General features: G+C 46.1%; 53 protein-coding genes and 1 other annotated feature. Of the genes, 9 read left to right on the top strand and 44 right to left on the bottom strand.

What is annotated here, in order from left to right:
- Positions 1 to 96: 96 nt before the first annotated feature.
- The 6 genes from QMA13_RS12645 to QMA13_RS12620 form a co-directional block, all read right to left on the bottom strand.
- Positions 97 to 1,410: a right-handed parallel beta-helix repeat-containing protein gene (locus QMA13_RS12645; protein WP_282941735.1), complete on the bottom strand. Its 1,314-nt coding sequence runs from the start codon at positions 1,408 to 1,410 to the stop codon at positions 97 to 99.
- Between the two features lie 157 nt (positions 1,411 to 1,567).
- Positions 1,568 to 1,855, bottom strand: coding sequence for a stage VI sporulation protein F (locus QMA13_RS12640; protein ID WP_282941734.1), 288 nt, complete (start codon positions 1,853 to 1,855; stop codon positions 1,568 to 1,570).
- A gap of 117 nt (positions 1,856 to 1,972) precedes the next feature.
- Positions 1,973 to 4,027, bottom strand: coding sequence for an ATP-dependent DNA helicase RecG (recG, locus tag QMA13_RS12635; RefSeq protein ID WP_282941733.1), 2,055 nt, complete (start codon positions 4,025 to 4,027; stop codon positions 1,973 to 1,975).
- A 1-nt stretch (position 4,028) separates the two neighbouring features.
- On the bottom strand, positions 4,029 to 4,880 hold the full coding sequence (locus QMA13_RS12630; protein WP_282941732.1) for a DegV family protein: 852 nt from the start codon (positions 4,878 to 4,880) through the stop codon (positions 4,029 to 4,031).
- Between the two features lie 35 nt (positions 4,881 to 4,915).
- Positions 4,916 to 6,670, bottom strand: a complete 1,755-nt coding sequence (locus tag QMA13_RS12625) for a DAK2 domain-containing protein (protein ID WP_282941731.1) — start codon at positions 6,668 to 6,670, stop codon at positions 4,916 to 4,918.
- Between the two features lie 58 nt (positions 6,671 to 6,728).
- Complete coding sequence (locus QMA13_RS12620) at positions 6,729 to 7,091, bottom strand: Asp23/Gls24 family envelope stress response protein (protein ID WP_282941730.1); 363 nt, start codon at positions 7,089 to 7,091, stop codon at positions 6,729 to 6,731.
- A gap of 234 nt (positions 7,092 to 7,325) precedes the next feature.
- On the opposite strand from QMA13_RS12620, the gene rpmB reads away from it, so the two are divergent.
- Complete coding sequence (gene rpmB, locus QMA13_RS12615; protein ID WP_028550362.1) at positions 7,326 to 7,514, top strand: 50S ribosomal protein L28; 189 nt, start codon at positions 7,326 to 7,328, stop codon at positions 7,512 to 7,514.
- Between the two features lie 120 nt (positions 7,515 to 7,634).
- Here the strand turns inward: rpmB and spoVM are convergent, their stop codons facing one another.
- The 19 genes from spoVM to QMA13_RS12520 form a co-directional block, all read right to left on the bottom strand.
- A complete protein-coding gene (spoVM, locus tag QMA13_RS12610) occupies positions 7,635 to 7,715 on the bottom strand; it encodes a stage V sporulation protein SpoVM (RefSeq protein ID WP_036746143.1) in 81 nt (26 codons plus the stop codon).
- Positions 7,716 to 7,992: 277 nt separating this feature from the next.
- Entirely contained in the window at positions 7,993 to 8,250 is a 258-nt protein-coding gene (locus QMA13_RS12605; protein ID WP_282941729.1) for a hypothetical protein, read from the bottom strand.
- A 7-nt stretch (positions 8,251 to 8,257) separates the two neighbouring features.
- Positions 8,258 to 8,914 (bottom strand): ribulose-phosphate 3-epimerase, encoded by a 657-nt coding sequence (gene rpe / locus QMA13_RS12600; protein ID WP_282941728.1) that lies wholly within the window; start codon positions 8,912 to 8,914, stop codon positions 8,258 to 8,260.
- A 5-nt stretch (positions 8,915 to 8,919) separates the two neighbouring features.
- Entirely contained in the window at positions 8,920 to 9,858 is a 939-nt protein-coding gene (rsgA, locus tag QMA13_RS12595; protein WP_282941727.1) for a ribosome small subunit-dependent GTPase A, read from the bottom strand.
- Positions 9,859 to 9,861: 3 nt separating this feature from the next.
- A complete protein-coding gene (gene pknB, locus QMA13_RS12590) occupies positions 9,862 to 12,093 on the bottom strand; it encodes a Stk1 family PASTA domain-containing Ser/Thr kinase (RefSeq protein WP_282941726.1) in 2,232 nt (743 codons plus the stop codon).
- Positions 12,094 to 12,099: 6 nt separating this feature from the next.
- Positions 12,100 to 12,882: a Stp1/IreP family PP2C-type Ser/Thr phosphatase gene (locus tag QMA13_RS12585; RefSeq protein WP_282941725.1), complete on the bottom strand. Its 783-nt coding sequence runs from the start codon at positions 12,880 to 12,882 to the stop codon at positions 12,100 to 12,102.
- 8 nt (positions 12,883 to 12,890) lie between these two features.
- A complete protein-coding gene (gene rlmN, locus QMA13_RS12580) occupies positions 12,891 to 13,970 on the bottom strand; it encodes a dual-specificity RNA methyltransferase RlmN (protein WP_282941724.1) in 1,080 nt (359 codons plus the stop codon).
- 70 nt (positions 13,971 to 14,040) lie between these two features.
- Positions 14,041 to 15,495 carry a 16S rRNA (cytosine(967)-C(5))-methyltransferase RsmB gene (gene rsmB, locus QMA13_RS12575; protein ID WP_481858164.1) on the bottom strand — a complete coding sequence of 485 codons (1,455 nt, stop codon included), beginning with the start codon at positions 15,493 to 15,495 and terminating at the stop codon, positions 14,041 to 14,043.
- Positions 15,438 to 16,394, bottom strand: a complete 957-nt coding sequence (fmt, locus tag QMA13_RS12570; RefSeq protein WP_282941723.1) for a methionyl-tRNA formyltransferase — start codon at positions 16,392 to 16,394, stop codon at positions 15,438 to 15,440. The genes rsmB and fmt overlap by 58 nt, the downstream gene beginning before the upstream one ends.
- Positions 16,391 to 16,870, bottom strand: coding sequence for a peptide deformylase (def, locus tag QMA13_RS12565; RefSeq protein WP_028550354.1), 480 nt, complete (start codon positions 16,868 to 16,870; stop codon positions 16,391 to 16,393). Before def ends, fmt begins: the two co-directional genes overlap by 4 nt.
- Before the next feature lie 72 nt (positions 16,871 to 16,942).
- The gene (priA, locus tag QMA13_RS12560) at positions 16,943 to 19,525 is read right to left on the bottom strand and encodes a primosomal protein N' (protein WP_282941722.1); all 2,583 of its coding nucleotides are present in this window, start codon (positions 19,523 to 19,525) and stop codon (positions 16,943 to 16,945) included.
- Positions 19,525 to 20,736: a bifunctional phosphopantothenoylcysteine decarboxylase/phosphopantothenate--cysteine ligase CoaBC gene (gene coaBC / locus QMA13_RS12555; RefSeq protein WP_282941721.1), complete on the bottom strand. Its 1,212-nt coding sequence runs from the start codon at positions 20,734 to 20,736 to the stop codon at positions 19,525 to 19,527. Before coaBC ends, priA begins: the two co-directional genes overlap by 1 nt.
- 57 nt (positions 20,737 to 20,793) lie before the next feature.
- Positions 20,794 to 21,009 (bottom strand): DNA-directed RNA polymerase subunit omega, encoded by a 216-nt coding sequence (gene rpoZ / locus QMA13_RS12550; RefSeq protein ID WP_282941720.1) that lies wholly within the window; start codon positions 21,007 to 21,009, stop codon positions 20,794 to 20,796.
- Between the two features lie 2 nt (positions 21,010 to 21,011).
- Positions 21,012 to 21,638: a guanylate kinase gene (gmk, locus tag QMA13_RS12545; RefSeq protein WP_282941719.1), complete on the bottom strand. Its 627-nt coding sequence runs from the start codon at positions 21,636 to 21,638 to the stop codon at positions 21,012 to 21,014.
- On the bottom strand, positions 21,622 to 21,882 hold the full coding sequence (remA, locus tag QMA13_RS12540; protein WP_009672664.1) for an extracellular matrix/biofilm regulator RemA: 261 nt from the start codon (positions 21,880 to 21,882) through the stop codon (positions 21,622 to 21,624). Before remA ends, gmk begins: the two co-directional genes overlap by 17 nt.
- 164 nt (positions 21,883 to 22,046) lie before the next feature.
- Positions 22,047 to 22,928 (bottom strand): YicC/YloC family endoribonuclease, encoded by an 882-nt coding sequence (locus QMA13_RS12535; RefSeq protein ID WP_282941718.1) that lies wholly within the window; start codon positions 22,926 to 22,928, stop codon positions 22,047 to 22,049.
- 37 nt (positions 22,929 to 22,965) lie between these two features.
- On the bottom strand, positions 22,966 to 24,885 hold the full coding sequence (locus tag QMA13_RS12530) for a bifunctional homocysteine S-methyltransferase/methylenetetrahydrofolate reductase (RefSeq protein ID WP_282941717.1): 1,920 nt from the start codon (positions 24,883 to 24,885) through the stop codon (positions 22,966 to 22,968).
- 57 nt (positions 24,886 to 24,942) lie between these two features.
- Complete coding sequence (gene dapF / locus QMA13_RS12525) at positions 24,943 to 25,785, bottom strand: diaminopimelate epimerase (protein WP_282941716.1); 843 nt, start codon at positions 25,783 to 25,785, stop codon at positions 24,943 to 24,945.
- Between the two features lie 175 nt (positions 25,786 to 25,960).
- Complete coding sequence (locus QMA13_RS12520) at positions 25,961 to 28,747, bottom strand: calcium-translocating P-type ATPase, SERCA-type (RefSeq protein ID WP_282941715.1); 2,787 nt, start codon at positions 28,745 to 28,747, stop codon at positions 25,961 to 25,963.
- Positions 28,748 to 28,974: 227 nt separating this feature from the next.
- On the opposite strand from QMA13_RS12520, the gene QMA13_RS12515 reads away from it, so the two are divergent.
- On the top strand, positions 28,975 to 30,774 hold the full coding sequence (locus QMA13_RS12515) for an Rqc2 family fibronectin-binding protein (RefSeq protein WP_282943383.1): 1,800 nt from the start codon (positions 28,975 to 28,977) through the stop codon (positions 30,772 to 30,774).
- Between the two features lie 299 nt (positions 30,775 to 31,073).
- Here QMA13_RS12515 and QMA13_RS12510 read toward each other — a convergent pair whose 3' ends face one another.
- From QMA13_RS12510 to QMA13_RS12470, 9 genes are all read right to left on the bottom strand, one after another.
- Positions 31,074 to 32,372, bottom strand: a complete 1,299-nt coding sequence (locus tag QMA13_RS12510; protein WP_282941714.1) for a UDP-glucose dehydrogenase family protein — start codon at positions 32,370 to 32,372, stop codon at positions 31,074 to 31,076.
- A 30-nt stretch (positions 32,373 to 32,402) separates the two neighbouring features.
- Positions 32,403 to 33,284: a UTP--glucose-1-phosphate uridylyltransferase GalU gene (gene galU / locus QMA13_RS12505; RefSeq protein WP_282941713.1), complete on the bottom strand. Its 882-nt coding sequence runs from the start codon at positions 33,282 to 33,284 to the stop codon at positions 32,403 to 32,405.
- A complete protein-coding gene (locus tag QMA13_RS12500; RefSeq protein ID WP_282941712.1) occupies positions 33,271 to 34,128 on the bottom strand; it encodes a PHP domain-containing protein in 858 nt (285 codons plus the stop codon). The genes galU and QMA13_RS12500 overlap by 14 nt, the downstream gene beginning before the upstream one ends.
- 74 nt (positions 34,129 to 34,202) lie before the next feature.
- A complete protein-coding gene (locus tag QMA13_RS12495) occupies positions 34,203 to 35,114 on the bottom strand; it encodes a selenium metabolism-associated LysR family transcriptional regulator (protein WP_282941711.1) in 912 nt (303 codons plus the stop codon).
- Between the two features lie 164 nt (positions 35,115 to 35,278).
- Positions 35,279 to 35,716 (bottom strand): hypothetical protein, encoded by a 438-nt coding sequence (locus QMA13_RS12490; RefSeq protein ID WP_282941710.1) that lies wholly within the window; start codon positions 35,714 to 35,716, stop codon positions 35,279 to 35,281.
- A gap of 173 nt (positions 35,717 to 35,889) precedes the next feature.
- Positions 35,890 to 36,156 carry a YlbG family protein gene (locus QMA13_RS12485; protein WP_282941709.1) on the bottom strand — a complete coding sequence of 89 codons (267 nt, stop codon included), beginning with the start codon at positions 36,154 to 36,156 and terminating at the stop codon, positions 35,890 to 35,892.
- A gap of 278 nt (positions 36,157 to 36,434) precedes the next feature.
- Positions 36,435 to 36,896 (bottom strand): YlbF/YmcA family competence regulator, encoded by a 462-nt coding sequence (locus tag QMA13_RS12480; protein WP_282941708.1) that lies wholly within the window; start codon positions 36,894 to 36,896, stop codon positions 36,435 to 36,437.
- A gap of 78 nt (positions 36,897 to 36,974) precedes the next feature.
- Entirely contained in the window at positions 36,975 to 38,981 is a 2,007-nt protein-coding gene (locus QMA13_RS12475; protein WP_282941707.1) for a helicase-associated domain-containing protein, read from the bottom strand.
- Positions 38,978 to 40,717 (bottom strand): DNA repair helicase XPB, encoded by a 1,740-nt coding sequence (locus QMA13_RS12470; RefSeq protein WP_282941706.1) that lies wholly within the window; start codon positions 40,715 to 40,717, stop codon positions 38,978 to 38,980. The genes QMA13_RS12475 and QMA13_RS12470 overlap by 4 nt, the downstream gene beginning before the upstream one ends.
- Before the next feature lie 158 nt (positions 40,718 to 40,875).
- On the opposite strand from QMA13_RS12470, the gene QMA13_RS12465 reads away from it, so the two are divergent.
- On the top strand, positions 40,876 to 41,388 hold the full coding sequence (locus tag QMA13_RS12465) for a thermonuclease family protein (RefSeq protein WP_282941705.1): 513 nt from the start codon (positions 40,876 to 40,878) through the stop codon (positions 41,386 to 41,388).
- Between the two features lie 59 nt (positions 41,389 to 41,447).
- Here QMA13_RS12465 and ileS read toward each other — a convergent pair whose 3' ends face one another.
- From ileS to QMA13_RS12445, 4 genes are all read right to left on the bottom strand, one after another.
- Positions 41,448 to 44,540, bottom strand: a complete 3,093-nt coding sequence (ileS, locus tag QMA13_RS12460) for an isoleucine--tRNA ligase (protein ID WP_282941704.1) — start codon at positions 44,538 to 44,540, stop codon at positions 41,448 to 41,450.
- A gap of 49 nt (positions 44,541 to 44,589) precedes the next feature.
- Positions 44,590 to 44,845: a binding site (T-box leader), on the bottom strand.
- A 157-nt stretch (positions 44,846 to 45,002) separates the two neighbouring features.
- Positions 45,003 to 46,169, bottom strand: coding sequence for a Gfo/Idh/MocA family protein (locus QMA13_RS12455; RefSeq protein WP_282941703.1), 1,167 nt, complete (start codon positions 46,167 to 46,169; stop codon positions 45,003 to 45,005).
- Positions 46,170 to 46,366: 197 nt separating this feature from the next.
- Positions 46,367 to 46,798: a CBS domain-containing protein gene (locus tag QMA13_RS12450; protein WP_282941702.1), complete on the bottom strand. Its 432-nt coding sequence runs from the start codon at positions 46,796 to 46,798 to the stop codon at positions 46,367 to 46,369.
- A gap of 108 nt (positions 46,799 to 46,906) precedes the next feature.
- On the bottom strand, positions 46,907 to 48,091 hold the full coding sequence (locus QMA13_RS12445; RefSeq protein ID WP_282941701.1) for an amidohydrolase: 1,185 nt from the start codon (positions 48,089 to 48,091) through the stop codon (positions 46,907 to 46,909).
- Between the two features lie 203 nt (positions 48,092 to 48,294).
- On the opposite strand from QMA13_RS12445, the gene QMA13_RS12440 reads away from it, so the two are divergent.
- The 4 genes from QMA13_RS12440 (at position 48,295) to QMA13_RS12425 (ending at position 51,313) form a co-directional block, all read left to right on the top strand.
- Positions 48,295 to 48,642: a YugN family protein gene (locus QMA13_RS12440; RefSeq protein WP_282941700.1), complete on the top strand. Its 348-nt coding sequence runs from the start codon at positions 48,295 to 48,297 to the stop codon at positions 48,640 to 48,642.
- Between the two features lie 12 nt (positions 48,643 to 48,654).
- Entirely contained in the window at positions 48,655 to 49,830 is a 1,176-nt protein-coding gene (gene ftsW, locus QMA13_RS12435) for a putative lipid II flippase FtsW (RefSeq protein WP_282941699.1), read from the top strand.
- Between the two features lie 161 nt (positions 49,831 to 49,991).
- Positions 49,992 to 50,975 carry a transposase gene (locus tag QMA13_RS12430; RefSeq protein ID WP_282941698.1) on the top strand — a complete coding sequence of 328 codons (984 nt, stop codon included), beginning with the start codon at positions 49,992 to 49,994 and terminating at the stop codon, positions 50,973 to 50,975.
- A complete protein-coding gene (locus QMA13_RS12425) occupies positions 50,939 to 51,313 on the top strand; it encodes a transposase (RefSeq protein ID WP_481858163.1) in 375 nt (124 codons plus the stop codon). The genes QMA13_RS12430 and QMA13_RS12425 overlap by 37 nt, the downstream gene beginning before the upstream one ends.
- Positions 51,314 to 51,581: 268 nt before the next feature.
- Here QMA13_RS12425 and QMA13_RS12420 read toward each other — a convergent pair whose 3' ends face one another.
- On the bottom strand, positions 51,582 to 51,968 hold the full coding sequence (locus tag QMA13_RS12420; RefSeq protein WP_282941696.1) for an Asp23/Gls24 family envelope stress response protein: 387 nt from the start codon (positions 51,966 to 51,968) through the stop codon (positions 51,582 to 51,584).
- An 87-nt stretch (positions 51,969 to 52,055) separates the two neighbouring features.
- The gene (locus tag QMA13_RS12415) at positions 52,056 to 52,841 is read right to left on the bottom strand and encodes an SDR family oxidoreductase (RefSeq protein ID WP_282941695.1); all 786 of its coding nucleotides are present in this window, start codon (positions 52,839 to 52,841) and stop codon (positions 52,056 to 52,058) included.
- A 118-nt stretch (positions 52,842 to 52,959) separates the two neighbouring features.
- Between QMA13_RS12415 and cax the strand changes: the two genes are divergently transcribed.
- Complete coding sequence (gene cax, locus QMA13_RS12410; RefSeq protein ID WP_481858216.1) at positions 52,960 to 53,994, top strand: calcium/proton exchanger; 1,035 nt, start codon at positions 52,960 to 52,962, stop codon at positions 53,992 to 53,994.
- A gap of 111 nt (positions 53,995 to 54,105) precedes the next feature.
- Here the strand turns inward: cax and QMA13_RS12405 are convergent, their stop codons facing one another.
- From QMA13_RS12405 to QMA13_RS12390, 4 genes are all read right to left on the bottom strand, one after another.
- Positions 54,106 to 54,393: an Fpa/YlaN family protein gene (locus QMA13_RS12405; RefSeq protein WP_028549419.1), complete on the bottom strand. Its 288-nt coding sequence runs from the start codon at positions 54,391 to 54,393 to the stop codon at positions 54,106 to 54,108.
- Between the two features lie 187 nt (positions 54,394 to 54,580).
- Positions 54,581 to 54,829 carry an HPr family phosphocarrier protein gene (locus QMA13_RS12400; RefSeq protein ID WP_282941693.1) on the bottom strand — a complete coding sequence of 83 codons (249 nt, stop codon included), beginning with the start codon at positions 54,827 to 54,829 and terminating at the stop codon, positions 54,581 to 54,583.
- An 89-nt stretch (positions 54,830 to 54,918) separates the two neighbouring features.
- Entirely contained in the window at positions 54,919 to 56,034 is a 1,116-nt protein-coding gene (locus QMA13_RS12395; RefSeq protein WP_282941692.1) for an aminopeptidase, read from the bottom strand.
- A gap of 28 nt (positions 56,035 to 56,062) precedes the next feature.
- Positions 56,063 to 56,656 (bottom strand): TVP38/TMEM64 family protein, encoded by a 594-nt coding sequence (locus tag QMA13_RS12390; protein ID WP_282941691.1) that lies wholly within the window; start codon positions 56,654 to 56,656, stop codon positions 56,063 to 56,065.
- Between the two features lie 356 nt (positions 56,657 to 57,012).
- Here QMA13_RS12390 and rpsD point away from each other — a divergent pair, with 356 nt between their 5' ends.
- The gene (gene rpsD, locus QMA13_RS12385; RefSeq protein WP_282941690.1) at positions 57,013 to 57,612 is read left to right on the top strand and encodes a 30S ribosomal protein S4; all 600 of its coding nucleotides are present in this window, start codon (positions 57,013 to 57,015) and stop codon (positions 57,610 to 57,612) included.
- Positions 57,613 to 57,671 lie beyond the last annotated feature (59 nt).

Genomic DNA, 57,671 nt, shown 5'->3' with positions numbered 1-57,671 from the left:
TTTGTGATTGGAGTCACATAGAAATGAACGGTATTGTGTCGAGTGAAGCTGTATAAAAAAATCGCCCTCCTTAAAAAGGAGGACAAAATCGTTCAATTAGAAACCGGTAGTCGCAGTATTCGTGCCGCTATCTTTTAAGTTCTCCGCATTATTGAACCCGGCATTTCCAAATACCGTATTCTCATCGCACCGGGCAGACCCAATACGTATGGCAGCAGCAGAACTTTGGTAGATTGTATTGTTTATAATGATATTACGCTTAGCTGATGAACTTGCGTCTTCTCCAACAACATCTATCAAAATCCCTACTTCCGTACGACGCACATCATTACTTTTGACCGCGTTAGAATCTCCATTCAGGATGGAAATGCCACGAACCGACCCGTATACGGAATTACCTGTAATGGAGTTGCCGTAAGGTCTATCATCTCCTGCATTCTCACTAGCATCAAGCTGAATCCCTGCGGATGAAGCACGTGAAATGACATTATTTACAATTGTATTGTTGCTACACGCGTCCTTCAAACGAATTCCATATGTAGAGCTATTTTCCTGATCTGTAAGTGCATAAGGAGCAACAATATTGGCTTCAATTAAATGATTCGAACACGCATTCACCTTGGAGGATACCATGATAGCCGCATCTGTAGTAAACTCCATTACGTTTCCGGTAATATGCGAATAAGTGCTGCCTGCAATCAACTGTATACAATGTTTACTAATGTTTTTGAAGTGATTCCCTTGAATCGTATGGTTCGCACCGCCTTCTACGACAATACCGTATCCTTCCATAGGGCTTTGTGAACCAAATACCTTTATAAAGGTACAATTTGAAATGATAACATGCTGTGATCGTACTAGACGAATCCCATTAGCGACACCAGTAAAGACACAGTTTCTTACAGTGATATTAGCACCTTCAACTATGTAAATACCTCTTTCGACAATGTCCCCTGATGCACCGCTAGGACCGACCCCTTCGAAACTAATCCCTTCAATGGAATAATTATTGATACCAGCGCCACTATACAGCATAAACATATCCGCGTTTCCGGCCCGTATAACTGTATGCTCTGCTCCTGCACCAATCAAGGTAACTTTGTTTCTAATGAGCAAACCACGACTAATAAAATATTTCCCAGAAGGTATAAAGACAGCTCCACCTTTAGCAGCAGCAGCGTCAATCGCGGATTGAATGTACGGAGCATCGTCATCATATCCGTTGCCCACAGCTCCGAAGTCCTTCACGTTGAGCCAAGACTTATTATCAGTTACGGGCACATTCGTTGTGGCAGCACTGGCTTCTAATGGCAGACCTGCGCCCGCAACAATCAGCGCACCTGCTGCCCCCATCGATGCAAGCAGTTGTCTCCGAGTCATCGACTTATCTTTTGGTTCATTAGATGGCAATTCTAGCTCCTCCCCCTATTTGGATCTCTATGAAAATTATAGCTTTCATAGTTTCGGATGGCAACCCCGGTCCTTTTTTGGGAGCATAAGTCATTTAATAACAAAAAACAGACCCTCAGGTCTGCTCACTAATTATTATCATTCTTATTCCATCGTGTTAACGGAACATGCCCCACAGCTTGATCAAATGAAATGTATTATTCGGATCGATGCGTTGTGCTATGACAAAATTGATCATTTGTTCCCTCTGCATATCGGTTAACCTCTCTCCGAGTACTTTCGAGAGCATTTCGACAAACCTTCTTACCTTTGTCCTATCCTGCAAGTCCGTCTTCGTCACACCTTGCAAAATCATTTTGATACGCTCTTTCGTATCCGGATTTTTCATTTTCAACTTTACTCGTTCCACAAAAACGGGATCGAAGCCATATTTTTGATAGCTCATGTCACGAACTCCTCCCATCAAGGAAATGGTAGTCTTATGTGCCAACCTCTCTGTAAGTCTATGACGGAAGGCTCGGACATGTGTCTTATATTATGGCTTCACAAGCAAGATTAGGTGTTAATCCAACAAATCACTGTCAAAAATATTCTCCCGACGTAAAAATTCGTGGAGCATGGAATAGCCCGCTGCTGTCCAAAAATCCGGTTGACGCACCATAGCCGCAGCATCGTCTCGAGCTTGCTCCATCGTTTCAAAATCCGTAACCATGTCAGCGATTCGAAAATCCGGCATACCGCTTTGCTTCGTTCCGAAAAAGTCACCAGGACCTCTTAATTCCAAATCCCGCCGTGCAATCTCGAAACCGTCATTCGTGTCCGTCATCGCCTTCATTCGCTGCTTACCTACTTCATTTTTTGGATCTGCTATGAGCACACAATACGATTGATGCTCCCCTCTACCAACGCGGCCACGGAGCTGATGCAGCTGAGATAGCCCGAAGCGATGTGCATCATAAACGATCATCAGTGTTGAGTTCGGAACGTCAACCCCTACTTCAATAACCGTAGTGGATACCAGCACTTGAACATGATTTTCGCTGAATTCGCGCATAACCTCATCTTTTTCAGCTGGAGCCATTCGCCCATGCAGCAAACCGACACGCAAATCAGGAAAGGCAAATTGGATTTGCGCATGTACATCGATCGCGTTTTGAACGTCCAGCTTCTCCGATTCTTCAATTAACGGACAAATCACATAAGCCTGACGGCCAGCATCGACTTCACGACGAATAAAACCGAGCACCCGTTCCAGCATATCGTGAGTTACCGCATACGTTTTGATAGGCTTTCTACCTTTAGGAAGCTCGCGCAAAGTCGAAACATCCATATCCCCAAATGCGGTTATGGCAAGCGTTCTTGGAATTGGCGTCGCCGTCATCGTAAGCACGTCCGGATTCATCCCCTTGCGGCGTAAAACACTTCTTTGGTTGACCCCAAATCGGTGCTGTTCGTCTGTTACAACCAACCCAAGCTTTCGAAAAAATACATCGTCCTGTATCAGTGCATGGGTTCCTACCACTACATCAATCATTCCAAGCTGCAGAGCACCCAAAACCTCCCTGCGTTGGCGCGCCGTCGAGCTGCCTGTTAGGAGCGCAACTTGAATGCCATAAGACTCAAACAACCGTTCTAAGGAACGTTTATGCTGCTCCGCTAATATTTCCGTCGGCACCATCAATGCGCCTTGATAACCTGCTTTTACAACGGCGAACAATGCTGCTGCGGCTACTACCGTTTTTCCTGCTCCTACATCACCTTGAAGCAGCCGATTCATGCAGAAGGGCTGCTGCAGATCATGCAGGATTTCAGCAAGAACATTTTTCTGTGATTCTGTTAATGTAAAAGGAAGTGCCCTAACAAACGCACGTACTCCTGGCAGATCTATCGGATGAGCTACCCCGTCCGCCCTATCATGATTGATAGCACGGTATGCCTGCATCTTTAGCTGAAACAAGAATAGCTCTTCAAATACCATCCGTTTGCGTGCTCTTTGTCCGTTCTCCATTGATTCAGGCAGATGCAGCAAAGCAACCGCTTGTTTACGTGCCATTAAATCGTACTTGTCGAGCAGCTCTTGGGGCAGCACTTCAGGGATTAAACCTCCATACTGCGTCAACGCCTGCTTCATCGTTTGCCGCATCCACTTTTGCGTAATAGAGCCTGTCACTGAATAAACAGGCTGCAGCGTACCAATCTGCGATGTCCCTTTTCCCGGAAATTCGGACTCCGATACGGTCAAGTGCAGCCTCTTTTGATCCCATTTTCCAGTCAAGACAATGTCCGACCCTGTTTGAAACTGATCCTTTAAGAAATGGCGGTTAAACCAGACTGCGGTAATAAACAGCTTGTCCACAATGATTTTGCATGTTAGACGGGATTTGATTCTACCATACATTTGGACCTGTGGCAGACCAACAATGGTTCCTTGAACGGTAATTTTATCTCCGTCCTTGGCTTCGGTCAGATCGCGCAGCGTGTAGTCTTCATAACGAAAAGGATAATAATCGAGCAGCTCTCCAACAGTAGAAATGCCAAGGACAAGCAGCTCTTCTGGCTTCTTGCCCTTGATGCCGTACACTTCTTTGACTGGAACTTTATATAAATCAATCGACATGCTACGCCGGTCTTACAAACGCTGCTACGGCTCCGGGACCGGCATGCGTCCCTACAACAGGACCGATTTCAGCATAATTTAAGCTTTGAATCGTAAAGTGCTCTTTTAACAACACACTCATCTCCTCAGCATAAGGAATGTTATTGGCATGAGCGACCGTTACGTGAAGCGGTCTATCGCCATAATCTGATTTTAGCAGCTCCATGATACGGGCCATCGCCTTTTTCTGCCCTCTCACTTTATCTACCGAGAAGACCTCTCCATCATCGGAAATGGACAAAATCGGTTTAATGTTTAGAAGCGATCCCAAAAGAGCTGCCGCCTTACCGATCCGTCCGCCTTTCTGTAAATACTCAAGTGTATCCACTAAAAAATAAATTTTTTGTTCCCTGCGAATGGTCTCCAGCATACTCACGATTTCGTCCCTGCTTTTTCCTTCTTTAGCAGCTTCGGCTGCTGTAACGGCTAGCATACCGATTCCATAGGAAGCTGTTAAGGAATCGAAAACGGTGAGATTGACTGTATCCTCCAGCATGGATTGAGCAAGCAGCGCCGACTGATACGTTCCACTCATATGAGAAGATAAATGAATAGAAAGGATTGGGTTATCTCCCTCTTCCGCCAATCGCTTATAAGTTTCCATAAACTCAACAGGCGATGGCTGAGAGGTCGTAGGAAGCGAAGAAACACTTGCTAATTTTTCAAAAAAAGCAGCAGACCCCATATCCACTGAATCTCTATACGTTTCAGTACCAAAATGAACCTTTAACGGCACCATTTCAATGTTCAAAGCCTTGCGCAAATCTGCCGGAATATCAGCCGTGCTGTCCGTGACAACTCGAACCTGACTCAATCAGTTCACCCCAAATATTCAATTTATCAAACGTGTTACTCTGCAGAAATAATATAATAATATATCGGTTGACCACCGACATGAACTTCGACTTCAACATCGTTATAATGCTGCTCTACGTATTCCACTAAATGTCCTGTCTGTTCTTGCTCCGCTTCTTCCCCGGTGTATAAAGTCACAATCTCGGCACCGTCCGCCAGAAGACTATCCATCAGCTTTTGGCATGAGGTAAGCAGATCCGAATCTGAGGCAACAATTTTGTTGTTATGAATACCGATATAATCCCCCTGCTTTATGTTGAGATCATCGATTTGCGTATCACGAACCGCATAGGTGACTAGACCGGATTGAACATGCTGGATTGCTTGCTGCATCACATCTGTATTTTCATCGGGCGCCATGGTGTCTCGATAAGCTATAACCGCTGCAATACCCTGGGGGATCGTTTTAGTCGGAATCACGACAATTTGCTTCCCTTCCACAAGTTCAACCGCCTGCTGGGCTGCCAAAATAATGTTCGAGTTATTAGGGAGGACGAACACAGTCTGAGCATGGACCTCAGATACAGCTTTGACGATGTCCTCTGTGCTCGGATTCATCGTTTGTCCACCTAATAACACCTGATCTACACCAAGACTCGAAAAAATATTGGAGATGCCTTGCCCCGCAGAAACAGCAACGAATCCGTATCGTTTGAGCGTGCGGCTACTTTCATTTCTTGCAAGGGTCACTTCCTCTGCAGCGCTTGGTGCTGTGTCCGCGTGGATGATATGGGAATGCTGATCACGCATATTTTCAATCTTAATCCGACTTAAATCACCGAATTTCATTGCATAGTTCATCACACTGCCAGGATACTCCGCATGAATGTGCACCTTAACTAAATCGTCATCTGCCACAACAAGCAAAGAATCACCAAAGGTAGAAAGCTGTTCCCGAAACTGCTTTTCGTCAAACCCGTTGACCGAAAGTTTACCATCGTTAAGCGTAACTATAAACTCTGTGCAGTATCCAAATTCAATATCCTCAGTGGCCAATTGGGATTGCGGTCGGCTAGAAGTCGTATGCGCCGCTGAAACGGCCGGATGATACAAGCTATCCGTTACCCCTCCGTCTGTTGGCTTGACTTGAGGTTGTGCCGCCGGAATCTCTCCTTCTTGGGAAGCCAGCTGCTGTAGCGCTTGTACAAAACCTTCATATATGAACATCAGCCCTTGCCCACCTGCATCTACTACGCCTACCTGTTTAAGCACCGGAAGCATTTCAGGTGTACGGGAAAGTGCCTCATTACCTTTTTTCCATACTTCTTTCATAAGCTCAGTAACATCCGAGGTTCGTTTAGCAGAGCCTACAGCCTGCTTGGCTGCCTCTTTGGAGACGGTTAGGATAGTTCCCTCTACCGGCTTTACAACCGCCTTATAAGCCATATCTACGCCATTCTGCAGCGCCGCTGCAAACCGATCTGCGTCAATGGACTCCAAATCGGACACCGACTTGGAGAATCCTCTGAACAGTTGGGATAAAATGACACCGGAATTACCGCGGGCTCCCATCAAGAGTCCTTTAGCCAGCGCATCCGCAGCTTTCCCGATATGATTTGTTGGACGTCTGCGAAGCTCCTCTACACCAGAGGTTAGAGTTAAGTTCATATTGGTTCCTGTGTCACCATCCGGAACAGGAAAAACATTGAGCGCGTTGACGTTGTCCTCATTTTCTCTAAGCTGTCGGGCTCCTTCCTCCACCATGCGGATAAAGTCCATCCCGTTAATTACATTTAAGCGCTTACTCAAAAAAACATTCCCCTCCCTGCGAAGTTAAGCCGCGTTAACTGCCACAGCTCCCTTTGCGTTACTGAGCCACACGAACGCCTTGAACATAAATGTTCACCGACTCCACTGCCAGACCCACAACTTCACTTAAAACGTATTTTACCTTTGTCTGCACATTGTGGGCCACAACCGATATTTTTGTGCCGTAGCTAACTACAATATATAGATCAATTGTCAGTGCTCCCTGCGCGTCTTTACGGACCTCGACACCTCGACTCAAATTATCGCGGCGAAGCAATTCCGCAATACCATCCTTGAACTGATTACGCGAAGCCATTCCTACCAGTCCATAACAATCCAAAGCAGCCGATCCCGCCAATACTGCAATCACTTCTTCGGTAATATATACTTTGCCATATTCCGTTGCCAGTTCGATAGCCATTTATACAGCTCCTTTGATATAGATTAGAATGGACTCCAAATCATTTTACTATATCAAACGAAAGAAATAAATAAAATTTGGACAAACTTCCTTAAAAACATCGCAGCAGCGTTGACGGCATTTATCCCGTTGTGATATGATATTTGAGTGTGTTTTTTAACAGGTTTTTCTTACGGAGAATGCTTTTGAAGACATGTAGTTAGGTCATCGAGGCTGTTAAGGAGGTGTAATACAATGTCCCGCAAATGTTTCATTACTGGCAAAGGACCAGGTACTGGTAACCACGTGTCCCACGCTAACAACAAATCAAAGCGCACTTGGGGTGTTAACGTTCAGAAAGTTCGCATTCTGGTGGACGGTAAGCCGAAGCGCGTTTATGTAAGCACGAAAGCTTTGAAATCCGGAAAAGTTACTCGTGTCTAGTTCTAAATATCAGATAGACAAAAAGCACCTGGCCGCAGGTGCTTTTTTTAGTTTGATTGTCGCAGGCCCAAGTACACTCCATCCCTCTTTGGCCGCCTTAAGTATCCGTTCATGATACACTCAGTTCTTACTGAATGTATTAAGTACTGCTTTAACAAATCCGCCTATGATTCTCGGTAGCTTGATTGTGTAAAACTTCATTTCTACCCCTCCTCCGTTTTTCACTAGCAAAGCTCCTGCGCGAACGTTTTTCGCCTGCGTTCTCACCTTCACCGCTTCGGTACAAGGCAGTCAACGGAACAAAGTCAAGTCATTATACTCCATTCTATTCCGCAGCTTTGCAAAACGTGCCTATCCCATGCCGATCCACAAAAACAAAAAAGGCTACAAAAGCCTAAACTTTTGTAACCATGTTATGCGGCAAAAGGCCGGAATATGACAGATGAGGTACACATCCATTTTATGTATAGCCTTAGGTTTAAGGAGCCGCTGGCAGTTGTCCTGTCTTTGCAGCGACATATAAAGCATAGATAACAGCAAATATAAAATATAGAACGATAGTCGAGGCGACAAATGCAATTCTCATTCCTCGGCTCTCATGTCTTTTGAAAAATTGAACACCTGTAATTAACGCACCAAGTGAGAAAATATATTTTAACAGATCGTTGATTTGAGAGAATAAACAAAGCAAGAGTGCGCAAAGTATGCTATAACCTAGTACTGTTAAAAATCTCACCCGCTCGTCACACCCCGCTTCGAATCTGGCGAATCGCCTCGGCGCGATCATTGCGGTTAAATACTGCACTGCCTGCAACAAGCACATTTGCTCCAGCGGCTACAACCTGTTGGGCGGTTTCCGCATTAATGCCTCCGTCTACTTCGATGTCTACATGATGTAAACCTCTTGCATTCAACATCTCACGCAGCTTGGCAATTTTCGGCAGCATGGCAGGAATGAACTTTTGTCCGCCAAACCCTGGATTCACCGTCATAATGAGCACTAAATCCAAATTTTCGTCCATCACATGCTCTAGAGTTGATAGTGGAGTTGCCGGATTGAGCACAACTCCCGCTTTTACATTCTGTTCTTTAATGAAATGCAATGTACGATGAAGATGTCGGCATGCTTCCACATGTACAGAGATCAAATCAGCACCCGCTTTGGCGAAAGCAGGAATATAACCATCTGGGTTCTCAATCATGAGATGAACGTCCAAGGGCAGCTTTGTACGCGGACGAATCGACTCAACGACAAGAGGTCCGATGGTAATATTGGGAACGAAATGACCATCCATTACATCAACATGAATCCAATCCGCTCCCCCTCTTTCCACATCGGCAATTTCATCACCTAACTTGGAAAAATCAGCAGATAAAATCGATGGCGCAATATTCAGCATCTGAATCAGTACCTCCTTTTTCTCTCTTTAATGTCCGTTAAAAATTGTAAATAGTGTTCGTATCGAGATAAGGAGATTTCTCCTTTTTCCTTGGCCTCAATAACTTTGCAGCCTGGCTCGTGAAGATGCAAGCAGCCTCTGAATTTGCATTCGGCTGAGTGCGGCTTGAATTCTCTAAAGCAAGAGCTCAACTGCTCCGCTTCATCAATTTGCAAAAAATCAAGTTGGCTGAATCCTGGAGTATCTGCCACTAGCCCTCCGTTGGATAGACGAATCAACTCTACATGCCGGGTGGTATGCTTACCTCTCCCAAGCTTCATACTGATTTGATTCGTTTCCAGCTGGAGACCAGGTACCATTGCATTCAACAAGGAAGACTTACCGACACCGGATTGTCCAGCAAAGACACTAATGCGCCCTGCCAGCTGATCCAGTACCGGAGCAATTCCGACTCCACATTTGGCGCTGGTTACGACGGTTCGATAACCGATTGATTCGTACAATTGTACGATATGGCTAACCCCTGAAGATAACATGTCGCCTTTGGAGGGAACGGTTGCTTCCGATTCCTTATCTTCAGTAACCAGATCTTGCTTCGTTAAGCAAATAATCGTTTCCAATCCGGCGCTTTCCGTATGAACGAGAAACTTGTCCAACAGCTGCAAATTGAGTGTCGGCTCTGTAACAGCAAACACAAGAACGACAAGCTCCACATTAGCCACAGGAGGTCTTACAAGCTCCGAAGTTCGCGGTAAAATTTCGTCAACCGTTCCTTCGCCATTTTCCGTCAACTCAAAAAGCACCTTGTCCCCAACCAATGGAGAGACACCGCGTTTTTTAAATATCCCGCGGGCTCTGCATTGAATAGAGGTCATTTGCTCGTCTTCTTCTGAAAGCACATAATAATATCCGCTAAGCGCCTTTACGATTAAACCGGCTGGCATTCATTATCTGCCTCCTGTGTTGTTTGGATTACTAATCTGCGCGCCAGCTGGAGTAGCCGAGCCTGTATTCCCATTGGCGTTAGCATTATTAGACCCTGGTGTCGTGCCGCTATTACTTGTCGTACCCGTCCCCGTGTTTTTAGCAGGAGGTGTTGGCGTTGGGGTTGCTCCTGGGCTCGGCGTAGGCGTTGGGGTCGGCGTATTGCTCGGCGTTGTGCCGCTGCCCTGACCACCGGTAGGGATCGGATTAAACGGTTTTCCGCTTTTCCACGCCAGAAAATCTTGGTAGGTCACAGTGATCATATCAGCAACTATATTGTCCTGCTTGATAATGATCGTTGCATCTTTGTCCGGTGACAGGACCAGGTTCACATCCGTTGTCGTCGCTTTCGTGACGTTCGTGAGTGTCTTGTAATCGAAGTTATCGTACGCTGCGTCGCTAAGAATAATTTTAACTGTCGAAGCTTTTCCTTCCTTCGCCGGCTTGATCGGTACCGTTACCGTCATCGGTCCTGCTTCCTCCGGATAGCCTGAACTAATAATAAGCTTAATCTCAGTGCCTGGAGGTACTTCTTCTTTATACTTGTAAGGGAACTGAGTAATAACCTTCCCTTTAGGCTGTTTATAGCTGGTTTCGTAGGTGATGCCGTCAGCAGCCAGCTTCAGATTATTGACAGTAATCTTGGACTTGGCTTCCGCTTCGGTCAAACCAACCAAATCAGGCATAGCAATGCTCTCTCTGCCCTTGCTAACAGTAAGCTTCACCGTAGCAGTGACAGGATCAAATTCTTCATCCTGACCCGGGTTCTGCTGCAGAACCGTTCCTGGCTCCGCATCAATAAACTTTTGATCTATAGTAATCTTATCTTCTTTAATTCCTAACGCCATAATAGCCGTCTTGGCATCGGCAAGCTTGGCCCCCACGACATTCGGCATTTTCAGCTTATCGATTCCCTTGCTTACTGTGAGCGTGACTTTGCTGTGCACCTTCAGTTTTTGGTTCGATATGCTTTGCCGGATTACGGTATCCTTGGCAACATCTCGAGAGCTCTCCTGCACCACCTCAGCTTCTAATTGCGCTGCAGCCAGTTTTGCTTTCGCTTCGGTAATAGGAAGGTTTACGACATAAGGCACGTCCACTTCCTGAACAGTAAATTTGGACTTCACCACGCCGACCATATACCACATTGCGCCTAATACGAACAAGAGAACGATAATCCAGATCAGCGGTTTTACCCAGCCTTTTTTCTTCTTGCTGCCGTTCACAACGGGTTCTACTGATTTCTCATCTATGTTATCCTCATCGTCATCCGACTCCGTCATATATTGACCAGGGCGAATGGCAGGAATAATCCGAGTCTTCTCTTCATCCAGCTCGTCCTCGTCCAAGAAATTAATTTTGGCTTCATTGCGGCGGTGAGGCAGCAGACAGCTATCCAAATCTTCCAGCATCTGCTTCGCAGAGCGGTAACGTTCCGCAGGATTTTTACGCATGGCCTTTAATATAATATTTTCCACACTTTGCGGAATCAGCGGATTCACTTTGCGAGGGTCTTCTACTTCCTCCTGCAAATGCTTCAATGCAACGCTTATCGGGCTTTCTCCCAAAAAGGGGAGCCGACCTGTCAGCATCTGATACATAACGATACCAAGCGAATATAAGTCGGATTGTTCCCCTGTAAAGGTACCTTTGGCATGCTCAGGCGAGAAATAATGGACAGAACCGACGACAGAACCGGTCTGAGTAATCGTGGAAGAGGTCACAGCGCGGGCAATACCGAAATCAGTCACTTTGACCCTGCCGTTTTTACCTATCAAAATATTATGAGGCTTAATATCGCGATGGATGATTTGATTGTGATGGGCGTGATCGAGAGCGTCACATATTTGGCTGGCGACGTTAACCGCTTCTTCCACCTGCAAGGGCGCCTTTTCCTTGATCAGCTCATTTAATGTCGTACCTTCGATGTATTCCATCACAATATAGTGAATGTCTTCCTCTTGACCTACATCGTAGATACTGACCACATTCGAGTGAGATAGTGATGCCGCTGCCTGCGCTTCCCTGCGGAAGCGCTGGATGAATTCCTCGTCATGCACGTACTGCTGACGCAGCACTTTTACGGCGACGTGACGATGTAATAACATATCAAGTCCTTTATACACTATAGCCATACCGCCGCCGCCGACACGCTCGAGAATTTCGTAACGGCCTCCCAGCTGCTTACCTATCATTCACCATCACCCCGTTTCACCGTCAAAATGTTCTGCATCTCCCGTTAACGGATCAGCAGCATTACTGACCAACACCACGGTAATGTTGTCGTCGCCACCCGCTTCCAGCGCTTCGTTAACAAGCAGCTGGGCCTTTTCTTCCAACGGCTCCAAGCCATTTACTAAAGTTAGCAGCTGTTCCCTGCTCACCAAAGAACTAAGTCCGTCACTGCAAATAAGCAAAACGTCTCCGTTGTTCCATATAAAATCCTGAATATCCACTTCAATTGTCGCTTCGGTACCCAGTGCTCTAGTCAAAACATTGCGGCGAGGATGATGTGTAGCTTCTTCACGAGTAATCTGTCCGCTCTTGACCAGTTCATTAACCAAGGAATGATCTTCCGTCACCTGCTCTATAGCTCCGCCACTGAATCTGTAAGCACGGCTATCGCCGATATGTCCGATAACAACGGTTTGCTCGTCAGCTAGTACGGTAACTACAGTGGTTCCCATTCCATAATAATTTTCGCGCTGTGAGGCAAAGTCGAAGATCTTCTCATTCGCAAGCTCTACTGCTTGCTTCACTTGCAAACGACGTTGCTCGACGGAAGTATCACTAGCAATGCTTTGCAATTCATTCTGAATAATATCCACGGCCATTTGACTTGCGACATCACCGGCTTGGTGACCGCCCATGCCATCAGCTACAATAGCCAACACGAAACCATTTAAGTTCTCCTGAACAATCGCTCGGTCTTCATTGACCATTCGGACGCGCCCTACATCCGTTTGATTGGCCGTTTTCACCATCGTTCTCCTCACCTCGCACCTGACTCCATATGCTTCGCACGCAGTTGTCCACAAGCAGCGGCAATATCGCTCCCTTGCTCCCGGCGTATAGTTGCATTAACTTTGTTACGTTCTAGTATACGCTGGAATGTAAAGATATCGTCCCTAGGCGTTCGCACATAATCTCGTTCCGATACAAAATTGACAGGAATCAGATTGACGTGAGCCATCGGAAACTGCTTCAATACTTGTCCAAGTTCCTCCGCATGCTCCGGACGATCATTAACTCCACCCATTAGAGCATATTCAAATGTGATGCGTCGGCCCGTCTTGGCAACATAGTATTGACAGGCCTCGAGGAGGTCGGCGAAAGGAAATCTGCGGTTCACCGGCATCAGCTTGGAACGAAGCTTGTCATTCGGCGCATGAATGGATATCGCAAGATTGATTTGCGTCTGCTCATCCGCAAAACGGTAAATGTTCGGTACGATCCCGCTTGTGGATACGGTGATATGTCGTTGTCCAATGTTCAACCCTTTAGGATGAATCATGACATTCAAAAACTTCATCATCGCATCATAGTTCTCAAACGGCTCTCCAATCCCCATGATAACGATGCTGCTTACCCGCTCTTCTGTTGCATCCAGCAGTTGCTGCGCTTTAACCACCTGAGCGATAATTTCACCTGGTGCCAAATTCCGCTTGAGTCCTGTAAGTGTCGACGCACAGAAGGTGCATCCTACCCGGCAGCCGACTTGCGTCGTTACGCATACGCTGTTGCCGTAGCTGTGCTTCATAATGACCGTCTCAATGGCATTCTTGTCCGTTAGCTCAAACAAGAACTTAACCGTGCCGTCCTTCGATTCGTACTTGGCCACTTCGGTTAACGTGACAAAATCGAACTGTTGGGTCAGTTTGTCTCGTAGTCCTTTGGACAAGTTCGTCATCTCTTCGAAGCTTGATACTCTTTTCACATAGAGCCAATCAAATATTTGACCTGCACGAAAACCCGATTCTCCGTTTGCCTTCACCCATTCCTGCCATTCTTCCAATGACAGGTCGTAAACGTAGGGTTTGCTGGTCAATTGTTGTTCTTGTTTATTTGTCATTTCCAAAGTTATCACAACCTGTTTGTCTATTAATCAATGCATACGTTTGATTTTACCATATATCTCGTCGTTACGCTCGTTTTCGCAACTTGGCGATGAAGAATCCGTCGGATTGGTACTCGTCAGGATAAATTTGCAGCGGATCTTCTTCGAGCTCAAATTCAGGATGTTCCTGTAAGAACCGATGGACCATTCCTTCATTTTCATTGTGCTCAATAGTACAAGTGCTGTAAACAAGCACACCACCAGGACGAAGAAGTTGATGAACTTGGGACAGCAGCTCTTGTTGAATCATACAAATTTCATCCAATTCCCGTTCTTGCTTGTTCCACTTCATATCCGGTTTTCGACGAATAACACCAAGGCCAGAGCATGGAGCATCCAGCAGGATCCGATCAAAGCTGCCTGCACCAAACCGCTCAGAAAGCTTGCGTGCATCGGAGGTTATGGTGCGGACCGATTGGAGTCCAAGTCGATCCGCTTGATCTCGAATCAATTTTTCCTTGTGTTCATGGATATCACAGGCCCAAACTTCTCCGCGATCATCCATCTTTTCTGCCATATGCATTGTCTTTCCGCCTGGCGCTGCGCAGCAGTCTAATATTTTCTCTCCGGGCACAGGATCGACAGTTTCCGCAACGAGCATCGAGCTTTCATCCTGAATGGAGAATAGCCCTTCCGCAAACCATGGCGTCAATGCCATGTTCCCTCCGCCTTTAACCAGTACTCCCGCTGGAGCAAGTTCCGACGGCTCTGCTTGCAGGCCCGCTTCCTTAAGCAAATTTACTAATTGATCACGGCTGATCTTTACCGTGTTCGCTCTTAGACTGACCCGCGGCGGTACATTATTAGCTTCACAGATCCGCTCCGTCCGTTCTTCACCAATTTGACGAACCCAACGCCTCACCATCCATTCAGGATGAGAATGCTTAAGAGCTATTCGTTCAACGATTGGCAGCTTATCAGAAATGCTGAGCGTGTCTTTTTGTCTGATTACATTGCGAAGCACACCGTTAACCATGCCTGAAATGCCCTGATGGCCTTTCTTTTTCGCAAGATTGACCGCTTCATTCACGATCGCATGATCCGGAATTCGATCCAAGTACATCATTTGATAAAAGCTCATTCTAAGCAAGCTTCTCACCCAAGGCTGCAGCTTGGCCATTCCTTTGGCAACAAAACGTTCCAAGAAATAATCAATCGTGTTCAACCTTTGAATCGTCCCATAGACGATCTCGGTAGCCAATCCTGCATCGGCCTTATCCAAGCCGTATTTTTGAAGTGTCTGATGAAGCAGCAGGTTGCTGTATGAACGGTCCTGCTCTGTACGGACAAGCACATCGAGCGCAGCTTCTCTTGCTGTCCCGGACTTAGAAGCTGTTTTACCCTCGCTATGACGACCGCTCTTGCCGGTTATTTTACCGGTAGTCCCGTTGCTTTTGTTCACTATAAGTAATCCTCCTGCATTTATTGCGCTGCACTGCCTAGTTGGGTTCCAACGGATAGTTGACCGCCTCGGATCCATTGCGCTGCATCCATTGCTTTTTTGCCCGCGGGCTGAAGTTCAGTTATGGTAATCGTTCCGCTGCCAGTGGCAACTTCAATTCCATACTCCCCCATACCTACAACGGTGCCAGGTTCGCTGCTGTTCGAGTGATTTGTTGATTCTGTGTCAGGTTTGCGGCAGCTCCATAGCTTTAGCACTTCACCATTCCACAATGTATAAGCACCTGGGCGAGGGTTCAATCCTCTAATTTGATTCCAAATGGCCACAGCCGATTTATTCCAGTCAATCAACTCTTGAACTCTTGTAATATTAGGTGAATATATCGCATCAGCGTCATTTTGCGGCACCGCTTGGATTTGACCTGCAACCAATTCAGGAAGCGTCTCCGTTAGTAATTGTGCACCGGCAATACTCAACTTCTCGAACATCGTTCCCTGTGTATCCGTATCCTCGATATTAACTTCCACTTTGCTGATCATATCCCCGGTATCCAAGCCTTCAGCCATATACATAATGGTTACGCCAGTCACTGCATCCCCATTCATAACGGCATGATGAATCGGCGCGCCTCCACGATATTTGGGTAACAAGGAAGCATGAATGTTAATGCAGCCGTGTTTCGGAAGCTCTAACACCGATTTAGGCAAAATCTGACCGTATGCCGCCGTAACAATAAGATCCGGCTGCAATTCTTTTAGCTCCTGCACAGACTCCGGACGTCTCAGTCTCTCTGGCTGCAGTACAGGGATGCCATGCTTCAGTGCTTCTACTTTGACCGGTGTTGGTGTCAATATACGCTTGCGCCCAACCGGACGATCCGGTTGGGTCACAACGCCTACAACTTGCACTCCATTGTCGAGCAAAGCTTGAAGAGAAGGCACGGCGAAATCCGGCGTGCCCATAAATACTACTCTCATGATTCACCGCCATGCTGTTCACCGCGGTACATTTTCTCCGCGAGATCGGTATAGAGCACTCCGTTCAAATGATCGACTTCGTGCAAAATACAGCGTGCAAGCAAATCCGTACCTTCGATAACGATTTCGTTCCCGTCGCGGTCAAGACCTTTGACTTTCACACGCTGTGCGCGGCGTACATCACCGGTTTTGCCAGGAATGCTTAAGCAGCCTTCCGGTCCGAACTGCTCGCCTTCTTTCTCAATCACTTCTGGATTGATAAGCTCGATAAGTCCGTGATCGTCCCCAACGTCCATAACAATAACACGTTTCAAAATACCAATTTGCGGAGCCGCCAAGCCTACGCCTTCCGCATCGTACATTGTATCTGCCATATCGTTAAGCAGTTTATGAATGTTGGAGTTGATTTTGGTTACCGGCTTGCACATTTCCCGAAGTACTGGGTCCGGGTCTTTCACGATGATTTTAATTGCCATAATAAACACACCTTTCCATCTTTTCAATCCGTTTCAACATACTAATCTATTGTTAAGGAATAAGGACGTATTTTACATCAACACTTGTGGATCGACATCCACGCTAATCGTAAGCTTGTGCTGTTTCTCCATATCCTCAAAAGCAGCGACCGCGCGCCGTACAAGGCCGGATATCGTAGCTTCTCCCCGATATTTTATCATGCATTGAAATCGATATCTATCTTTGATTCGAGCAATTGGAGATGCGACCGGGCCCAAAATTTCAATGGGAAGCGGATGCAGCTCCTTGGCAAGCTCTTTCAATCGGGCCGCTAATGATTCTGCTGTCCTCATCAGAAGAGGGATTTGCTCATGACTCATTGTAATAAGAATAAGTCGATGAAACGGCGGATACTCGTGAAGCTTGCGAAGCGTCATTTCTTTATCCATAAAGCTCAAGTAATCGTGTCTGCTCGCACTAATAATACTATAATGCTCAGGTGCGTAAGTCTGAACAAACACTTCACCAGGAAGCTCATGTCTCCCCGCTCTACCAGCCACTTGCGTCAAAAGCTGAAACGTGCGCTCTGCCGCCCTGAAATCCGGCAAGTTCAGCACCGTATCCGCAGCCAAGGCACCTACCAAGGTTACATGAGGAAAATCGAGACCTTTTGCCACCATTTGAGTCCCTAACAGCACATCCGCTTGACGGTTACGGAACATCGTTAGCCATTTTTCATGAGAACCCTTTTCGGTCGTCGTATCCACATCCATCCGGATGACACGAATGCCTGGAAACAGCTTGCTCAGTTCTTCCTCTACCCTTTGCGTTCCCGTCCCGAAATGGCGGATATGCTCGCTACTGCAAGATGGGCAAACCGTTAGCTCTCGCTCGGCATATCCACAGTAATGGCACCGGATCGCATGCGAGCTCTGGTGATAAGTCAATGAAATATCACAATGAGGACATTGAGCCACATAACCGCAAGTACGACACATAACAAAGGTCGAGTATCCTCGACGGTTTAAAAGTAAAACGATCTGCTCTTTCTTGTGTAACCGTTCTTCTATCGCTTTATACAAACCTCTGCTAAACATGGAGCGGTTGCCTGTTCTAAGCTCCTCCCTCATGTCTATAATTTGCACTTTGGGAAGCGGACGCCCTTCCACCCGATTATGCATCGTCAATAGTTCGAAAGGGACCCTGTCACGTTGTACTTGACGCACAGTGGATTCATTCGAAGATTTCTCTTCGACATCAAAGAGCGTCAATGTTTGAACTTCTACATTTGTCTCTTGTTGATATGAAGCCGACTTCGAAGCAGGCAAAGTGCCATACATGCTTTCAAGGGACGGCGTAGCCGACCCAAGAACAACTACTGCATCGTGCTGAGATGCACGTGCAACAGCTACATCGCGAGCATGATATTTGGGGCTCTCCTCCTGCTTATAAGACGATTCATGCTCTTCATCTATAATGATCAGACCTAATTTCGTAAAAGGGGCAAAAATAGCTGAGCGCGCACCAATAACGACGCGCACCTGCTTTAGCATAATTTTGCGCCATTCATCATACCGCTCACCATGAGATAATCGACTGTGCAATACGGCCACAAGATCTCCAAAGCGCCCTTTGAAGCGCTCAACCATTTGGGGTGTCAGCGAAATTTCAGGCACAAGTACGATAGCTTCCCTTCCTTGATCCAGACAGGTTTGAATCGACTGCAAATACACTTCCGTCTTTCCACTGCCTGTAACGCCATGAAGTAGAAACACCCTATGTTCACGACCAGTCACCGCATCAGCGATCCGTCCAAACACCTGCTGCTGCTCGGGCATTAACGCAAGCGGCAGCGTTTTATTAAACTTTCTCTGTGCATAAGGGTCCCGGAATACCTCAACTTCTTTAATCTCAAGCCAGCCTTTATCCGCCAAGCTTTTCACCGTACCTGCACTGATCCCTAGCTCATTTAACAGCTCCGTAAGCTTTACAGGGAACGGATGCTCGGCCATATAAAGCAGCACTTCTTTTTGCTTTCCTGCCCTATTAGGCAATTCCTTTTCCCATTCCAGCAGTTGTTCAGGCTCATCCATAGGGAACACGGTAAGCACCTTTTTGGCAGCCATCCGGTCTTTGATCATCTGCATTTCAACCAGAAGCCCTTCCGACATCAATTGCTTGATGAGAACACCGTCTGAACTGAATTTTTGCAGTAACGCCTCGATTTCGACCGATCCTTTTTCCTTCACATAACGAATGATTTCCTGCTGCTCAGGAAGCAGCAAAGTATATTGTCCATTTGAGGGAGAAGCGGTTGTGTCTGCAGCACTTACATGGCGCTCATATTTGGCCTTCAATGCACCAGGTATCATAGCTTGCAGTGCTGTGATCTCATTGCATAGATAAGTTTGGCTTATCCAATGTGCCAATGCGACCAAATCCGGAGTTAAAGGAGGATACAAATCCATAACTTCAGCGATCGGTTTGACCTTACTTGGATCAAAATCCGAGCGTTGATGAAGCTCGACGACGAACCCTTGCAGCTTGCGCGGGCCAAACGGGACACCTACTCGGCTCCCGACCGTTACCCACTCCTTCATTGATTCCGGAATCAAATAATCGAAGGCACGGTTCGTTTGCTTCGCTGGGACGTCCACTATGACTTTTGCATACATTAGTTCGTTCTGTCTCCCTTCTCTATCCGTTCGGCCACATAAAGAAGCAAGCTTCTGGCTACCTCCAGCTTGCTCATTACAGGAAGCGCTTCTACAAGCCCCTTTTGATCGTAAATGCGCACGACATTGGTGTCAGTCCCGAACCCGGCTCCTTCTTGAGTCACATCATTGGCAACCAACAGATCGCAATTTTTCCGTTTCAGCTTATCTATAGCGTGCTCATCTAACCGCTCAGTTTCTGCAGCAAAGCCGACAACAAATTGATGCGATTTCATACTGCCGATCGTCTGCAAAATATCTGTATTTTTAACGAGCTTTAGCGTCATTTCCTCGTCTTTTTTCTTAATCTTCTGATGCGCCTGCTCTGCAGGCCTATAATCAGCTACCGCAGCAGCTTTGATGATAATGTCCATTTCTGGCATTCTTGCGATAACCGCATCCAACATTTCCCGAGCCGATTCAATCCGTATCGTTCGGATTCCTTCCGGGAGTGGAGCTGAAGCCTTACCTACAACTAATGTAACGTCTGCCCCCATTCTTCGGGCTGCTTCGGCAATAGCGAAGCCCATTTTTCCCGAAGAGTCATTGGTCAAATAACGGACCGGATCAATCCGTTCAACGGTACCACCAGCCGTAACAAGCAGCTTTTTCCCTTTAAATACTTGTCTTTCATCAAAATAACGCTCGATAGCCGCGACGATTTGTTCCGGCTCTTCGAGCCTTCCTTTACCCACATAGCCGCAAGCAAGCTGCCCTGTGCCGGGCTCGATAAACAATACGCCGCGCTCAGCCAAGGTTCGCATATTCGCCTGAACTGCCGGATGGGCATACATATGTACATTCATCGCCGGAGCAACAAAGATAGGTGCTGTGGTAGCAAGCAGCGTTGTGCTGAGCATATCGTCAGCCAAGCCTTGGGCCATTTTGGCAATGATATTCGCAGTTGCAGGCGCAACAACAACCAAATCGGCATGATCTGCCAGATCGATATGTGAGACAACCGAAGCATCTTTTTCATCGAACGTATCCACAATCACATCGTGACGGGATAGCGTTTGAAACGTTAAAGGCGCAATAAATCGAGTCGCCGACTCCGTCATAATGACTCTAACTTCTGCCCCTGCCTGCTTCAGCTTGCTGCAAATAGCGGCTGCTTTATAAGCGGCAATACCTCCGCTAACGCCTAAAAGTATCGTTTTACCTTTCAGCATCCGTTTCACCCCCGATATTCGAGAAAAAAATAACAACCACGAGGGTTGTTGTAAAGGTTACTTCACTAATTCTTTATTTTGCAGCTTCTCGTAAGAAATATGATCTTCGTAAATTTCTTCTAACGCCAGACCTACAAATTTATGCGATCTTTTGTTGCGTACCTCGGTTTTCGAACCATCACGAAGCATTCTTGCCCGTTTCGCTGCTGCTACGACCAACGAGTACTTGCTGTCTACTTTGTCCAGCAATTTATCGATTGAAGGATATAACATGTTTAGTTCACCTCTACCATCCATTGTTTGATTTTGTTAACCACTTTTTCTTTACGGCAATGCTCGGCTACTATGATAGATTGAATACGCGAACAGGCATTCTCGACATGATCATTCACGATAGCATAATCATAATGCTCCATCAGACGGATTTCCTCCATAGCAACCGACATCCGATTGCGGATAGACTCCTCGGACTCGGTTCCGCGCCCAACGATCCGATTCTCAAGCTCATCCATTGAAGGAGGAAGCAGGAATATAAATACGCCTTGAGGAAACTTTTGTTTTACTTTCAAAGCGCCTTGAACTTCAATTTCAAGAATAATATCGTGCCCGGCATTTAACGTTTCTTCTACGAATTTTCGTGGTGTTCCGTAAAAATTACCGACATATTCCGCCCATTCCAGCATTTGATCCTCTGCAATAAGCTGTTGGAATTGTTCTCTGGACTTAAAGAAATAATTCACACCGTCCACTTCACCCTGCCTTGGCTCACGGGTTGTGGCGGAAACAGAGTAGATCAGGTCAGGTGCACACTGCCTAAGCGCTTTGCAGACCGTTCCTTTGCCTACTCCGGATGGACCTGATAATACAATTAATATTCCTTTTTCCTTACTCGTCATGATCATCGTCCTTATTAGAAAGTCGATGGGCCACCGTTTCAGGCTGCACTGCAGACAAGATGACATGATCGCTGTCCGTAATTATCACTGCACGCGTACGGCGGCCGTAGGTTGCATCAATCAGCATGTGACGGTCGCGCGCTTCTTGAATAATCCTTTTGATTGGCGCGGATTCCGGACTCACGATGGAAATGATTCGGTTAGCGGATACGATATTACCGAATCCGATATTAATAAGTTTGATTGCCATCTTGTTTCCTCCTAAGAGCTTCGCGTAGTGAAAGCTTAACATCGTAAGCATCAGCAGAGCTTCCCGAAAGGAAGACTGCTTTCAATAGCATCGACTTAGCTTTCCCTAAGTAAAAGCCTACATCGTAAAGCATAACCCAAGCTTGCTGTCGCAAAACGTGGCTGCTACTCAATATTTTGAATCTGCTCTCTCATTTTCTCCAGCTCCGCCTTCATTTCAACCACAATAGCGGTAAGACCGGCATGATTGGCTTTAGACCCGATGGTATTCACTTCTCTATTCATTTCCTGAACGAGGAAATCCAGTTTTCTACCAATCGGCTCAGGCGACCCTAGCAGCTGCTTGCACTGCTGAAAATGACTAAGCAGTCTTGTTATTTCCTCATCTACATTCGCACGGTCAGCGAAAATCGCAATTTCCGTTGCCAACCGCACTTCATCGATAACAGGCTGCTGCATCAGCTCCTGAATACGCGAACGCAGCTTTCCTGCATAATCCTGCACTGCTTGAGGAGATAATTGACGCGCTTGCTCCAGATAAGACTCCAGAGTTTGAACGCGCTGCGACGTGTCTTCCCCTAGATGGGCTCCTTCAGATGTACGCATCTGGATGAGGTGTTGAATGGCTTCTTGGACACTTAGTGTCCACTCTCGTTCCATTTCCTCTTCCGCTGCTTCATCCGCTTCTCGGAACGTTATGAGCTCGGGAATACGAAGATAGTCTTGTATAGTAACCGTACCTTCCAATCCGAACTTAGTCTTCAGTTGTTCGGCTGCAGAGCGATAAGCTTCTGCCGCTGTCCAGTTGATCTCCATGGATCCGACTGCATCCGGCTTGCGTTCTACGGTTACAAAGACATCCACTCGCCCGCGCTTGATCTCCTGCTGAACGACACGTTTAAGGAGATCCTCATATTTCATCCATTCTCGGGGCATCCGAACCTGCACTTCGCAATAACGGTGATTGACAGACTTCACGTCCAATTGAACGGTATACCCCGCAAAAGAACGATTTGCTTGTCCGAATCCGGTCATACTGCGAACCATGGCATTCACATCCATTATTCTATATTAATTCATTTTGTCAATGGGTACAAGTGGAAACTGCCAGGCCGGATTTCTCCCACACATAGTTCGTCAGCTGTACCGTCATTTCATATGAAAGGAACGGTGTCATTAAATAAATACCGTTAAAATATTTCATCGCCGTGTCCAGTAATTCCTTCGCGATTTGTACGCCCATGGCTCGGCCTTCTTCGCCTTTTAACTCACCCATACGCTGACGTACATCATCGGACAACTGGATTCCGGGAACCTCATTATGCAAATAAGTAGCATTGCCACCGCTCGCAAGAGGCATAATTCCAATAAAAATAGGAACGGATAAGTGCTTCGTTGCTTCATATATCTTTTCTATTAATTCCGCATTATAAACCGGTTGCGTCATAATATAATCCGCACCAGCTTCAATTTTGCGTTCTAGCCTTTGAACGGCTTTGTCCAAATATTTTACGTTAGGGTTAAAAGCGGCACCGACAATAAAATTAGCTGTCTTCTTAAGCGCTTTGCCTGAGAATGCAACCCCTTCATTCAACTGCTTGATCATACGGATGATTTCAAATGAAGTCAAGTCGTACACGGAGCTCGAACCCGGTAAATCACCGAAGCGCGCAGGATCTCCCGTTACTGCAAGCACGTGGTCAATACCCAAAGCATGCAATCCCATCATATGCGACTGGGTCCCGATCATATTGCGATCGCGGCATGCGATATGAATTAATGGTCGAAGTCCAGTCTGCTCTTTGACCAAATAGCCAAGTGCCAAGTTACTCATCCGCGTTACAGCTAATGAATTGTCCGCCATCGTTAACGCGTCGACTTTCGCTTCCTTGAGCGCTTGAGCTCCTTGCATAAATTTAGTGATATCCAAGTCCCGTGGCGGATCCAGTTCTACAATGACGGTATGCCGTTGTTTAACCAGCTCCACAATATTGGGCTCCTGAGAGTTCGGCCCTTGACCGAACGGAGGCGCAATCTTGGCTTCGGTGGTTTGGAATAGCTCTCGTTCCGCCGTTATCTGAAAGCCTGTTGAGTGGGAAGCCGTCTGCAGCAAGCTCACTTTAGTGGAATCTGGTGTGTAATCATGAAGAGATTGAGCCATTGCGGCAACATGCTCCGGTGTCGTACCGCAGCAGCCACCGATAATGCGAGCACCCAGGTCAGCAAACTTCAGCGCTGTCTCAGCAAAATATTGCGGGGTAGCCGCATAAGTGAAACGCCCATCCACATAATCAGGAGTTCCGGCATTTGGGAATACCGAGAACGGCAGCGGCTCATTCATCCCGGCTACTTTTTCAAGCGAACGAAGTAAACCATTAGGACCGCTGCGGCAGTTAAAGCCTACTACGTCCGCCCCATTTTGCTTCAGCTTAGTGAAGGCTTCCTGAAGCGTAGCCCCATCGTGAGTCGTTCCTGTGCCTTCTGTAGCAAACTGGCAAATGACAGGAATATCGCTCAGTTTACGAATGATTTTTAACGCAAGAAGCATTTCATCCAAATCGTAGAACGATTCCAGCAGCAAGCCGTCTACCTTAGTATCCAGTAAAACCTCGATTTGCTGACGCAAATCTTCCTTTACTTTGGTCGTTCTGACATTCTTTCTTTTACCGGCACGGATAGACCCAATCGCTCCTACGACATAGGCGTCTTCCCCTACCGCTTTACGAGCAAGCTCTACACCTGCCCGGTTAATGGCTTCTACATCCTGCTCAAGACCGTATTTGGACAACTTTTCGCGATTTGCAGAAAAGGTATTCGTTTCAATGATCCGCGCACCCGCTTCATAATAGCGGCGATGTACGTCCATAATGACATCCGGCTTTAACAAATTCAATTCTTCATAAGAGATTCCAACCGGAAACCCCATTTGATACAAGTATGTCCCCATGGCTCCATCGCCGACTAATATATGCTGACGGAGCGCTTCTCTCAACTCAAGCTTCATGTTCTTCCGCCTCGTCTTTCCCATGTAAATACGTTGATGTGATGAAATGTATATGACTTACAGCGTAACACTGCCTTCAAATACCTGTTCAGCAGGTCCTGTCATATAGACGTGATTATTTGACTCATCCCATTCGATAAACAGGTCTCCACCTTTTAAAGAGACTGTCGCCGCCCGTTCCGCTTTACCATTTAACACCGAAGCAACCAAAGTAGCACAAGCTCCGGTCCCGCAAGCAAGCGTAGGTCCTGCTCCTCGTTCCCAAACGCGCATATCCATGGCGACAGGAGATTGTACCGTTACAAACTCAACGTTAACACGGCGTGGAAACATCGGATGCACCTCAAGCTGTGGACCCCACTTCGCCAAATCAAAGCCACCGGCATCATCCACATAAATGACGCAGTGAGGATTGCCCATAGAAACTGCCGTAAACGCAAATTGGCGTCCGTCCACTTCTATGGGATGATTCTTCACCAGATCAAGATCGACCGTCGTTGGCACTTCCGTTCCTTTTAAAATCGGTGCTCCCATATCGACACGAACGGCCGTTACTTTACCTTCCTCTACAGTCAACTGTACTTTTTGAGCGCCTGCACCGATCGTTTCTATGATAAGCTCTCGTCTATTGGCATCTACTAAGCCATGCTCATAAATATATTTAGCGACACAGCGAACGGCGTTGCCGCACTGTTCCGATTCGGTTCCGTCCGAATTGATAATTCGCATCTTGTAATCAGCTATCTCCGAAGGAAGTATATATACTAAACCATCTGCACCGATTCCGAAAAATCGGCTGCACAGCCGGATTGCCAGATTGCTTGCGTCTGTCGGCAGCTCTTTTTCTCCTCCGACAACGATAAAATCATTCCCAAGCCCATGCATTTTAGTAAAATTCATCTTGGTTCTCCCCTGCTTTCTATCCTACTCCCGTATTCTCTTGGTTTAGCCATTATCATAACGCAAAAACAAGGTAATGCATAGTTTTCCCGCAAAATTTTACTCTATTTCGGGCTAAAAAGCAAAAAACCGGCTTATGGGCTTTTTTCCCATTCACCGGTCTGTTGTTTCTTACTTATCTTGCCGCTGGTTTAGCACTGCCATAACGGATTGTTTTGCGTTTGGAAGGCTTGCTCATCAAACTGCCAAAGCCCATGAAGAAGGTCGGGATACCGGCAAAAATAAGTACAATGATCCAATCTTTCCAGCCGAGCGGAACCGTTTTGAATATCGGCTGAAGCTGCTCCACATACAATACAGCAAGCATAAGAACGAGGGATGAGATAACCGCCAGCACTAGATAGCTGTTCTGCAGTGGATTACGGTGAAAAATCGATCGGGAGCTGCGGCAGTCGAATACATGAATCAGCTGAGCCATTACCAATGTCGCGAACGCTACCGTCTGCGCCTTCACGAGCACAGCCGCTTCATCTTTACCACCTTGATGCAGCATAATCATAAAGGCTGCCAGGGTACATACCCCAATCAATATGCCGCGGCTAATAATTTTCCAGCCAAGGCGCCTTGCAAAAATATTTTCCCGCGCCGAACGCGGCTTTTGCTGCATAAGATCTTTTTCCGCCTGATCCACCCCGAGAGCCATTGCAGGAAGACCGTCGGTAACCAAATTGACCCATAAAATTTGAATCGGGATTAACGGCAACGGAAGACCCGCCATCATCGCCAGGAACATCGTCATGATCTCGCCTACATTGGAAGCGAGCAAATAACGGATAAACTTGCGAATGTTTTCATAAATGCCGCGGCCTTCTTCAATAGCGGCAACAATCGTGGCGAAGTTGTCATCACTTAGCACAAGAGCTGATGCTTCCTTAGATACATCCGTGCCGCTGATGCCCATGGCAATCCCGATATCCGCCGCTTTTATGGCTGGAGCGTCATTCACTCCATCCCCCGTCATAGCCACAACATGACCTTTACGTTGCAGAGATTTTACAATCCGCAGTTTGTGCTCTGGGGAAACCCTAGCATATACGTAAGCATCTTCCACCCGTGCATCCAGTTCGTCATCCGACAATTGTGAGATCTGTTGACCATTCAATGCCATGCCGCCATTTGGAGGAAGAATGCCAAGCTGCTTAGCGATAGCTTCTGCTGTCGATTGATGGTCTCCAGTAATCATGACCGTCTTGATTCCTGCTTTGCGGCATTTGGAGATGGCGTCCCTCACCTCTCTGCGAGGCGGATCAATCATCCCCGTAAGACCAACGAAGATAAGGCCATTTTCGATCTCTTCCTCCACATCGCATCGTTCTGACGGCTTGACTTCGCGATAAGCAACCCCAAGCACACGAAGAGCATTGTTAGCCATTCCCTCATTCGCAGCCAGTACCTTTTGCTTGAGTGTTGGTGTAAAAGGAATCACTTTATCATCCCACAGCACATAGCTGCATTGATGCAGGAGCACGTCTGGCGCCCCTTTGGTGCATACCATCCGCCCGCCTTGATGCTCTACAAGCACTGACATCCTTTTCCGCTCGGAATCAAATGGATATTCCCCGACTCGTCTGTATAATCCATCCATGGATTGATGAGTCATTCCTGCCTTAGCTCCAAGAACGACAAGAGCACCTTCCGTCGGGTCCCCCTTGATGTTCCAAGAGGAAGCTGCCGTCTCCTCCTCCTGCTTCTTGCGTTTGGCTTCCGACTTCTCCTCAACAAGCACGGCATTGTTACACAGCACGGACACTTGAAGGAGTCTTCGCAGCATTTGGTTTTTTTTCAGATCAACATGGGTTCCCTTATGTAAAATATCTCCATGAGGGGCATACCCATCTCCAGTTACTTCCAATACATTTCCACCCAGCCATAGATGGGTAACCGTCATTTTGTTTTGTGTGAGTGTACCTGTTTTATCCGAACAAATAACCGAAGCACAACCCAGCGTTTCGACGGACGGCAGCTTTCTTACGATCGCCTTTCGTTGAATCATCCTCTGAACGCCCAAGGCAAGAGCAATCGTAACAATAGCCGGAAGTCCTTCCGGGATAGCAGCCACCGCTAAGCTGACGCCAGCTAAGAACATGCCGTAAGGCTCTTGTCCATGAACGATACCTGCCACTACAACGAGTACAGTCAATGCTAGCGCTACGATAATTAATATTTTACCTAACTGCTCCAAACGGTGCTGAAGGGGAGTATCCATAGACTCTGTGCTTTGGATCAAATCAGCGATTTTGCCCATCTCTGTGCTCATACCGGTTCGTACGACGATCCCCTTCGCTGTTCCGCGCGTAATCATCGTTCCCATAAAGCCTAAGTTCCTCTGGTCTCCAAGAGGTACTTCATCACCATGGAGCGCCGCTGTGTGTTTGCTTACAGGTACTGATTCTCCGGTCAGTGCTGATTCTTCTACGTACAAGCCATTAGCATCAATGAACCGTAGATCGGCAGGAACTCGGTCCCCACTTTCCATTACGACCATATCGCCAGGAACAAGCTCTTTTGCAGGAACTTGCTCAATCAATCCGCCCCTCAGCACCTTGGCATTCGGCGCAGACAGCTCCTTTAAGGCTCTAAGTGAACGTTCGGCGCGGAATTCCTGGATAAAGCCCAAAATTCCGTTCATGATAATAATGGCGACGATGGTGATTGCATCCAAATATTCTCCCAGGAGTCCGGAAATCAACGTCGCGCCCATAAGCACCAGCACCATGAAATCCTTAAACTGGTTTAGAAAAAGGGCTATCGGCGATATTTTTTTCCCTTCGGATAATTCATTGTGACCGTTCTCCTTCAATCGCCTCTCCACCTCTTCTGAAGAGAGCCCCTGTGACGGTTCGATCTGCTGCATTTGCAGAATTTCCTCAGCCGTCAATTGATACCACTGCTTGTGACCCATCTGCTCATTCCCTCCCAAAAGGTTGTACCAAAAGGTTGTTGCGATGCCTCCCCTGCATGGCGTATCACCAGTAGGACAGCTTCTTTTAGTAAATGTATTCAGACAAGCAGCAAAATAGCACAATGGAAAACAGACTTAAGTTTTTTGCGAAAATATGGCATGATAGAGAATGGTACATTCAAAATGGTATTCTTATTCTTGATTCACTGAATGGAGTTGTTCCAAACATGTCGTTAGACGGACTGGTCGTCCACAGCCTGGTGCATGAGCTGCAGCGTTGTGTCGGCGGCAGAATTAATAAAATTCATATGCCCTCTGAGCATGATATTGTGCTGCAATTACGAGGCCAAGGAAGCAATTTGAAGCTCCTTCTGTCGGCAAATCCGACCTACCCTCGGGTTCATCTTACCGAACAAAGCTTTCTTAACCCGATGGAAGCGCCCATGTTCTGCATGCTGCTCCGCAAACATTGCGAGAGCGGCATCATCGAGAGCATCACACAACCTGGACTGGAACGTGTGATTCATATGCAAATACGGCAGCGGGATGAACTCGGAGATCTGAGCAGCAAAACGCTGATCATCGAAATCATGGGGCGCCATAGCAACATTATTTTAATGGACCCTGCAACGGGTATCATTATCGACGGAATTCATCACGTTACTCCTTCTATCAGCAGCTACAGAATCGTCATGCCGGGAAGCAAATATGTCGCTCCTCCTGAGCAGAACAAGGCGCTTCCTTTCCACTTGGATAAGGAACAATTTGTCACCAGCATCACCAATCCGCTGCCTGCTCAAGAGCATGACGAATTTGAAAAGCCTCCAACACCGCCAACGGATGATACCTGGGAGCAGCGAATCGTGAATCGGTTCAGCGGCTTCAGCCCACTTGTAGCCAAGGAGATGGTACATCGATGCAGCCCAGCCCTTACAGTGGCCAACACGCCGGAGGATAATGCAGCCCTGTTATGGGAGCCGTTCCATACGTTGATCGAGCAGCTTCGCCAAGAGCAGTCGAAACCGAACATTTGTGAGCGGGAAACTAACGGCAAAGCTTACTTCTCGATAACAGAGCTGTCTCATATTCAAGGAACCGTTACCTATTATGAGACTGTTAGCGAGTGTCTTGAGGCGTTCTATGGAGATAAGGCGGAGCGGGATACCGTTAAACAGCGGGTGTCGGATTTACTTCGTTTCCTTCAAAACGAGCGTAACAAAAACATTAAGAAGCTCGACAAGCTTCAAGAAACGTTGGAGGAAGGGCAGGATGCGGATAAATTCCGTATTTTAGGGGAACTGCTGACCGCTTCAATTCATCAGATACAAAAAGGGGATTCCGAAGTCGAGGTGATCAACTATTACGATGAAGAGCAGCGTATGATTAAAATTGCGCTGGACCCTCTTCTAACAGCCTCCGAAAATGCCCAACGCTACTTCAAGAAATATACGAAAAGCAAAAATAGCCTCATCGCCGTCAACGAACAATTACAGCAGACGCATGAGGAAATCCGATATTTGGAAGGGCTGCTCCAGCAGCTTGGCACAGCCTCACTAAGCGATATTGAGGAAATCCGTGAAGAGCTGGTCGAGCAAGGATATATTCGTGACCGCAACAAAAAATCGCGCAAAAAGAAGCCGAATCAAAAGCCAGCACTCTCCTGCTTCACATCCAGCGAGGGAATTCCTATTTACGTAGGCAAAAACAACACACAAAATGAATATTTGACCAACCGGCTGGCACAATCCGCCGACACTTGGCTGCATACAAAGGACATTCCAGGCTCGCACGTCGTCATCCGCAGTCCTCAGTTCGGTGAGCAAACACTGCATGAAGCCGCACAACTGGCTGCTTATTTCAGCCAAGCCAAAGAGTCCAGCCAAGTGCCCGTGGACTTCACATTCATTAAGCATGTTAGGAAACCAAACGGTGCGAAGCCCGGCTTCGTCATTTATGATCATCAAAAAACGCTGTTCATAACTCCCGACTCCGAAGCAATTAAACGGATGCCGGTCAGTGTAAAATAACTTCATAACTTCATTTCTACTCAAAAAAGAAAGACCGGCTTCCTGGTCTTCAGAATGTGGAGAAACCTGCAAAACTTGAAATATTGCTAATATACTCCAGTGGGGTATGCCCCTCCAGCCGCTGTTGAAACCGTGAATTGGATTAGAATTAGCGGTATTTTCACGGATTTCAAAGGCGGACGTAAACTCTTCCGAGGCATCCCCCTCTTCCCTATATAGCATATTTCTCGAGGAATCAGGTTCTTCGACAGACTCAAGACCGGCTTCCCGGTCTTTTTTTGATTTTCTCCTAGCTTTCCTCACGGTCTTCCTACAGACACATACCGAAATCCTAAGTGTCCCATCTGTTCAGGAACTAGGCAATTTCGGCCATCGACAATAACGGGGGCTTTCAAGGCTCGCTTCACCTTCTCATAATTCAACAGCTTAATGGCTTCCCACTCTGTAACGATAACCATAGCATCTGCGCTGGCCAATGCTTGGTAAGGGTCAGCATAGCAGCTCGCTTCCGGAATAAGGGCTGCTGCATTCGAAGCAGCAACAGGATCATAGGCGGATACTTCCGCGCCTTTGTTCAGCAGAAGCTTGATGATTTCTAATGACGGAGCATCTCTTAGATCGTCGGTATTAGGCTTGAACGCTAAACCCATAACGGCTATCTTTTTTTCCGAGACATTTCCCCCAAGAACTTGTTCGATTGTATCGACAAACCGTTCTCTTTGAAGACGGTTCACCTCAATGACAGCCCTCAATATTTTAAAATCATAATCCACTTCTTCCGCAATACGCAGCTGAGCCCTGGTATCCTTTGGAAAACAAGAGCCGCCGTATCCAATGCCTGCCTGCAAGAAATGAGGACCTATCCGTTTATCCATCCCCATCCCTTGAGCGACAAGCCCAACATTCGCGCCGACCTTATCGCATACGTTAGCCATTTCGTTAATAAACGAAATCTTGGCGGCCAGAAAAGCATTTGACCCATACTTTATCAGCTCCGCGCTTTCCGGATCGGTAAATAGTACAGGTGCTGAGAAGGGAGCATGCATATGTGCAATCCGCTCTCCCGCTTCCTTCCGGAAACTCCCTATCACAATACGGTCTGGATGGAATGTATCGTGAATCGCAGAGCCTTCCCTTAGAAATTCGGGGTTGGATACGATATCCAGCGAATTTCCCTTCCCGAGCTCTGTTACCCAAGATGAAGCCAATCGGGCGGTTCCTACCGGTACCGTGCTTTTCAGAACAATAACCGTATCTCTCTTGGCTGCTAGTGCTACTTGAATGACGGCATTTCTTACTTGACTAATATCCGCTTCCCCATTTAGCAATGAAGGAGTACCTACGGCAATAAAAACAATATCCGACGCCGCTACGGCATCGGCAACATGAGAAGTAAAGGAGAGCCTGCCCTGACCTACGTAGTTTGCCACTCTCTCCTGCAAGCCTGGCTCATAGAACGGAACTTCCGCTCTTGCCAAGCTTTCGATTTTGCCGCTGTCCTTATCCACGCATACAACATGATGCCCGACTTCCGCAAAACAGGTTCCTGATACCAAACCGACATATCCGGTTCCTACGACAGCAATCCTCTCTCCCATGCTTCCCCTCCATGCTCGAATCGGCTTATATTACCAATTGTCTCGCCATGGTTCTGTTAACTGCCTTAAGTATGACTTTAACGCTCCCTGGAGTTCTTTTCTTTGCAGTGCAAATTCGATCGTCGCCTCAATATACCCCAACTTGTCTCCAACGTCGTAGCGTTTACCTTGAATAGGGTAAACGACCATCTGACGCTCCTGGTTTAAAATTCGCAGCGCATCGGTCAGCTGGATTTCTCCGCCTCTTCCTGGCTCACATTTCTCCAAAATGCCGAAAATTTCAGGTGTTATGATATATCGACCAATAACCGCCATATTGGACGGTGCGTGCTCACGATCCGGTTTTTCTACTAAATCGTCGATATAAGAAAAAGGACCTGGGCGCTGTGACGGAGATACAATTCCATATTTATTGACATCCTCCCACGGTACTTCCTGTGTTGCTATAACGGTAGTCGAGGTCTGATCAAACAGGTCGATCATTTGCTTCAAACAAGGTGGCTCCGATTGGATGATATCATCGCCTAATAGTACGGCAAAAGGCTCGTTCCCGATAAATTTGCGCGCACATAAGACCGCATGCCCTAACCCGAGAGGCTGCTTTTGACGGATATAATGAACGTCGGCCAAATTCGAGACTTTACGTACAATATCGAGCAGCTCTTGATTGTTTTTTTCTTCAAGCATCATTTCTAACTCAACGGATTTATCGAAATGATCTTCTATCGCTCGTTTATTACGCCCAGTTACAATCATGATGTCTTCGATTCCCGATTCAATCGCTTCCTCAACAATATATTGGATAGCGGGTTTGTCGACAATTGGCAGCATTTCTTTAGGTTGTGCTTTAGTTGCAGGCAAAAAACGGGTACCAAGCCCGGCTGCAGGTATAATGGCTTTACGAACGTTCACGTGCGTTCCTCCTTGCTTGATTTAGCTGATCAATAACGTCCACGGGAATCTTTCGAGAACCGATTGGAGCATGAAATACAACCCCGTTTCGTTCACCGTGAAAATCGGAGCCAGCCGTAACAATCAAAGCATGGCGTTCAGCAATTTGTTTGTAATGCATTTCCTGCTCTGGCGTATGATCAGAGTGATACACTTCCAGACCTGACAATCCATAGGGTACCAATTCTTCAATCAACTCGTCCTGGCCATACAATCCTGGGTGGGCAAGTACAGGGACCCCGCCCGACTCCAGTATCCATTGTATTGCTGTAATAGGTCCGATGCGCGGCGGATTGACGTAAGCCGCACCATCTTTGCCCAGGAAACGGTCAAACGCTTCGGACATGGATGCTACATAGCCTTTTCTAACCATGGCATCGGCAATGTGAGGTCTTCCTATGGTTTCGTCATTTTTCTTGGACTTAATAAGCGATGACTTCACGTCATCCATTGTAATGTCCATACCGAGCTCATTTAATCGCGCCAGCATCATCTCGTTACGACGGTCGCGCACTTCACGCATTTCGCTCAGCCGTTCCAAGAACAGGGGATCATGATGGTCAATGTAGTACCCCAATACATGAATATCCTGTCCTTTAGATACAGTGCTGACCTCTACACCCGGAACGACCGTAATACCGAATCGTCTGCCAGCTTCAAGAGCTTCTTCAATCCCTGCTACTGTGTCATGATCGGTCACAGCGATTGCGCCCAAGCCCGCTTCATAAGCGAGTCTTACATTTTCGGAAGCCGGTTGTGTCCCGTCAGAGGCTAATGTATGGCTATGTAAATCAGCAAATAGCATTCATTTCTTCTCCCTTCTAACAATAACGAACAATAATTAACGCTGCGTTAAACGAATGTGTGAAACGAGTAAATTTATAACCATTGACTTAAATCGCGCTCGCGTAAAAACGATACGAATGTAACGGCCGCAATCGGCAAAATCGTCGTGTTCAGGTAAATGGCATAAAAGCTGCGTTTGAAGTGGATTCCTTCGATTCGTTTTACCTCAAGTACGTTTAGAGCCAGCTCATGCTTGACGGAGGACTGCGATAATATGGAAATGCCCAGCCCCGCTTCTACTGCGGATTTGACCGCACCAGTGCTCCCAAGCTCCATCACGATCTTCATATGTGTCGGATCAAAGCCTGCTCTAGCCAGCTCTTCCTCCATAACCCTTCTCGTACCAGAACCTTGCTCACGCAGTACAAACGGATATTGCAATACTTCCTCCATCGTAACCGAGCTCTTGCCGGATAAGGGATGGTCGCGAGGAACGATTAACATGAGTTCGTCATTCATGACGGCCTCCGTATGGACATCGGGATGGTGCACCTCTGCCTCTACCAAACCAAAGTTCAGTTGATGATTCAGTACTTCTTCTAATATTTGCCTAGTATTAATCACTTTCATACTGACTGAAATATTCGGGTATTCCTTGCCAAATGGACCTAGCAGCCGCGGCAGTATGTATTCACCTACAGTCATGCTGGCTCCTAAATAGAGCCTATCCTCCAGCATATGTGTGAACTTGGACATGCTGATGTCCGTTTCTTTCATCAAGTCGATACTACGTCTTGCAAAAGGCAAAAGCGTTCTTCCCGCTTCCGACAATTCTATTTTTTTCGTGGAACGGTTGAACAGCTTGGTTCCGAAATAGTCTTCCAGTGATTGAACCTGCATCGTTACTGCGGGCTGTGTCATATGAAGCGCTTGAGCAGCGTGAGAAAAGCTCCCTTTTTCCGCAACCGTATAAAAAATATGAAGCTGATGAAAATTAAGTGCCATCTCTCCTACTACCTCCAACTTGCATGGTAGCCCTATTATAGCAAAGAAAGGAGTCCCTCAAAAGAGAAGGCATCCAAGCATTGTCAAATAGGGTAAACAAATCATATTAAAAAGCCTTCCGCCCCCATTGGCGAAAAGCTCGGGAAATCCTATAATGAATGCGCTTACCTTTTTTTACGACTATTTTTAATAAGTGTCATTCTACGTGAATGGCGAAGCCATGAATAATAAGACTTCAGATCTCTCAGCTCAATTGTTTCGGACATACGGCCTAGGAAAGTGACAATAACCATCCGGTGCAACCGGTTTTGCCCATAAATCGTGTCCGGATCATACGTCGTGAATTCAGCAACCATGACCAAATCATCATCAACGAGGTAGACATCCTCACCGTTCTTGTAGTAAGATTTGATCTTACCTTCCTTAAGCTTGCTCCATAAAAAATCGCAAATGTCGTCAAATCCGGTTTTCTTGTGTTCTACCCTATCAGTCCAACGGATCCGAGCATGATTTGTGATTACGATATCCGTAATCTTTTTATCGCCGAGGGCAATATAGTACGGTTCGCAGTTGTCTGAACGGTGTGCTGCTTTATCTCTCATAAATCACAACCCCTCACCCAATAAAATAGTCCTTTTCGCCTATGTACAAAAATAAACACACTCTCATTTTATCTTATTTAATTTATGATTCCAAATAAAAAAATCTTTAGAATAGAAAACAAAAAAAAGCTTCTGTCAGAAGAAGCTTTTGCTTTCGATGCTTTGGAACTCTTTTATAAGGTATAAAATCGGGTCTTATCTGGCCCATTGTTTGGATATTCGGTTTTAATTTCATTGCGGTAAGAGCGCTCAACTTTCTTAACGAAAGGCAGCTTCTGCAGCTGCTTCATCGTATCATCCAATTTACTGCTGTGGACGTACATGGCGGCATAATGCATTCTTTTGGAAATAAAATGAACGCTGCCATAACGTTCTAGTTGTTTTCCCGCGGCTTTAATGTCGCTAAACCATACTATGAGGCCGCTTCGATCCGTGAACATGGGTCAACCCTTCTTTCTATACAGGAAGATAAATAATAAGAATGCATTACCGGAAAATCCGATCCGCATCTAAATAGATAATCTAATTATTAGCTTGGAAGCGCTGGCATATGTGGGTATGCTTTATAGTCGCACGAGTCCATATACACCAACCATAATTTGTAAGCACCGATGCGGTGCCTGAGCAGCAATTATGTAATTAAGGTGTGAGACACGTTCGCAAAAACTTGAAAAGATTGGAGGGGCCTGTCGGCCCTCCAACAGAAATAAGCTGAGAATTATCCGCAGCTGCCGGAGCAGGAGCCTCCGGAAGAGCAGCCGCCAGAAGAACAGCTCCCCCCAGACGCAAGAGGGTCATTACTCGGTACTTTAATGGAGTCGGAGACACTGCGCGCTATCGTTTCGGATACCGTGAACAGCAAATTGTCCAGTCGCTGCTCCGCCTCCTTAAACCGTCTGACAGCTTCTATATTATCCAACTGATCCTGAATCGATTTTGCCTGATCCAATGCGCTGTGATAATCCGGATGGAAGTGTCCGAAACGCTGACATTCTTCAAACAGATCCTTCTTTTTCTGGAACTGTTTCAACAGGTCATGCACTTGCGGATCCTCTTCTTTTCTCTGCTTCCAATATAAATAATCCGCCGTCTCTGCGGAATCTTTAATTAAATCTCCCAAGTCATACGCCTGCATCAAAATGGCAGACATGTCCATTGCTTGAGCTTCAATAACTGCCATAGTAGCACCTGCCTTATCACAAGTATTCATTTGGGTCGGACAAATCTATCATAACATACATTGGGCTCATATGTTGCATCAATATTTATCATTTATCCCAGGCAAAATAATTTTCATTTCCTGCCAGTCCTCAGCAAGCCAGCATACCTCTTGCATCTCCGATGGCTCAAGACCAATCATGCTCCATGTTCCACGAGTTTCCAGCAGCTTCCTCGGGGCAATTAATCGATCCTCGCCATTATGACGAACCTGAATTGCCGCCTTCCATTCCATTGCCTTCTCGACAATTTCCCTTCGGGTAGATGCATGATAGGTTCTATAATCTTTCATCCATCCTGTCGGAATACCGTTCAGATCCGGATAAAGCTCAGCAATATTAGGAAGTCTTTGTTCCATTTCATAATAGCCCACGTTATGCCGGGAATAAATAAACCCTTTGGCTGCCATATCTGTTGCCCAATCGGACGGACCTGTAAACTCTGCAAGGTTTAAGCTGTATTCATTTCCACCTGAACCGTTGTCGTTGGAGCCTGAACCGTCAAGCAAAACTAACTTTCCAGCAACCCAGCCGGCTTTATCCAACAGCGCTCTTAGCGAACTTAATCGATCTGCTTTCACGATCCATGCCTGATCACCCACAGCTTCAAGGAAGCAGTCGGCCGATGCTGTAACCTTCCTCACCGTATTTGCTGCCTCCAAGTTCTCACAGCGCAGCAAAATCACTTGGGCGAGCTGAAGTTGGCCGAACGGTCTAGCCCACTGTTCCATGGTTATTTTCACATTTTCCGGAATGTCATACAACGCATGATGCTTTAGAAAGCTCATTATCTCTTCAATGCTACGGCCATTTTCGAGACCTCTTTGTACGCTTTCTTTACTTATTTTATACATGGATAACGCATCGAATGTAAGCTGATCGGAGAAAAGAGCCAGTTCCCATCGTACGGAGAACGATACGCCTGGAGGAGCCAGCACCTCGAAATCAGGCTGTACGTAAAAACGAACATCCTCGTCTTCCATTATCTCTGGATGCAGCGGATGGTTTCTCCATTTATAACCTACATTCCCCGAGCCATTCCAGCCTTTCTCCATCCATCCGAATCCTATCAGCGGCAGTACCCATTGTTTTTCCAAAGCTTCTAAGAAGGTCTCGGTGTTCTCGCGATCATATTCTAATGAAATCAGCCCATGGACGTTCAGCCAGTGTTTTAATCTCTCAGAAGAAATCCATACCCCTTGAGGGTGACTCTCCAACCAAAATACAGCATGCTGCATCCACGCGGCACCTGGGAACAGCACGGATTTCCATAAATCATATAAGGCTTTCGTTTGAACAGTCTCTTTCAGGGACAGCCAGTGTCTGGAGTGCTCCTTATTAAGCATTAGCCGCTCGTCATTCGACTCTAACAGCTGCAGTCTAGTTAAACACTCCATGATCACAGCCATTTTATGTGAGTATACGTCTGCATAAACATATTTTATGCCGGTTCCCTCGAACCATTCATTACGAAGAGAAAGAAGCTCCCCTAGTTTTTGGAGCTGTCGTTTAGGTAGCGTGCCGCCCTTGGTCAGTTTAATCTGTTGTTGTCCACAATAAATCATTGCCTGAAATACATCTTCTGCTAGCCCTTTACCTCCCGCTTCCAATAGCTCCTCAATAAACTCAGTATCTTCGACCCTATCATCGATGGGTTCCGTTAAAAGAATACGATGCCATAAAGCGAGCGCATCCAGCGCCATTCTGTACACTTGCTCTCCCCAGGACTTACGGAAGGCAAAACAAATTCCTTTCTTCAACAGCAGCAGCAACCCGACTCTTGTATCCGCACCGGACATATGCGGGCCAGCAAGCTTTTCAAGTCTTATATTGTCAAATGGCTCACAGCCAATGGTAGTAACAATAATTCGGAGCACTTGTCGTTCATGCAACGTCAATTGATTGTATACGGTTTCCATAATAACCTGATTTAAAGACATACTCTCCAGAGTATGTCCCTGCTTTAACCATGGGGCATAGACCCCTTCCGCTTCAATCTGTTTGCGCAGTGTCTGCGGCATTCTAGCAGTATAATCGGATTGATTCATGACAGTGCAGCCTCCTGTCCATCCGTTGAGTAAACAGCTTTTATGGGATTCACTGGTGCATCAACAGGGATCCGTTCCTCGATGCTGTATGTATAGCCTTGCTCGATTAAAAACAACTGACGGTTCAGAGCAAAATCCTGCTCTTTCGTATCAGAGCTTACAATAGAATAAAAACTCGCCAAATTGGCGCCCTCTTTTGGACGTAAAATGCGACCCAACCGTTGTGCTTCCTCTTGTCGCGAACCGAAGCTCCCGGATATCTGTATGGCTACGGACGCATCCGGCAGGTCAACCGCAAAATTAGCGACCTTAGAGACAACTATTGTTTGAAGCTCACCTGAACGGAATTTGCGATACCACGTTTCTCTCTCCTCATGAGGCATTTGACCATATATTAGCGGCGCACCAAGCAAATCCGAAATTTGCTTCAATTGATCAATATACTGCCCAATAATGATAATCTGGTCTCCGTTATGAAGTTCAAGCAGTTCTTCAACGATAGCAAGCTTGGCGGAATTTTCGCTTGCAATCCTCACTTGAGATCTGGATTCTGCCATCATATATTTATCTCGCTCTTCTGCAGAAAGAGGCACCCTGATTTCCTTACAAGTAACAGATGCGATCCATCCTTGACCCTCCAGCTCTTTCCAAGGCATATCATAACGCTTAGGACCGACTAGAGAAAATACATCTTCTTCCCTGCCATCCTCACGAACAAGGGTAGCCGTAAGCCCTAATCTCCTAGTTGCCTGAATATCTGCCGTTACCCGAAATACAGGTGCTGGCAGCAGGTGAACTTCATCGTACACAATGAGTCCCCAGTCCCTCTTATTAAACAAATCCATATGCTTGAACAAATCGTCCTTCGATTTGCGATAGGTTAAAATTTGATAAGTAGCGATAGTAATGGGGCGAACGTCCTTCACTTTTCCCGTATATTCTCCCACCATGTCCTCGGTTGCATCCGTTTTTTCCAGGATTTCACGCTTCCACTGCCGAACAGAAGTACTATTCGTAGTCAATATCAAGGTAGCGCAGTTTAATTTGCCCATTGCCGCAATACCTATAATTGTTTTGCCCGCTCCGCAAGGCAATACAAGAACGCCGCTGCCTCCATGCAGACTACCTTCCCGGTAAAAAGAATCAACTGCAGAGCTTTGATAGTCTCGCAGTTGAAATGCCTTTCCAGCTTTCCCCTCAGGCTTTAGTCGTATGGGAAGCTCTTCACCACGACTGTACCCGGCCAAATCCTCCACAGGATACCCAAGCTTAATCAATTCCTGCTTCAAAGCACCGCGATAGGTAGCTGAAAAGCGGAGCGTCTTGGCATCCACTTGGCACAGTCCGTAAGAACGAAGCGATTTAAACGAAACCATTTCTTTAATCGGTTCTACATCATCTGAAATGAGCAGCAGATCTTCACCCAAGCTCTCGATCCGGATCAGTCCGTAACGCTCCACAAACCGTTTAATATCGAGTTTAATTGTATGGGGAACTCCGAACTTGGCATTCTCCTCCAGAAACGTTGTTATTTCCTGTGTCGTCATCCCTGCCGCTGCTGCGTTCCACAGCGATAGAGCCGACATCCTGTAAGTATGAATATGCTCCGGCGTCTTGACCAAATCCGCAAACCGGGCTAATCCAGCACGTACGGTATCAAATTGAGGGTGGCGCACTTCCAGTAAAATCGTAAAATCGCTTTGGACAATAAGCGGCCTTTTCGAATCGATCTGCATCCTGGTACCTCCCGAGTTTTGTCGTATTTACTCGAACAGTTTATTCATTCTAGTATGAGGGGAAACAGGAATATTTAAACATTGTTCACTTTACAAGCAGATTCCGTAGGCACTACAATTAGGAATTAGCACAGATTATCGTCAGAAGAGGTGACAAAATGAAAAAATACGGAATCCTTGCAGCAGTCCTGCTGCTTTTATGCTTGTCAGCTGTGCTGAGCGGCTGTAAAGAAAAAGCCTCCTCGACTACAGCAGGCCGGGAGTCTGTTAAAGTAGAGCGCGTCGTTGACGGAGATACGTTCGAAATCAAAAAGGACGGCAAAAAAGAAAAAGTACGTCTTATAGGCGTAGATACTCCGGAGACTAAAAAAGAGAACACCCCTGTTATGTTCTACGGCAAGGAAGCATCGGACTACACCACGAAACGGCTCGAGAACAAAACCATTGAGCTGGAATGGGACGTGGAAAAACGCGATCAATACAAACGTTATCTAGCTTACGTGTGGATCGGCGACGAACTGTTTAATCGAACCTTGGTTCAAGAAGGCTACGCACGAATGGCTACGTTCCCTCCTAATGTGAAGTATGTGGATCTGTTTAAAAAGGATCAAGAAAAGGCACGCAAGCAGCAAAAAGGTCTTTGGGTAAACTATGACGCTGCCTTTGAATAAAAGAAGTAATAGTTACAAAAAAAGCGGAAGACGCCATAACGCGCTTCCGCTTTTTTATACTATTTAATCCATAAACCTACCTTGCGGTCTCCTGCAGCTACATACTCCATCTCATCCAGTCGGTCGAATCGGAAGCTGTTCAGCAGTACATTCTCCTTAAGTACAAGCTCGAAGCGTTCCACGGCTTCTGTCATTTGCGTGTCCAGATCCATTACAAGATCAATCCGTTTATCTACAGGAAGATCAAGCTGTTTTCTGTAATCCTGCACCGCGCGTACCAATTCCCGAACAAGGCCTTCCTGTTCAAGCTCCGGTGTCAGCTCGGTGTTGAGCGCAACCGTCAACCCATAACCGGAAGCAGAAGCAAAGCCGGGTTTAGCTACTTTTTCTACCAACAGTTCTTCAAGCGAAATGTCGAGTGCTTCTCCGCTGCTCAGAGCATGTTGATAGTGACCGGCATGGACGATAGTTGCTGCCTCCGCAGCCGATTTTGAGCGCAGCGCCTGCTGCAACTCCCCTACATGCTTACCATATTTAGGCCCAGCCGTTTTCAAATTCAGCTTCAACGCAAAATCAACCAAACCATCTGCATTGGTCTCCACTCTTATGGATTTCACATTGATCTCTTCTTTGATGATGGGCTCATATCCGGATAAATCCATAGCTCGATCAAGAGCCACTATGAGCTCAGATAACGGCTGGCGAGTCTTCACTCCGCTCTCGTTACGAACGTTGCGCGCAAGCTCTACCACGTTGCGTACGGTCCCCATCTCTTGCTCTAATTGTGCGTCAAGCTGAGCTTCTTCCGCCTGTGGATAGTCAACTAAATGGACACTTTCCATTTCTCCGCCCAGGTTAAGATATAGATCATCTGATAAAAATGGCGTATAGGGAGCCATCAGTTTTGCCAGCGTGAGCAGAACCGAACGCAGCGTTTGGTAGGCGCTGAGCTTATCCTCTGTAAGACCGTTACCCCAGAAACGATCTCTGGAACGGCGAATGTACCAATTGCTCATTTCATCCACGAACGCTTCAATCGCTTTAGCCGGATTCATAAAGTCGTTAGCTTCCAGCCCTTTTCCTACTGTGACCACCAACTGACTTAACCGGGAGAGAATCCAACGATCCAGAATATTGACGCTTTGCAGCTTGTCATGCTCCTGCGGCTTGTAGCCGTCAATGGTTGCGTACAAAGTGTAAAAAGCATGTGCATTCACAATAGTATCGATAACTTTCGACTTGGCTTCCGCCACGATTTGCTTGGAAAACCGCTTGCTATTCCATGGTGCACTATCCGACAAAAGCGCCCAGCGAAACGCATCCGTTCCATACTCGTCAATAATTTCCCACGGGTCGATAACATTGCCTTTGCTCTTGGACATTTTTTGTCCATTCTCATCCAGAATGTGCCCTGTCGAAAGTACCGCTTTATAGGGTGCTTTGCCGTTAAACAGTGTGGATACTGCCAATAAGCTAAAGAACCAGCCTCTTGTTTGATCAATCCCTTCACAGATCATATCCGCAGGATATTGACGCTCAAACATTTCCTTATTTTCAAATGGAACATGGTGCTGTGCAAAGGGCATTGAGCCGCTGTCGAACCATACATCGATAACCTCCGGTGTACGCTCCATTGTCCCCTCCTCACAATGAGGGCACTTCAGCTTGATATCATCCACAAAAGGTTTATGAAGCTCCAGATCAGTTGGCACCTCGGAAATAGCTTTTGCTTTTAAATCTGCTGCACTAGACGGTACATATTCCCCTTGGCAGCATGAACATACCCAAACATTCAACGGCGTACCCCAGTAACGGTTCCGGCTAATGTTCCAATCAACGAGGTCCTCCAAGAAGTTGCCGAAGCGGCCATCTCGCAAGTGATCAGGATACCATTTGACCTCACGGTTGTTAGCGATCAGCTGCTCTTTGACAGCTGTAGTACGGATGAACCAGCTCTCTGTAGCGTAGTACAGAAGAGGAGACTTACAGCGCCAGCAAAATGGGTAGCTATGCTCGTATTTTTCCTTGGAGTACAGCAGTCCTTTTTCAGACAGCAGCTTTACGATATCGACATCGCAATCCTTAACGAATCGGCCTGCAAGATCCGTTACCTCATCCACATAGCGGCCAGCCGCATTTACTACGCTTAGCATGCTAATTCCGTTTTTCATTGATACTTTATAATCATCTTCCCCATGCGCAGGAGCAATATGGACAATCCCTGTACCGCTGGCATCCGTTACGAAATCGCCGTCAATGATAAAATAGCCATTCGCAGCCTTTACATAAGCCAATGGAGGAGTGTAATGAAGCCCTACCAGCTCCTCACCTTTCAGCGTACCTACGATTTCATACTCGCTCTTCATCACTTTCTCGACCAAGTTTTCAGCCACGATGAACATTTCGCCATTCTGCTTAACCTTGGCATAAGTTAATTGCTTGTTAACGGCAAGAGCTACGTTCGAAGGCAATGTCCACGGGGTTGTCGTCCATGCAAGGACGAATTCTTCCCGACCTTCGAGCTTGAACTTGACCGTTGCCGATAAGTCCTTCACATCCTCGTAGCCTTGAGCCACTTCGTGAGAACTTAACGTCGTTTGACAGCATGGACAGTATGGACTCACTCGGTGGCCTTTATACAAGAGTCCCTTTTTATGAATTTCGGACAGCAGATACCACACGCTCTCAATGTAGTTGTTGTCCAAAGTAACGTACGGATGTTCCATGTCGGTCCAATATCCGATAGCCTCTGTCAGCTCCCGCCACTGCCTTTCGTATTCGAAGACGCTGGCTTTACACTTTTCCACGAATTCGGCAACACCGTAACGTTCGATTTCCTGCTTACCCGAAATCCCCAACTGCTTTTCCACGCCTAATTCTACGGGCAATCCGTGAGTATCCCAGCCTGCCTTACGCAGCACTTGATGTCCAGTCATTGTTTTGTATCGGCAAATAAAATCTTTAATAACTCGGCCCAACACATGACCTATATGAGGCGCACCGTTTGCTGTTGGTGGTCCTTCATAGAATACAAAATTCGGCTTGCCCTCCCTATTTTCAATCGATTTTCTGAACGTCCCCTGCTGCTGCCACTGTTCGAGAACTCGGAGCTCCCGATTTCTCGCTTTTTCCTTAGGATCTACATTCCTCATCTACAACACCTCGTAACCGTATTTGTGAAAACAAAAAAGACCCGTCCCCAGAAGGGACGAGTCATCGCTCGCGTTACCACCCTTGTTCCACGCAAGATTGAAAAATTACATGCGCGGCACTCATCAACGTACTAACATACGCGTTCCTTGTAACGGCGGACACCCGGTTAAGCTTACTCGTTCCAACTTTCAGCTTTACTTCTCCGAGATGATTTTCGACTAGGACATGAACACCGGCTTTCAGCAAATCTCCGGCTCTCTGGGGATCAACATCATAGTTTACTCTTTCTCGTCATCGAATTTATTTCATATGCTTATTTAATGTTTATATATCAAAATAACCTATATGTCAAGGTACACTCCACAAACAAAATGGAGCCTTAATTTAGAAGTGGTTTCAAGGGCCTAAAAAAAGAAGATGCCCTTAAATGAGCATCTTCTTATATTAACATAAAACCAATATTAATGAGTTCCTTTAACGTCCATTTGAAGCTCTTTGGTTTCTTTTGTAAAGGTGGAGTTTTTAATGCGCTCCTGCAGCTTCTCGTAGTACAAATCTTCGTTGATCGGAAGATCAACCCAGTTATCCGTCCAGGAAGACAAGTGCATCGCATTGGAAAGAGTCAAGCCTTTGATTCCTTCTTCACCCGGAGCAAGCAATGGAGTTCCGTTCAAGATATGATTCACGAAGTTTTGCGTAATGCCTTTGTGTCCTGGCCCAGGCACACCTTTAATAGGCACTTCGCACTTCCAGCATTCAGGAGAACCGAATCCGCCCTTAAATTCTTTGTTAAACTGCGGCTCAGGTGTGCGCAAACGCCAGAAAGTCAGCTTCTCATCTTCGATAACGATTTTACCTTGGTCGCCCGTTACTTCAAAACGGTTCGTTCCTGGTGCTTCGCCAGTTGTTGTAACGAACAAGCCTGTAGCGCCATTTTCGTACTCTACATAAGCCGTTACGTCATCTTCAACCTCGATATTACGATATTTACCGAAACCGCAGAACGCTCTTACACGTTTAGGCATCATATCGATAGTCCACTGCCACAAATCAAGCTGATGCGGGTCTTGGTTAATCAGAACGCCGCCGCCTTCGCCAGCCCAAGTTGCACGCCAGCCGCCGGAATCATAGTAGCTTTGGGAGCGGTACCAGTTCGTAATGATCCAGTTCGTACGACGAACTTCACCAAGCTCACCAGATGTAATAATATCTCTCAGCTTTTGGTAGAGAGGATTCGTACGTTGGTTATACATAATGCCGAAAGCTTTACCGGACTTCTCAGCAGCTTCGTTCATTTCGCGTACTTGCTTGGTGTAAACACCAGCAGGCTTTTCAACCAACACATGATACCCATGAGAAAACGCTTTAATAGCGGAAGTTGGGTGATCATAGTGAGGCGTTGCCACAAGCACCGCGTCAAACGCTTTCGATGCAAAGAAAGCATCCAGATCATCAAACAATTGAATATTATGGTTGCCGTGATTGGTTCTTACCCAGTCCAGACGAGAAGCATCCGTATCCACAATGGCCGTCAGTTCTGCACCCTTGACTTGGTTGTTTACCAAATATTCTGTATGGCCTTTACCCATATTGCCCACACCGATCAAACCGATACGCACTTTATCCATTCGTGTTTCTCACCTTCCATTTCTTATTTTCATAAGAATTATTAACAATCTTTTTACACCCATTATTATATATTGCACACGTTAACATTACAATATTAAAATAAACATTTATCAAATTTCAGGATGAAAAGCAAAAATCGCTCTCCTAATGAGAAGAACGATTTGCTTTTACGAATCAATATGCTATGAAGAGCTGGCTACACAGTCACTTTATCGGAAGAAATTTTGCTTAAAGCTTCTCCTGCTTCATCTTCAAACTTATCCCTTACAGCCAAGTCACCGATAGATACGATACCTACCAGTTCCCCGTTCTCACATACAGGAAGACGACGGATTTGCTGCTTCGCCATCATTTTGGCCGCTTCATCTACGGTCGTTTCAGGAGAAGCGCAGGTGATCTGATTACTGCTCATCACTTCTTTAACCGCTGTTGATCCTTCCTTCTTCTCGGCAAAGCCGCGGATAACCAGATCTCGGTCCGTAATAACGCCGATTAGCTTCTTACCGTCCACAACAGGAATGAACCCGGTATCCTCTTTCTTCATCTTAACCGCAACCTCATAAACATTATCCAATAAAGTAACGGTTGCGCAGTCTTTTGTCATAATTTCCTTCAAGGTTCTACTCAAGGAAAATCCCTCCCAAAGAAGTTGTCTAGGATAACAAACGCACTAACGTCTGCGTCCCTGTGCAAACATAGATTTTCCCTAAACCCTGCATGACATGCGCTCAGCCGTTTAGCACTTATCGGCATTCCATTCATTCTGGCAATCAACAACCATGCTGATAAATAATTTGGCCGCTGTTGCCATCGCAGACTCATCAATATCAAACTTCGGATGGTGATGAGGATACACGATGCCTAATTCTGGGTTGCCGGCTCCGACGAACATAAAGCAGCCTTTTCGCTGGTGAAGATAATAGGCAAAGTCTTCTCCTGCCATAATAAGTGGTGACGTTTCGTATTCTCCTACCTTCGCTGCCGCCCTATAAAATCGGTCCGCTTCCCCAGCATCATTAACTACGGGTGGATAGCCTAATTTATAATCAATCGAGAAATCGGCTCCATACATCCTACAGGTCTGTTCTACTATGGATTCCAGCCTTTGCTTGACTTCCATCCTTAGCTCAGGATCGAATGTTCTAACCGTTCCGCTTAATGAGGCTTTTTCAGCAATGACATTAAAACTCGTCCCGCTGTGGAAAGAACCTACGCTTACTACGCACGGCTGTGTTGGATCAACAGTACGGCTCACAATGGTTTGCAAATTGACAACCAAATGAGAAGCTATTGCGATACTATCAATCGTTTCGTGAGGAAGTCCACCATGACCGCCTTTTCCTTTCACAACTATTTCGAATTCATCGGCCGCGGCCATCATCGGACCAGGTTTACTATAGGCCTTCCCTACGGGAAAAGGAGTCCATAAATGAATTCCATATACATAATCGACGCCCTCAAGCGCTCCGTCTTCAATCATACTGTAAGCCCCGCCAGGTGTTAACTCCTCCGCATGCTGAAACAAAAATACGACCATTCCTTTAAGCTGCTCCCGATGTTCTGCCATCAGTTTTGCAACTCCCAGCAATGTGGAAGTATGGGCATCATGTCCGCAAGCATGCATTACCCCCTTCACTTTGGAGGCAAACTCACAGTTTTTCTCGTCCTGTATCGGCAGTGCGTCCATATCGGCTCGAAGGGCAATAGTTGGGCCCTCACCGCCGCTGCCTTTCAATCGTCCAACGACTCCATTACCACCAACACCGGTTACCACTTCCAACCCCCACTCTCGCAAATGTGAGGCTACGAAGGAAGCTGTCTCTTTTTCCTGAAACGACAATTCCGGATGCTGATGTAGGTGTCTACGCCAGCCCACCATTTCCGGATATAACAGGTCCACTTTTTTCAATAAGGATTCCATGGCTATTACCTCCGGTTTTTAATTTCTTTTTAATTTTACCAAATGCCGCGCATTCTTTCATCTATGTGTCACAAGAATTTCAAATTTTTCTTGCGAGTTCGCTTGTACATTTAGCAATAGGCTTGCACAACTTTGGGAAACATACTATCATGAAAAAAGAAATGAGAATTAATGGACTTGACTTTTTAGGAGGGCTTTAACAAGTGATTATTGAAAACAGCGGCTTAAAAGGGCTTAAAAGCGATCTTGCCCATTTAGATGAAAGCACAGAAAAACTGGGCTTTGTTCGTTGGCAATGGGAATATTACCGTGCTACTTACGATTTGAAAATCATCGACAATGCGTCGCGCAAAGATTACTTTTTACGCATAAATACTCGTGTCGAATCCGGCAAACTGGAATCGCCATATGCTATCCTTTACATAGAAGACGTATATATTGGCGTGGCTACGTTCCCGCATGGCTTGGATTATCAATCTCCGATTCCTGATTCTGTATTGAAAATCGCACAACAAAAGCTGTCGCAGCTAAAAACCGAATTGTCTGAGTAAGCGGAGGTCATCATGACTTCCCCGCGCAGAGGAACTCCGGATTTTTTGCTGTTGTTTTTAACTTTTTTACTGGTTTGCTTCGGTTTGGCTATGGTATTCAGCGCAAGCATGGCATATGTGCGTACTGTACAAGTTGCTGATGCGAAGATTGCGGTCAATGATCCTTCGTATCTGGTTATTCGTCAGGCGATCTTCATTGCTTTGGGTACCATAGCCATGTTTTTTTGTATGAACATCGATTTTAACAAGCTAAAGAATTGGGTCAGGCCCGCCTTCATTTTTGTTGTTATCATGCTGCTGCTGGTCCCTGTCATTGGTAAGGAAGTTAATGGAGCCAAGAGTTGGTTTTATATCGGAGGGTTCGGGATACAACCCGCTGAATTCGCCAAGCTAGCCGTCATATTATACTTGGCTAATTTGATTACCAAAAAAGAGGACAAGTTTAATGACTTCCAAAAAGGACTGCTGCCTGCACTAGTCATTGTCGGATTCATATCCGCTCTTATCATGCTGCAGCCGGATTTCGGATCAACGATGATTTTGGTCATGTGCTCTGCCATTGTTATTATTGCTGGCGGTGCCAATATGAAGCATTTGTTCGTCTTAGGGGTAACAGGCGCTGGTGTATTGGCCGTTGCCGTCGCGATTCATTTAATTCAATCAGGCGGTAAGAGCTATAAGATCGACAGGTTCACGTCATATATGAACCCTTGGGCCGATCCTCTGGACTCCGGTTATCATCTAATCCAGTCTTTATACGCCTTCGGGCATGGGGGTTTCTCCGGAGCAGGCTTCGGACAAGGGATACAAAAGCTGCACTATTTGCCTGAAGCGCATAATGACTTCATATTCTCCATTATTGGAGAAGAACTCGGCTTTGTAGGTGCTGCACTCTTCATTTTCGTATATCTCGCCTTCTTATGGAGAGGTTTGACTGTTGCGGTTCGCTGCCAAGACTCTTTTGGTACACTGGCTGGCGTAGGCATTGTCGGAATGATCGCAATTCAAGCATTGATCAACTTGGGTGGGGTAACGGGAAGCATCCCTCTTACAGGAGTTACACTGCCATTGATCAGCTACGGTGGATCCTCCATGTTGGTTACACTGGTCAGTGTCGGCATTTTGTTAAGCTTGTCCAGAGAATATAATAAACCTGAAAAAGAAGCAACTAAGAAAAAGAGAGCCTGAGCCGGCAATGTCATTAAGTTAAGGCGCAGGGCCAAATCAAGAAAAAGAGCAGGCTATCGAAAAGATAGCCTGCTCTTTTTTGTGCGAATTTTCAAATAAGACTTGACAAGTAGTTGAAAGTATGTGGCGAAGCCCCTTGAAAAAACGAGGAGGTTTCGCTAATGGATACGTACGCGAATTCGCTTAAAAAAACGCTGACATCCCTCATACGAGAAATGTCAGCTGCACCAGCACCTTATGTCAAAAATCCTGAAAAGGATTTTACCCGTAAGAAAAAGCTGCCCTTTGAAACGGTTATGCAGCTCCTGATCTCCATGGGAGGCAACAGCATCTATAAGGAACTCTTGGAATCGCAGGGCTATGACGTAAACACTGCAACCACTTCTGCTTTTGTCCAACAAAGAAATAAAATCCTGCCGTCTGCTGTGGAATTCTTGTTTCACGCATTTACGCAATCGTATGCGGATATCAAGTGCTACCGAGGGTATCGATTACTTGCCGTTGACGGCTCGGATTTGCATATCGCAACGGACTCTGAGGACACGGACACCTATTTTCAAAGTCAACCGAACACGAAAGGCTTTAACCTTCTGCACTTGAACGCAGCCTATGACTTGTGCAACAGACTTTACGTGGATGCCCTTGTTCAGCCACGAAGGTTGTGGAACGAGGGAAGGGCGCTGGCTACTATGGTTGACCGTTCCCCCATCAAGGGCAAAACCATTGTGATTGCCGATCGCGGTTATGAAAGTTACAACAATTTCGCGCATATTGAACGCAAAGGTTGGAACTATGTTATACGGGTAAAGGATTTGGAGTCCAATGGTATTCTTTCGGGTTTGCGTTTGCCTACTAGCGGAGCGTTTGATTGGGACGTTCATCTGACCCTCACCAAAAAACAAACCAAAGCGGTTAAGGCTCGTCCCGAGATGTACAAGTTCGTCCCTTCCACGTCTACATTTGATTTTTGGATTTGCAGGAGAACTTGTTTTACCCGATTTCCTTTCGGGTTGTTCGTTTCGTCTTGCCCAGTGGCGCTTATGAAACCGTCATTACGAATCTTTCTGCCGCTGATTTCCCACCCGATGAAATCAAGTCCATTTATAACATGCGATGGGGCATTGAAACTTCTTTTAGGGCATTAAAATACACCGTCGGTCTGACGCATTTTCACGCAAAGAGACAAGAGTCCATCGTCCAAGAGATTTTCGCAAGAATGATCATGTACAATTTCGCTGAAATGATGACCTCGCACGTCGTCATTTCGAAAATGGATAAACGGCACTCCTACCAAGTCAACTTCACGGTCGCCGTTCATGTTTGTAGACATTTCCTGCGCTCATGGGACGATGAACCCCTGCCCGATGTTGAAGCGCTGATTCGCAAAAACATTTTGCCGATTCGACCCATTCGCCCAGGGCAGAAGAATACGCGCAAAATCCGCTCGAAATCAGTCGTTAGCTTCGTTTATAGAGTAGCATAATTCGGTTCACATGAACATTTTTTAAGCGGATATGCCATCCGCTTTGTTTGCTGTACGCTTTTTTCCTTGCTTGCACAAAAAACAAACGGCATAGGACTTTTTCCCATGCCGTTTCTCGGATTTCATTTGTTTTCCCGATCTTGTCTCTTAGCTTAACTTAATGACATTGCCTGAGCCGGCTCTCTTTTTTATTCTCCTGTCTCCGCTTTTCTTACAATAAGCAGTGTTAGAGATGTCTTATTTGCGCAGGGTAAGAGGTGCGGAATCCTTATTTCACTCTATGTAGATCTTCCACGACAACAGCCTCTTCTTCGCGGAACGCAACGCCTTCCACTTTAACATTCACTTCAACTACGGTTAACCCTGTCATATTCTCCACAGCCTCACGAACATTAAGCTGCAAATGGTGACAAACTTCTTGGATCTTGCTTCCGTAATTGACAATGACTCGCAAATCAATAGCTGCTTCTACCTGACCTACTTCGACAGAAACGCCTTTTTGAACATTTTTGCCGCTCAGCCTTTTGGCTAATCCTTCGGATATGCCTCCCGACATTGCGGCGATCCCAGGAGTCTCCAACGCAGCTAAGCCTGCGATTGTCGAAACGACATCATCTGAAATGCGAATGAGACCTGATTGAATTTCTTCGGACATACGGATCACTCCTTAATGGGTTATAGTACCATTGTAATGACTTCTAAGCGGGAAATCAACTTGTGCAAACTGACGTTTCGCCAACGTTTACAACGATTTCACAGCTCCGCCATCAACATAAAATACAGACCCCGTCATGTAGCTGTTTAGAGGAGAGAGCAAATACGCAGCAATCGTAGCCAGCTCGTGCGGTTCACCATAGCGTCCTAGCGGTATGTCCTGACTAAGTGCCTGTCTAACGACTTCTATGGATTGGTTGTCACGCTCTGCTTTTAAGGAATCAAGTTCCATGATACGATCTGTCATAATTCGACCTGGACATACCGTATTCAATAATATGTCATCTTTCGCAAATTCTATCGACAACGTTTTCATCAGCCCGACAACACCTGTTCGGAAGGTGTTCGATAATACAAGTCCAGGTATTGGCATTTTGACCGAAGTGGAAGCAATCGTAACAATTCGTCCTCCTTGCTTCGCTAATAACGGATGAAAGCCTCTTATCAATCTAACCACACTCATCATGTTTCCAAAAAAAGCCTTCTCCCATGCCGCATCGTCGAATGATAAAAAGCTCCCGCTTGGAGGGCCTCCAGCATTGCATACGAGCGCATCCACTGAATCAAAGTGATTCGAAGCTTGGTCTATCATCATCGAGATATCTTCCATGCTACTCACATTTACAGCTAATGATTCAACCTTTACATCATACTGATTACGGATTTCTTGCGCTGTGTTCGCAATGGCCTCCTCGTTCCGGCTGCAAAGAAGTAAATTAGCACCTTCTGCGGCTAACTGCTCGGCTACAGCTCGTCCCAATCCCTTGCTTGATGCGGTAACTACAGCGGTTTTTCCCCTCAATTTCAAATCCATTTTGGCTTATCACTCCTTATGAATCATGTTTACTTTATCCTAAATTATGGGTATATTAGAATAGGTTTTATTCAATAAGGTTACTTTACCATACGAGGTGAACGTTTTGAAACGTCATATGTTTAAAATCGGGTTGATCGGAAGCTTCGTTATCAGCGCACTCGCCCACTATTCGGGTTGGGCTTCCCCTACAGTTCAGTTCATTGTCTCCTGTATAGCCATCTTGTTTGTGGCCGGCTTTCTAGGAAAAGCTACTGAGAGCGTCGCCCACTATGCCGGAGAACGGCTGGGCGGTTTTCTAAACGCTACTTTCGGCAATGCGGCTGAGCTGATCATCGCTATCTTCTTGGTCAAGGACGGTTTATTCGATATCGTAAAAGCAAGCATTACCGGCTCGATCATCGGCAATCTGCTTCTTGTACTTGGGCTCAGCTTGTTCGTAGGCGGTTTGAAATATAAAGAGCAGTTTTTTAATGTCAAGCTGGCTAGTCATAATGGCTCCCTTATGGCTCTAGCGGTCATTGCTCTATTTGTTCCAGCTGCTTTTGCCAAAAGCCTGACAACCCATGAGACAGCCAATATGAGCGTCCTTGTCGCCTGTATTCTGATTGTTGCTTACTTGCTATGGCTGCTCTTCTCGATGGTAACTCATAAAAATGAGCTATCAGACGAAGCCGTAGAGCACGGCGAGCCAGCGTGGTCCAAAGGAATCTCGGTCTTGTTTCTCATCCTTGCTACAGTTATGGTAGCTTTTGAGAGTGAATGGTTGGTCGGTACGCTCGAGAGTATTACGCATAAATTCGGGTTGTCCGAGCTGTTCGTAGGTGCGTTCCTTATTGCTATCATCGGTAATGCAGCAGAGCATAGCGCTGCCGTCATGATGGCACGCAAAAATAAAATTGGTGCCGCCGTCGAAATTGCTGTAGGCAGTAGTCTTCAAATTTCACTATTCGTAGCCCCTGTACTTGTACTGGTCTCCATGCTCTTCGGCAAAACGATGAACATCGTGTTCAGTACCTTTGAGCTTGTCGCTATCGGTGTTGCGGTTATTATTGCCAAATCCATCTCACAGGATGGAACGACCAACTGGTACGAAGGGGTTTTACTGCTAGTGGTCTATTGCATATTAGGAATTGCCTTCTATCTGGTGTAAGAGACAGATAAAATAACCCCACTAAGAGTGGAGCCTTTAGCTTCGAGGGGGATTCAGGCAATTTGCGGGGAGCCTTATATGTTAAAAAAAGAGTAGCCTTCAATTCGAAGGTTACTCTTTTTTGTTTAAAGCCTCATAGAGTTGAGCCAAGTTACGCTCGAGCTTGACTAATATCTGTTTGCCCACTGTCTCTGTAATCAAATCCGCTCGAATTGCAAAGTCAATCTCTCTGGATAAACCATACATTTGTGTATCTAACACCTCTTCATACAGAGGACATTTACGTGTCGTTAAGTTCTCCATCTGCACTTCGATGAGCTTCTCAATTTTATCTGCATCCTCTTGAAGAAGATAAAGGGCTTTCTGTGATAAGCCAAGTAACAATTCGGATGATGACATCAAGCTTCCCCCCCTGTACGTACGAGTTCATAGCTTAATATTAGTCGAAAACGCCTCAATACACAAGAGAGCGGAGTATCTACTTTTATACTTGTCTTATTTTCCCTGCTCTTATCGCTTTGATTGCACTTTGGAGCTTATTAAAAACGGCACTTCCATCCAAAGATGGAAATACCGTTATGTAGAACTATTCTTGGATGCTATTGATTTGCAGGTTATGCTTTGCAAATACTTCAGCCATAGCTTTTTTAGCTTCCTCAGCATCGGGACCATGAACATGGAGATCATAGTTGCTGCTTGTCAACAATGTTGTGAACAAGCCCAAGATGCTTTTAACATCGATATACTTATTATCATACTGTAAAACAATAGATGATCTGAATTTGTTAGCGGTTTGTGAAATTTCTACAATTGCAGCGTTGTTTGCGTTTGACATATCGAATCCCTCCATGCGATCAATAACATTGGTAAACGAATAAATCGCTTACTTTTTATGATACATTGGAAAGGAATAACACGCAACTACTATTTCAAATGCTCTGGATTTAAGCCTTCAAGCTCCGGAATGACGAACCGGCCGTCCTTACGAATCAACACATCGTCAAAATAAACTTCCCCGCCACCATACTCAGGACGTTGAATTAGCACCAGATCCCAGTGAACCGATGAACGGTTTCCATTGTCCGCCTTCTCATAGGCTTGGCCTGGCGTGAAGTGAAGGCTTCCATCGATTTTCTCATCAAATAAAGTATCCTTCATTGGAGTTGAGATAAACGGATTAAAGCCAAGGCTGAATTCTCCGATGTAGCGTGCTCCTTCGTCCGAATCCAGAATTTTATTAAGTCTGTCCGTATCATTGCATGTTGCTTCTACGATTTTACCATTCTCAAAGCGGAACGTAATGTTCTCAAACGTAATACCCGATTTAACCGAAGGTGTATTGTAGGAAATGACTCCATTAACCGAATCTCTGACCGGAGCCGTGTATACCTCGCCATCAGGAATGTTCCTTTTTCCACAACATTTTACGGAACCGATGTTTTTAATCGAGAATTGAATATCTGTTCCTGGCGACACGATACGGACACGATCCGTACGATTCATGAGCTCTTGGAGCGGATTCATCGCATCAGACATTTTGGCGTAATCGAGATTGCAGACATTAAAATAGAAATCTTCGAACTTCACCGTGCTCATTGTAGCCAGTTGGGCCATAGAAGCATTTGGATAGCGCAGAACGACCCAACGTGTTTTTTTGACGCGCTGTTCCATATGTACAGGCTTACTGTAATACATTTCGTACAGCTTCATCTGCGCTTCAGGAACATCTGACATTTCGCTTACATTAGATCCGCCACGGATACCGACATAGCAGTTCATATCCTGCATGCGTTTCAAATCCATCTCGGCCCAATGCTCGATTTGCTCCTTTGTAGCTGATTGTAATAAGGCGCTTCTCACCGCAGGCTCAACTAGCTCCACAAAAGGCTGTCCTCCACGAGCGTACACTTCTTCTATGAGACATTTTACAATCTCGCGCTCGGAGCCAATCATTTCAATCAATACTTTTTCACCAGATTGTACATCTAATGAGTACGTTACGATATTTTTTGCCAACTGCTGTAATCTAGGATCACGCATAGTAAAGGCCTCCTCTTTATTCGTCATTCTAAGTTGATTTGTTTTTTTCGTTGTCAAACCATTTCTTCTTATAAATATTGCCGATGATGAGCAGGACGACAAATATAAGCACCAACAGTGTAAGTCTGCCCTTATTGTGACTAAAGTGCAACAGATCATGGCCTATTAGCGATTCCAAAAAAATCATAGGCAGTTTGCCCACCATGGTACCCAGTATAAAATCTCGAGTCCTTACCTTCATAACCGCAGCCGCCAAATTGATCGCGAACGAAGGCAGAATAGGAATGATACGTGAAATCGCTATGTAAAGAAATCCGTTTTGTTCAAGCTTGTGATTGAATTTCTCGATATACTCATAGTGTTCCAGCTTTTTTTCTACCCATTCTCTTGCAAAATTGCGAGCAACCCAAAATGCAGTTATGGCCCCTAAAACGGACATGGAATAATTAACTGCAAACCCTGCCCACAATCCGAACAACAGCACATTAGCACCAGCAACCACAACAAAAGGAACAAACGGCACTACCGTTTGCAAGAAAGCCAATATCGCCCCTGCCAGATGTCCCAATAGTCCCCAGGATTGCAAAATGTCGGACAAGTGCCGGACATTCCATTCGGCCAAAGAACATTCCCCCTTCTACATTATAACATTGTACCACTTTTTAGATTCATTTTCATAACAACAGAACAGTGAAAAAAGACCTTATTTCAGCACAAGTTACATAGCTGGACTACTTGACATAGATAGGTAATTTCTTATAGAATTAGAAGTCGAGATAAGTATGTTACCTTCTAACAGAATTCATACTTATGGTGGAAGCATGTGTCACCCTCACAGATTTTGTTGCTGACAGGACAGCGGCTGAGATTCTTGTCAGGTGCCGGGTATTTACCCAATGGCTTTAAACAAAGTCGAGCATATGTTTCACACGAGGATACAACAACCACCATTCTATTTATTAAAGGAGCTCACAATACATGTCACGTTACACAGGTCCTAAATTTAAACTTAGCCGTCGTCTGGGAATTTCCCTTAGCGGCACAGGAAAAGAATTGAAACGCCCATTCCCTCCAGGACAACATGGTCCAGGACAACGTAAAAAAATGAGTGGCTACGGCATTCAATTGCAAGAGAAACAAAAACTTCGTCACATGTACGGAATGAACGAAAAACAATTCCGCAACTTGTTCGACAAAGCTAACAAGATCCAAGGTATTGCCGGTGAAAACTTCATGATCTTGCTGGAAAGCCGTTTGGACAACCTGGTTTACCGTCTTGGCTTTGCTAACTCCCGTGCAGGCGCTCGTCAATTGGTTTCCCACGGTCATGTTACTGTAAACGGTAAAAAAGTCGACATCGCTTCTTACACTGTAAGCACTGGCGATGTAATCGGTCTTCGTGAAAGAAGCCGCAGCTTGTCTTCCGTTAAAGAAGCTTTGGCTAACCGCAACTACTTGCCAGCTTACTTGGAATACAACGATGCTGCTGTTGAAGGTAAATTCACGCGTCTTCCTGAGCGTTCCGAATTGCCACAAGAAATTGACGAAAAACAAATCGTCGAGTTCTACAGCCGTTAATTTATGGCTTACGAGAGCTGCCCTTCATTTATGGAGGGCGGTTTTTTTATTGTCTATTG

The organism is Paenibacillus sp. RC67, assembly GCF_030020805.1.
Lineage (GTDB): Bacteria > Bacillota > Bacilli > Paenibacillales > NBRC-103111 > Paenibacillus_S.
Note: the sequence above shows the minus strand (reverse complement) of the source record. Positions and strands in the feature narration are given on the sequence as shown.

Excerpts from the sequence above, each read along its gene's own strand:
- QMA13_RS12465 (WP_282941705.1), top strand. The coding sequence starts at position 40,876 with ATGAAAAAATACGGAATCCTTGCAGCAGTCCTGCTGCTTTTATGCTTG.
- cax (WP_481858216.1), top strand. The coding sequence starts at position 52,960 with ATGTTTAAAATCGGGTTGATCGGAAGCTTCGTTATCAGCGCACTCGCC.
- QMA13_RS12475 (WP_282941707.1), bottom strand. The coding sequence starts at position 38,981 with ATGAATCAATCCGATTATACTGCTAGAATGCCGCAGACACTGCGCAAA.
- gmk (WP_282941719.1), bottom strand. The coding sequence starts at position 21,638 with ATGATCATGACGAGTAAGGAAAAAGGAATATTAATTGTATTATCAGGT.
- QMA13_RS12415 (WP_282941695.1), bottom strand. The coding sequence starts at position 52,841 with ATGGATTTGAAATTGAGGGGAAAAACCGCTGTAGTTACCGCATCAAGC.
- QMA13_RS12515 (WP_282943383.1), top strand. The coding sequence starts at position 28,975 with ATGTCGTTAGACGGACTGGTCGTCCACAGCCTGGTGCATGAGCTGCAG.
- QMA13_RS12490 (WP_282941710.1), bottom strand. The coding sequence starts at position 35,716 with ATGAGAGATAAAGCAGCACACCGTTCAGACAACTGCGAACCGTACTAT.
- QMA13_RS12500 (WP_282941712.1), bottom strand. The coding sequence starts at position 34,128 with ATGCTATTTGCTGATTTACATAGCCATACATTAGCCTCTGACGGGACA.
- QMA13_RS12455 (WP_282941703.1), bottom strand. The coding sequence starts at position 46,169 with ATGGATAAAGTGCGTATCGGTTTGATCGGTGTGGGCAATATGGGTAAA.
- QMA13_RS12620 (WP_282941730.1), bottom strand. The coding sequence starts at position 7,091 with ATGGCTATCGAACTGGCAACGGAATATGGCAAAGTATATATTACCGAA.
- priA (WP_282941722.1), bottom strand. The coding sequence starts at position 19,525 with ATGTATGCAAAAGTCATAGTGGACGTCCCAGCGAAGCAAACGAACCGT.
- QMA13_RS12420 (WP_282941696.1), bottom strand. The coding sequence starts at position 51,968 with ATGTCCGAAGAAATTCAATCAGGTCTCATTCGCATTTCAGATGATGTC.
- QMA13_RS12510 (WP_282941714.1), bottom strand. The coding sequence starts at position 32,372 with ATGGGAGAGAGGATTGCTGTCGTAGGAACCGGATATGTCGGTTTGGTA.
- rpe (WP_282941728.1), bottom strand. The coding sequence starts at position 8,914 with ATGCTGAATATTGCGCCATCGATTTTATCTGCTGATTTTTCCAAGTTA.
- spoVM (WP_036746143.1), bottom strand. The coding sequence starts at position 7,715 with ATGAAGTTTTACACAATCAAGCTACCGAGAATCATAGGCGGATTTGTT.
- QMA13_RS12445 (WP_282941701.1), bottom strand. The coding sequence starts at position 48,091 with ATGGAATCCTTATTGAAAAAAGTGGACCTGTTATATCCGGAAATGGTG.
- rpoZ (WP_282941720.1), bottom strand. The coding sequence starts at position 21,009 with ATGTTATATCCTTCAATCGATAAATTGCTGGACAAAGTAGACAGCAAG.
- ftsW (WP_282941699.1), top strand. The coding sequence starts at position 48,655 with ATGACTTCCCCGCGCAGAGGAACTCCGGATTTTTTGCTGTTGTTTTTA.
- QMA13_RS12640 (WP_282941734.1), bottom strand. The coding sequence starts at position 1,855 with ATGAGCTATCAAAAATATGGCTTCGATCCCGTTTTTGTGGAACGAGTA.
- QMA13_RS12470 (WP_282941706.1), bottom strand. The coding sequence starts at position 40,717 with ATGCAGATCGATTCGAAAAGGCCGCTTATTGTCCAAAGCGATTTTACG.
- rsmB (WP_481858164.1), bottom strand. The coding sequence starts at position 15,495 with ATGGATCCGAGGCGGTCAACTATCCGTTGGAACCCAACTAGGCAGTGC.
- QMA13_RS12485 (WP_282941709.1), bottom strand. The coding sequence starts at position 36,156 with ATGTTCACGGATCGAAGCGGCCTCATAGTATGGTTTAGCGACATTAAA.
- QMA13_RS12425 (WP_481858163.1), top strand. The coding sequence starts at position 50,939 with ATGCGATGGGGCATTGAAACTTCTTTTAGGGCATTAAAATACACCGTC.
- QMA13_RS12405 (WP_028549419.1), bottom strand. The coding sequence starts at position 54,393 with ATGTCATCATCCGAATTGTTACTTGGCTTATCACAGAAAGCCCTTTAT.
- QMA13_RS12395 (WP_282941692.1), bottom strand. The coding sequence starts at position 56,034 with ATGCGTGATCCTAGATTACAGCAGTTGGCAAAAAATATCGTAACGTAC.
- rlmN (WP_282941724.1), bottom strand. The coding sequence starts at position 13,970 with ATGACAAATAAACAAGAACAACAATTGACCAGCAAACCCTACGTTTAC.
- rpmB (WP_028550362.1), top strand. The coding sequence starts at position 7,326 with ATGTCCCGCAAATGTTTCATTACTGGCAAAGGACCAGGTACTGGTAAC.
- QMA13_RS12400 (WP_282941693.1), bottom strand. The coding sequence starts at position 54,829 with ATGTCAAACGCAAACAACGCTGCAATTGTAGAAATTTCACAAACCGCT.
- rpsD (WP_282941690.1), top strand. The coding sequence starts at position 57,013 with ATGTCACGTTACACAGGTCCTAAATTTAAACTTAGCCGTCGTCTGGGA.
- QMA13_RS12535 (WP_282941718.1), bottom strand. The coding sequence starts at position 22,928 with ATGGTTCGCAGTATGACCGGATTCGGACAAGCAAATCGTTCTTTTGCG.
- rsgA (WP_282941727.1), bottom strand. The coding sequence starts at position 9,858 with ATGCCAGCCGGTTTAATCGTAAAGGCGCTTAGCGGATATTATTATGTG.
- pknB (WP_282941726.1), bottom strand. The coding sequence starts at position 12,093 with ATGATAGGTAAGCAGCTGGGAGGCCGTTACGAAATTCTCGAGCGTGTC.
- dapF (WP_282941716.1), bottom strand. The coding sequence starts at position 25,785 with ATGAATTTTACTAAAATGCATGGGCTTGGGAATGATTTTATCGTTGTC.
- QMA13_RS12495 (WP_282941711.1), bottom strand. The coding sequence starts at position 35,114 with ATGGCACTTAATTTTCATCAGCTTCATATTTTTTATACGGTTGCGGAA.
- coaBC (WP_282941721.1), bottom strand. The coding sequence starts at position 20,736 with ATGCTGAAAGGTAAAACGATACTTTTAGGCGTTAGCGGAGGTATTGCC.
- recG (WP_282941733.1), bottom strand. The coding sequence starts at position 4,027 with ATGTCGATTGATTTATATAAAGTTCCAGTCAAAGAAGTGTACGGCATC.
- remA (WP_009672664.1), bottom strand. The coding sequence starts at position 21,882 with ATGGCAATCAAACTTATTAATATCGGATTCGGTAATATCGTATCCGCT.
- QMA13_RS12430 (WP_282941698.1), top strand. The coding sequence starts at position 49,992 with ATGGATACGTACGCGAATTCGCTTAAAAAAACGCTGACATCCCTCATA.
- QMA13_RS12520 (WP_282941715.1), bottom strand. The coding sequence starts at position 28,747 with ATGGGTCACAAGCAGTGGTATCAATTGACGGCTGAGGAAATTCTGCAA.
- fmt (WP_282941723.1), bottom strand. The coding sequence starts at position 16,394 with ATGAGAGTAGTATTTATGGGCACGCCGGATTTCGCCGTGCCTTCTCTT.
- ileS (WP_282941704.1), bottom strand. The coding sequence starts at position 44,540 with ATGAGGAATGTAGATCCTAAGGAAAAAGCGAGAAATCGGGAGCTCCGA.
- def (WP_028550354.1), bottom strand. The coding sequence starts at position 16,870 with ATGGCAATTAAAATCATCGTGAAAGACCCGGACCCAGTACTTCGGGAA.
- QMA13_RS12480 (WP_282941708.1), bottom strand. The coding sequence starts at position 36,896 with ATGGCAGTTATTGAAGCTCAAGCAATGGACATGTCTGCCATTTTGATG.
- QMA13_RS12585 (WP_282941725.1), bottom strand. The coding sequence starts at position 12,882 with ATGGTGAAAACGGCCAATCAAACGGATGTAGGGCGCGTCCGAATGGTC.
- QMA13_RS12530 (WP_282941717.1), bottom strand. The coding sequence starts at position 24,885 with ATGAAGCTTGAGTTGAGAGAAGCGCTCCGTCAGCATATATTAGTCGGC.